Source organism: Burkholderia cenocepacia, from assembly GCF_014211915.1.
Lineage (GTDB): Bacteria > Pseudomonadota > Gammaproteobacteria > Burkholderiales > Burkholderiaceae > Burkholderia > Burkholderia orbicola.
Genome location: NZ_CP060040.1, coordinates 1902089 through 1958967 on the forward strand (window position 1 = coordinate 1902089; position 56879 = coordinate 1958967).

The window sequence follows — 56879 nt, forward strand, 5'->3', positions numbered from 1 at the left end:
CAGCCGGAACAGCGCCCAGCCCGTGTCCTCGATCGTCGCCGCGCCGGTCGCGATCTGCCCGGCGTCGAGATCCATCAGGTCGTGCCAGCGGCGTGCGAGATCGCTGCGCGTCGCGACCTTGATCACCGGCACCTGCGCGAGGCCGTACGGCGTGCCGCGGCCGGTCGTGAAAATGTGCAGGTTCATCCCCGCCGCGAGCTGCAGCGTGCCGCAGATGAAATCGCTCGCGGGCGTCGCCGCGTACAGCAAGCCCTTCTGCCGCGCCCGATCGCCGGGGCGCACGACACCGGCGATCGGCGCGCTGCCCGACTTCACGATCGACCCCATCGCCTTCTCGACGATGTTCGACAGGCCGCCCTTCTTGTTGCCCGGCGTCGTGTTCGCGCTGCGGTCGACGCGACCGCGCTCGAGGTAGCGGTCGTACCAGTCCATCTCGCGGATGATCTCGCGGGCCACTTCTTCGTTCGCCGCGCGCGACGTGAGCTGCGCGACGCCGTCGCGCACTTCGGTCACTTCGGAGAACATGATCGTCGCGCCCGCCCGCACCAGCAGGTCGGCCGCGAAGCCGACCGCCGGGTTCGCGGTGAGCCCCGAGAACGCGTCGCTGCCGCCGCACTGCACGCCGACGACGAGATCCGATGCGGGGCAGGTTTCGCGACGGCGGCGGTTCAGCCGTTCGAGATGCGATTCGGCCATCGTCATGATCGAGTCGATCATCGAATGGAAGCCGACGTGCGCGGCATCCTGCAGGCAGACGACGCCACCGTTGTCGGTCGCGCCGTCGGCAGTCACCGGAATTGCGCCCGGCGGCAGCAGGCGCTCGGGCTGCAGCTTCTCGCAGCCGAGGCTCACGGTCATCACCTCGCCGCCGAAGTTCGGATTCAGGCTGATGTTGCGCAGCGTGCGGATCGGGATGTCGGCGTCGGGCGCATCGATCGCGACGCCGCAGCCGTACGTATGTTCGAGCCCGACCACGTCGTCGACGTTCGGGTAGCGCGGCAGCAGTTCGTCCTTGATCCGCTTCACCGCATGCTCGACGACGCCCGACACGCACTGCACGGTGGTCGTGATCGCAAGGATGTTGCGCGTGCCGACCGAGCCGTCGGCATTGCGGAAACCCTCGAACGTATAGCCTTCGAGCGGCTCGAGCGGCGGCGCGGCACGCGTGGCGAGCGGCAGGTCGTCGAGGCCCGGCGGCTCGGGCATGCGCATCGTGCGCTCGTTGACCCAGCTGCCGCGCCGCAGGTCGGTGAGCGCATAGCCGATCACCACGTTGTAGCGAATGACCGGGTCGCCGGCCGCGAGGTCGACGAGCGCGACCTTGTGCCCCTGCGGCACGCCTTCGCACAGCGTCAGCCCGTCGGCGAACGTCGCGCCCGCGGGCAAGCCGCCGTCGTTGACGACGATCGCGACGTTGTCGTCCGGATGCACGCGGATGTAGAGAGGGGAAGCAGTCATCGGAATTCCTGGAAGCTGTCTGCGATATCGTTAGTCATCATACGACATTCAACCTCAGTTGATGATGCTGCGTAAACCCTTATCCGGAAAGACCCTACCCTTGACCCGCCAGCAAACCGCTTGCACCACTCTTTCTTGCGTTGTACGATGACATACAACGACATCGCCAATTCGGCTCGTATGCCGTTCCCGACGAACCAGCACTCGCGCTAGACGGACGACCCCAACCATGACTTCACCGCAAGAACTCAAACAGATCATCTCCCACGGCCTGCTGTCGTTTCCGCTGACGGATTTCGACGCCGACGGCAGCTTCCGCCCGAGCACCTATGCCGAGCGTCTGGAATGGCTGGCCCCGTATGGCGCGAGCGCGCTGTTCGCGGCCGGCGGCACCGGCGAATTCTTCTCGCTCACGCAACGCGAGTACTCGGACGTGATCCGCGTCGCGACGGAAACCTGCAAGGGCAAGGTGCCGATCCTCGCCGGCGCGGGCGGCGCGACGCGCGTCGCGATCGAATATGCGCAGGAAGCCGAGCGCCTCGGCGCGAGCGGCGTGCTGCTGATGCCGCACTACCTGACCGAAGCGAGCCAGGAAGGGATCGCCGACCACGTCGAGCAAGTCTGCCGCGCGCTGAAGATCGGCGTCGTGGTGTACAACCGCGCGAATTCGAAGCTGAATGCGGACATGCTGGAGCGCCTTGCCGACCGTTGCCCGAACCTGATCGGTTTCAAGGACGGCGTCGGCGAAATCGAGAGCATGGTCACGATCCGCCGCCGCCTCGGCGATCGCTTCGCGTACCTCGGCGGCCTGCCGACGGCCGAAGTCTATGCCGCCGCGTACAAGGCGCTCGGCGTGCCGGTGTATTCGTCGGCGGTGTTCAACTTCATCCCGAAGACGGCGATGGCGTTCTACGAAGCGATCGCGAAGGACGACCACGCGACGGTCGGCCGCCTGATCGACGAGTTCTTCCTGCCGTACCTGAAGATCCGCAATCGCCGCGCGGGCTACGCGGTCAGCATCGTGAAGGCGGGCGCGAAGCTCGTCGGCCACGACGCGGGCCCGGTGCGCGCACCGCTCGTCGACCTGACCGACGAAGAAGTGGCCGAGCTCGACGTGCTGATCAGGAAGATGGGCCCGCAGTAAGCGGAGTTTGCCGGCGGCGCGGGGCCTTCACCGGCACGGCGCGCCGGCTCCCGCACCCCTCCGTATCCGTCTCACGCGATGGCCGCGCGGCTCGACGAGCCGGCGCGGCCATCGCATTACATCTGCGCGATCGCGCCGATGATCCGCTGGCGCACACCGGTGAGCGTGCGCTGCGTCTCGTCGATCCCCTTGCGCGCCGCGAGCGGCCGGCCGCGCGCCGGTGACTCGGCGCCCACGATCTGTTCCAGCACGTCGCGATCGACGACCGCATCGAAGAAACGCCCGACCGTGAACATCGCGTACTGCTTCGCCGTCGCGAGATGCGTGTTGGCCTGCGTGAGCGCGTCGGCGCGCTGCGCGCCGTTCGGCCCGTCGATGCTGCGGCGGTGCTTCAGCGCGAACACCACCGCCTCCATGTCTTGCTTGAAGCGCTCGACGGCCCTGCCGAAGATCACCGAATGCGGATCGGAGCCCGCGACGGGCCGCCCCTGGTTGATCGTCACGTCGAATTCGCTGCCGCCGAGCTCGCGCTGCAGCGCGAACAGCGCATCGGCCAGCACGCGCCCTTCGCTGGTTTCGCCGATCTGGGTACGGACCGATTTCGCGACGTCGCCGATCGCTTTCCACAACCCGGCCGCGAACAGGTGGTCGCCACGCTTGCTGATATTCATCGGATGGTTCCTTGTTGGTCTTGTGCGTCTCTCAGGCTCGCCCGCGGACCTGACGGTCCGAGGCTTCGCTACTGTAGGAGAAACGGGGGCAACAGGAAAGGCGAGGTGACCCCGCCACGGCATCGCATCAAAATGAGCACCGTTTGATGCGATAATTGATGCATCGATTTTCCCGGGAGCCGCCCATGCGCACCACCTTGTCCCTCGACGACGCACTGCTCGCCAAAGCGCAGCAATTGACCGGCGTCACCGAAAAATCGGCGCTCGTGAGGGAAGCGCTGCGCGCATTGATCGCCCGCGAAAGTGCGCGACGACTCGCCCGCCTCGGCGGCACCGAGCCTGATCTTGAATCGGTCCCACGCCGCCCGTCGGAGCTCGCATGATCCTTGTCGACACGTCCGTCTGGATCGATCACTTGCGAGCCGGCGACGCGACGCTCACCGCATTGCTGGAAGCGGAGCGAGTATTGATCCATCCGTTCATCGTCGGCGAGCTTGCGCTCGGCAGCATGCACAATCGCGAGACCGTGCTAGATGCGCTGCGCGACCTTCCAGCTGCAACCCTTGCCACCGACGACGAAGTCCAGCGCATGATCGATGCCGTACCGCTTCACGGGCTGGGCATCGGCTACGTCGATGCCCACCTGCTTGCGTCGGCCAGACTGACCAGCGACAGCAGGCTATGGACGCGCGACCGGCGCCTGCTGGCGGCAGCGGAGCGCCTCCAACTCGTCGCCCGCCCCGCTCACTGACCGAGCGAAACCGGCACGAAAGCCCGCGCTGAATAAAAAAGCGGCGAGGCCCGTGGGCCCCGCCGCCGTATTCCAACGTGCCGGGAAGCATCCCTCCCGGGACGCTGCCTTCACCGGTTACGCCCCGTCACTCCGCCTTGCCGTCCCGCAGCCGCGGAATCGCGAGCGGATTGCCTTCCCGCAGCCCTTCGGGCAGCAGGTCGTCCGGGAAGTCCTGATAGCACACCGGCCGCAGGAAACGCTCGATCGCGGTCGCGCCGACCGACGTGACGGCCGGGTTCGACGTCGCGGGGAACGGCCCGCCGTGCACCATCGCATCGCACACCTCGACGCCGGTCGGGTAACCGTTGACCAGCAGGCGCCCGGCCTTGCGCTCGAGGACCGGCAGCAACCGGCGCGCGAGCGGCTTGTCGTCGGCATCCATCTGCAGCGTGGCCGTCAACTGGCCTTCGAGCGCGTCGAGCACGCGCGCGACTTCGTCGAGATCGCGGCAGCGCACGATCAGCGACGCCGGCCCGAACACTTCGTGGCTGAACGCCGGCTCGCCCAGGAACGCCTGCGCACCGACTTCGTATAGCGCGCCGCCCGCCTGGCAGTCGGTCTGTGCCGCCTCGCCCGCGCCGATTTCGCGCACGCCCGGCAGTTCGGCCAGCTTGCCGCGACCGTTACGGTACGCATCGGCGATGCCGCGCGTGAGCATCACGCCGGCCGGCTTCTTCGCGAGCGCCTGCGCGGCGACCGTCTCGAAGCGGTCGAGATCGGGGCCGTCGATCGCGAGCACGAGGCCCGGATTGGTACAGAACTGGCCGACACCGAGCGTCAGCGAATCGACGAAGCCCGTCGCGATCGCGTCGCCGCGCGCGGCCAGCGCGGCCGGGAACAGCACGACCGGGTTGATGCTGCTCATTTCCGCATAGACGGGAATCGGCTGCGGGCGCGCGTTCGCGAGCTGCACGAGCGCCATCCCGCCCTGCCGCGAACCGGTGAAACCGACGGCCTGGATCGCCGGATGGCTGACCAGCGCGGCGCCGATCACGCGGCCGGGGCCGACCAGCAGCGAGAACACGCCGGCCGGCATGCCGGTTTTCGCGACGGCGGCGCGGATCGCGCGGCCGACCAGCTCGGACGTGCCGAGGTGCGCTTCGTGGGCCTTCACGATCACCGGGCAGCCGGCCGCGAGCGCCGACGCGGTATCGCCACCGGCCACCGAGAACGCGAGCGGGAAATTGCTCGCGCCGAACACGGCGACGGGCCCGAGCGCGATTTTCTGCAGCCGCAGGTCCGAGCGCGGCAGCGGCGTGCGTGCCGGCTGCGCGGGATCGATCGACGCGGCGAGGAAACGCCCGTCGCGCACGACGCGTGCGAACAGCCGGAGCTGGCCGACGGTGCGGCCGCGCTCGCCTTGCAGCCGTGCGACCGGCAAGCCCGTTTCGGCATGCGCGCGCTCGATCAGCGCATCGCCGAGCGCGACGATTTCATCGGCGATCGCTTCGAGAAACGCCGCACGGGCCGCGAGCGGCTGCGTGCGGTACGCATCGAACGCGTCGCGTGCGAGTTCGCACGCGCGGTCGACGTCGGCCTGCGTCGCGACGCCGAACGCCGGCGCCTCGATCGGCGCGCCCTTCGCCGGATCGAACGCGTACAAGGTTCCGGCCGAGCCGGCCACCGCTTCGGCGCCGATCAGCATCTCTCCTGTCAGTTGCATGGGGTGTGCTCCGTGGTTCGGGAATGGATTGCTCATTGTAGCTCAACAGATACGATGTCTGCCGACGTTAGCGACGTATTCTCGCCGCGTGCGAAGGCGCCGACGATACCGCCGAAAGCCTTACCCGGCCAGCAAATCGCGACCTTCCCACATTGTGACGAAGATCCCAAAGGGAAAACCCGAGGTTTCTGAATTCGAGCATTCTCAATAAACTTTCTTCCATGTCATACGACGACGTACATTTAAAGTGAGCAATCAGACCTCCCCTCGCGATCTTCCGCTCGACCTGGCGCGCACCGCGCGCCGAACCGCCGTGCGCTACTGGATCCTGGCGATGCTGTTCGTCGTCACGACGCTCAACTATGCGGACCGCGCCACGCTGTCGATCACCGGCACGCCGATCCGCAAGGCGTTCGGCATCGATCCGGTGACGATGGGCTACATCTTCTCGGCGTTCAGCTGGGCGTACGTGCTCGCGCAACTGCCGAGCGGCTGGCTGCTCGACCGCTTCGGCGCGCGGCGCGTGTATGCGGCGAGCATCTTCCTGTGGTCGGCGTTCACGCTGCTGCAGAGCACGATCGGCCTCGGCGGCAGCGCCGCGTTCGCGGTCGCCGCGCTGTTCGCGATGCGCTTCGCGGTCGGCATCGCGGAGGCGCCGGCGTTTCCGGCGAACGCGAAGGTCGTCGCGAGCTGGTTCCCGACCGCCGAACGCGGCACCGCGTCGGCGATCTTCAACGCCGCGCAGTACTTCGCGGCCGTGGTGTTCTCGCCGCTGATGGCCTGGCTCACGCACGCGTACGGCTGGCACCAGGTGTACCTGTGGCTCGGCCTGGCCGGCATCGCGCTCGCGTTCCTGTGGCTGCGCGTCGTGAAGGACCCGGCCGACCATCCGGCCGTGAACCGCGCGGAACTCGACCATATCGAGCAGGGTGGTGGCCTCGTGCGGTCGACGGGCGGCGCGACCGGCGCGCGCGGTAGCAGCAGCGCTGCCGAAGGCAGCCGCGTGGCGGGCTGGTACTACGTGCGCCAGTTGCTGTCGAACCGCATGCTGATCGGCGTGTACCTCGGCCAGTACTGCGTGAACGTGCTCACGTACTTCTTCCTCACGTGGTTTCCGATCTATCTCGTGCAGGCGCGCGGAATGTCGCTGCTGAAGGCCGGCTTCATGACGTCGCTGCCGGCGATCTGCGGGTTCCTAGGCGGCGTGCTCGGCGGGATGCTGTCGGACGCGCTGATCCGCCGCGGCGTCTCGCTGACGCTCGCACGCAAGATCCCGATCGTCGGCGGGATGCTGCTGTCGATGGTCATCATCGGCTGCAACTACGTCGACAGCGAAGCGCTGGTCATCATGCTGATGGCCGTGTCGTTCTTCGGCAAGGGGATCGGCTCGCTGGGCTGGGCCGTCGTCGCGGATACCGCGCCGAAGGAAGCGATCGGCCTGTCGGGCAGCCTGTTCAACATGTTCGGCAACACGGCGGGCATCGTCGCGCCGATCGCGATCGGCTACCTCGTCGGCGCGAGCGGCTCGTTCAACGGCGCGCTGGTGTTCGTCGGGCTGAACGCGCTCGTCACCGTGTTCAGCTATCTCGTGATCGTGAAGGACATCAAGCGCGTCGAGTTGCGTCATCGCGACGCGTGACGTTCGACCTTTGAAAAACGGCGGCCGCTTCATGCGCGGCCGCCGTTTTTTACATCGGAGCGACGTCAGGTCGACGCGTGCACGGCGCGCAGCATGTCGTGCACGCCGGACGTCATCAACGCGAGGAACGCGAGCAGACCGACGTAGCAAAGCGCGTAGGTCGTCTTCGTCTCGATCGACGTCGCGTAGTACACGCGGTTCTCCGGCGCGTCGGGATCGTAGCGCCACGCGCGCTTCAGCTGCGGCAGCGCGAGGATCGCCATCACGATCAGCAGCGGGCTCGGCCGATACACGAACAGCGCGATCAGCACCGGCACGCCCGCGAACCAGATGCGCGGCGACAGCACCGCGGTGATCCGGCCGCCGTCGAACGGCGACAGCGGAATCATGTTGAAGAGATTCAGGAAGAAGCCCGTGTACGACAGCGCGAGCAGCAGGTTGCTGTCGGTGTGGCGCGCGGCCGCGTAGCAGGCCAGCGCGCCGAGGGTGCCGACGAACGGCCCGGCAAGGCCGACGTAGGCCTCCGTTTCCGCGTCGTGCGGCATCTCCTTCAACTGGATCCACGCGCCGACGAACGGGATGAAGGTCGGCAGCCCGACGTCGAGCCCGCGCCGCTGCGCGGCGACGTAGTGGCCGGCTTCGTGCACCAGCAGCAACGCGACGAAACCGGCCGCGAAGCGCCAGCCATAGAACAGCGCATAGACCGCGATCGACGCGAGCATCGTGCCGGCCGAGACGAGCACCTTGCCGAGCTTCAGGCCGCCGAAGATCAGCAGCAACAGCTTCGTCATTCCTTGCGCTCCGTGGCGGCTGCGTCGGATGCAGCGGTTGCATCGGCGACGGCCGGCGCCGCGGCCGCCTTCGGCTTGCGCCCGAAGATACGCTTGAGCGCCGCGCCGCCGGCCAGCAGCGCGACCGCGCCGATCTTGAAGAACTTCACCGCGAACGCGCCGATCAGCGCGAGCAGGCCGAGCTTTTTCGCGCCGACGCCGACGATCAGCGCCGCGAGCCCATACTCGGCGACGTGGTCGGTCGACTGGTTGAAGTCGGCATAGCGCTTGCCGTCGTTGAAGCGGATGTTCGACAGCAGCGCGTCGGCCGAGGGCCGGTACTTCGGCAGGTCGGCGAGCGTCGACGCCATCGTCAGCGACAGGTAGCCGTCGCGGCCGAGCACGAGCGTCCGGTAGTTCACGCCGTCGTTCGCGGCATTCGGCGCCGCGCCCTTGTCGCGGATGATCGCCGACCACACGAGCCGGTGCGTGGCCGCGTCGTACGCGGGCGCCTTCGCCCAGCCGACCACCTCGGTTTCGGGCAGGCCGCGCTCCTTGCGCGCCGGGTTGTTTTCCTCGGTGCCGGCCTGCAGGCTTTTCAGCAGTTCGTCGGGCTTCCAGTCCTTCGCATCGTCGTCGCGGATGTAGCCGCTCGGCTCGAACGACACGACCGAGAGCCAGTCGGCGTCGGGATCGTCGGGCAGCACGAGGCCGACCAGCTTCGATTCGTCGATCGAGTTGCCCATCGAGCGCAGGTAGCGGCCGGCTTCGGCCGCCGGCACGAACGACTCGCCGGCCTTCAGCTTCAGCACGGCTTCGTGTTTGACGTCGATGTCGGTCGGGCCTTTCACGACCGCTTCGTTGGCGGCCGCGGCGGCGGCCCTCATTTCCACCTGCGCAGCTTCGGTCTGCGCGTGGCCGCTGGTCGCGGCGAATGCGAGCGTCGCCACGCAGGCGAGCCGGACGGCAAGTTTTTTCATTGTTGGATTCCCCTGGAATGCCTTGTTGTCGATGTGCGCGACGTCCGGCCCCGGCATCGTGGCCGCGGGTCCGGCGCTGCCTCTCAGGTGGCACGGGGGCTATGGTAACGCAGCGGCTGCGCACGCCCGGGCGGTGCGCGGCGCTTACCTCGCAGGTAATGCCGAAGCGGCGCGGGATTGCCTATCATCTCCCCATGAACTCGACCGCCGCCCTCCATTCGCCTTCCCCGTCCGCCGGCCGCGCGTCCGGCATCGGCCCGCTGCTGCGCACGTGGCGGCAACGCCGGCGCCTGAGCCAGATGGCGCTCGCGCTCGACGCGGATGTGTCCGCGCGCCACCTGAGCTTCGTCGAGTCGGGCCGTGCGCAGCCGAGCCGCGAGATGGTGCTGCATCTCGCCGAACGCCTCGACGTGCCGCTGCGCGAACGCAATGCGCTGCTCGTCGCGGCCGGCTTCGCGCCGCTGTTTCGCGAACGGCCGTTTTCGGACCCGCAACTGGATGCCGCGCGTCATGCGGTCGAAGCCGTGTTGCGCGGGCACGAGCCTTATCCGGCGCTCGCGGTGGACCGCCACTGGACGCTGCTCGCGGCGAACCGGATGCTCGGCGCGCTGGTCGCGCAGGCCGATCCGACGCTGCTGCAGCCGCCCGTCAACGTGCTGCGGCTGAGCCTGCATCCGGACGGTCTCGCGTCGCAGATCGTCAACTGGCATGAGTGGCGCGCGCACATCCTGCATCGGTTGCAGCGGCAGATCGATGCGAGCGGCGACCACACGCTGCATGCGCTGCGCGACGAACTCGCCGCGTATCCGGCGCCGGCCGGGCAGCCCGACGATTCGCACACGCGCACCGATTTCGCGGACATCGCCGTGCCGCTGCGGCTGCGCACGGCGAGCGGCGAGCTGACGTTCTTCAGTACGACGACGGTATTCGGCACGCCGGTCGACGTGACGCTGTCGGAACTCGCGATCGAGGCGTTCTTTCCGGCGAATCCGGAAACGGTGGAGGCGATGCGGGTGCTGGCGGACGGGTTGCCGGTGGCGTAACGCCGGCAGGCGTGGCGGGGCCGTGGCCGCGCTCAGCGGCGTTCGAGCGCCAGCTTCACGCCCAGCGCGAGCAAGACCACCCCGCTGACGCGATGCATGCGCGTCAGGATGCGCGGGTTGCGGCGGATCGATGCCGACAGCAGGCCCGCGAACAGCGCGACCGGCCCCTTGACGAGAAACGTCAGCCCCGCAAACGTCGCGCCCAGCACGAACAGCGACAGCATCGGGTGCGGGGCGCCGGCCGGAACGAATTGCGGCAGAAACGCCAGGTAGAAAAGCGCGACCTTCGGATTGGATACATTGGACAGCGCGCCTTGCGCGAACGTCCGCAGCCGCGATGCCGGCGCATTGCCATTGCCCGCCAGCGTCAATTCGCCCGTCGAGCGCAACAGCGTGATGCCGAGGTACAGCAGGTACAGCGCGCCCACCACCTTCAGCGCCGTGAACAGCCATTCGGAAGCCTGAAGCAGCGCACCCAGCCCGAGCGTCGCGAGCATCGTATGCACGAGCAGCCCGACGCTGACACCCGCGGCGGTCACGAGGCCCGCGCGCGTGCCGCCAGACAGCGTGCGCGACATCACGAGGACCATGTCCTGGCCGGGCGTCAGTATGATCAGAAGGGAGGTGGCCATGAACGGCAGCCAGGCGACGTGCGACATCGGGAAGCTCCTGAAGGGGGCCGCGGCGGGCGCGAATCGCGCGTTTTCGAGGGGCCGGGCAGTCGTCAGATTATCGGCAACTTCCCGTGGAGATTGGATGCAAACCCGGCTATTTTTGAAGTCCGATTTGGAGTTATTCTCCAACATCAACTTCATCTATAGCTAAAAATGCCAATCAAACTGGATGCAATCGATCGACGCATTCTGCGTGCGTTGCAGCAGAATTCGAACCAGACGAACGCCGACATCGCGCAACAGGCCGGACTGTCGCCCACGCCGTGCCTGCGCCGCGTTCACCTGCTCGAGGAACAGGGCGTGATCGACGCGTACGTCGCGTTGCTGAACCCTGCAGCCGTCGAGCTGCGCTTCACGGCATTCGTGCGCGTCACGCTGGAGCGCCAGGACAAGACGACGGTCGAACGCTTCGCGCGCGAGATGGAACACGCGCCCGAAGTGCTCGAATGCCATCTGATGGCCGGCAGCTACGACTATCTGCTGCGCGTGATCGCAAAGGATCTCGACGACTATCAGCGCTTTCAGATGGAAACGCTCACGCAGATCGAAGGCGTGCGCAACATCGAAACCGAGATCCCGCTGAAGCGCATCAAGCAGACGGTGCGGCTGCCGATCTAGGGGTCGAGAAACGTCACGGCCTCCCCGGCCGGTTGTCCGTTCAGCGCCTCGTCGCGCACGACGACCTGCCCGCGCACGACCGTATGCACGGGCCACCCCGTGACCGCACAGCCGTCGTACGGCGTCCACCCGCTCACGCTCGCGATCCATTCGTCGCGAATGATCCGCCGCGCGCGCAGGTCGACGATGCTGAAATCGGCGTCGTAGCCCGCCGCAATGCGTCCCTTCCCTTCGATGCCGAAAACGCGCGCCGGCCCGGCGCTGGTCAGGTCGACCAGCCGTTCGATGCTCAAACGGCCGGCCTGCACGTGATCGAGCATCAGCGGCAGCAGCGTCTGCACGCCGGTCATCCCGCTCGGCGACTGCGGATACGGGCGGCGCTTTTCGTCGCGCGTATGCGGCGCATGATCGCTGCCGATCACGTCGACCACGCCATCGCGGACGGCCTGCCACAGCGCGTCCCGATGATGCCGTTCGCGCACGGGCGGATTCATCTGCGCGAACGTGCCGAGCCGCTCGTAGCAATCCGGCGCGTGCAAGCTCAGGTGATGCGGCGTGACCTCGACCGTCACGCGCCGCCGGTGCCGTGCGAGCAACGCCATTTCGTCCGCCGTGGATACGTGCAGCACATGCAGCCGGCGGCCTGTCTCGGCAGCCAGCCCGACGATGCGCCGCGTCGCGGCCAGCGCGCTTTGTGCGTCGCGCCAGCGCGGATGGTCGCGCACGTCGCCGCTTGCTTCCGCGATCGACTTGCGTTCGCGCAGCCGCGCCTCGTCCTCCGCATGCACGGCCATGCGCCGCCGGCCGTTGCGCAGGATCCGGCGCAACACGGTTTCGTCGTCGGCCAGCAGATCGCCGAACGAACTGCCCATGAAGACCTTCACCCCCGCGCAGCCGGGTAATCGTTCGAGCACCGGCAGCCGTTCGGCATTCACGGCCGAGCCGCCGATGTAGAACGCGTAGTCGCACCACGCACGGCCGCGCGCGAGATCGAGCTTCGCGCTCAGATCCTGCTCGTCCAGCGTCAGCGGATGCGTATTGGGCATCTCGAAGATCGTCGTGACGCCGCCGAGCACCGCGCCGCGCGTGCCGGCCTCGATGGTCTCCTTGTGCGTGAGCCCCGGTTCACGGAAATGCACCTGACTGTCGACCACACCCGGCAACACGTGCAAGCCGCGCGCATCGAGCAGCACGTCGGCGCTCCACACGCCATGCAACGCGCCCAGCGCGACGACACGGCCGCCCGCGCACGCGACGTCGATCCGCTCGGCACCGTTGGGCGTCATCACCGTGCCGCCATGCACCAGCAGATCGGCGTGCCGCAGCTTCGATCGGTCGCCCGCTTCCTGTCGCAGCCGCGCGTCCATGCGTCAGAACTCGTTCTGGATCTGCTTGTAACCGAGCACCAGCGCATTGTTCGTGCGCGCGACGTCCTCGGAGAAATCGCTCGCGTCGGCCGTCACCTGCGGCAGCGCGGCGAGATCGGTTTCCGGCCCGATGCGTTCGGTCGAGCGCACGTGGAAGCCCGGCGGCAGGTGGCAGCCGTCGACGACCGCGTTGTAGCGCACCACGCAGCCGTCGTCGATCGTGCAGTTGAACAGTACGCTGTTGAAGCCGACGAACACGCCGTCGCCGACCGTGCACGGCCCGTGGACGATCGCGCGATGCGCGATCGACGTGTGCCGGCCGATCGTCACGCTCGCGCCCGATTTCGAATGGATCACGACGCCGTCCTGGATGTTCGAATGCGCACCGATCACGATCGGCGCGATCTGGCCGTCCGCATCGGTTTCGTCGGCGCGGATCACCGCGTACGGGCCGATGAACACGTTCTCCTCGACGATCACGCGCCCGCACAGGATGGCGGTCGGATCGACGAACGCATTCGGATGAATGTGCGGCAGGTCGCCGCGCGGGTTCTTTCGGATCATCAGGATTCCTGCCGGGAAAGAGTATGGCCGCGCTTGAGCCGCTCGAACAGGCCGGGATCGCGCCACTGCGCGACGATGGCCGGCGCGAACACGATCGCGTCGAGGTCGATGCGGCCCATGCGCGGGTTGAATGCATCGTCGCGAAAGCACTGCGCGTAGCCGGTCTCGGTCTCGTGAACGATCACCGAATGCAGCCGCACGTCGGCTTCGCCGTTCGACATGCGCGTACCGCACAGCGCCGCATCGACGAGGCGAAAGAACACGCGCGAGAACTGCTCGGCGCTCGGCGACACCGGCAGCATCACCCAGCGCTCGGAATGCCGGCGCATGCTTTCGACATAGCGCGGATCGTCGTCCGACCACAGCGTCACCGCGTGGTCGAACGCGTCGATCAGGTCGCGCACGTCACCCTTGAGCAGCCCGAAGTCGTAGATCATCTGACCGTGATCGAACGCATGCGCTTCGAGCAGCAGCTCGACACGGTATGAATGGCCGTGGATCGAATGCGAGCAGCGCCGCGTGCTGCAGCCGCGCACGACGTGCGCATTCTCGAACCGGAACAGCTTGCGGATCAGCATGCGTCGGCCCCCTGGCGCAGCGGAGCGGCCCATGCCACCGCATCGTGCGGATGCAGGCTTTCGAGATGGCGCACGCGCACGCGCGGGCTCGCATGACGATCTTCGAGCGCGGCCTGCACGCGCCGCACCGCATCCTCGACGAACATCAGGTTGCCGCCGTTCAGCACCGCGAACGCCTGCTCGTCCGCGCGCTTGACGGCCGTCTGCACCGGCGTGCCGAGCGCCTGCTCGACGCGGTCGATCAGGTCGAGCAGCCCCAGCGTCGCGCCATCGGCAGGCAGCGCCACGCTGACGACGGCCTCGCTGCGCTGGCTGTGCGGCGTGGCGGCCGTCGCATGCCGTTTCAACCAGGCGGCGACCGCCGCCGGCTCCACGCGAGCCTCATGCCCGAATGCCGTCAGGAATGCCTGTTCGATCCAGTGCCGCGACAGCGCGGCCGAGCACGGGCACGTCGACGAATAGACGACCGTCACCTGCGCGCGCAGCGCGAACGCATCGCCGGCCAGCGTCGCATCGAGACGCACCGGATAGGCCTTCCAGCCGGCCAGCCCCTCGGTCACGAGCGCCGTGCGGCGGGCCAGCAGGTCGAAGCGCAGCCGCACGCGCGCGCTGCGCGTCGCGCAGTCGCGGTGGCTGTCGACCATTGCGCGCAGCATGCGCTGCAAGCCGGCCGGCGACAGCGCTTCGCCGTCGGCGAGCCCGTCCAGCAGCCCGTACAGCCGCGACATGTGGATGCCTTTCACCTGCGGCGCAGGCAGATCGACCTGCACGTCGGCACGCGCATGCACGTCGCGCCGGCAGCCGGGCTCCGCCACGACGACGGGCAGGTCGATGCCCTGCATGCCGACCCATTCGAGCGGGCGGCGGCCCGGCGCGGCGTCGGTCAGGGAAATATCGGGAAGCGCTGCATTCATGCTTGAAATCCGGTGGAGCGCCTTCTCCATCCGGATCGATGCAGGCAGCGCGTTCAGGTCAGGCCCAGTCGCGAAACGGGTTGTCCCACGTGGTCCAGTGTTCGGGGCCGGCGGCCATCTCGGCGTCGGTCAGCAGACACGCGTCGAAGCGCGCGCGCAGCGCGGGCTCGTCCATGTCCATGCCGATCAGCACGAGCTCCTGCCGGGCGTCGCCGACGTGCTCGTCCCAGCGCGCGCGGATCTGCGCGACGGCTTCGGCGTCCCGCGGCCAGCGCTCGGGCGGCACGGCCGCCCACCAGTGGCCGGCCGGCCCGTGCCGCGCGACCGCGCCGGCCTGCGACCACGAACCGGCGACGGTCGGATGCGTGGCCAGCCAGAAGAACCCCTTCGAGCGGACGACGCCCGGCCATTCGCTCTCCACCAGATCGAAGAAGCGCTGCGGATGAAAGGGCCGCCGCGCGCGATAGACGAAGCTGCGGATTCCGTACTCGTCGGTCTCCGGCGTGTGCGTGCCGCGCAGCTCCTGCAACCAGCCCGGCGCGCGCGACGCCTCATCGAAATCGAACAGGCCGGTGTCGAGCACACGTTCCAGCGGCACCTTGCCGAATTCGGCGATCTCGATCCGCGCGCGCGGGTTCAGCCCGCGCAGCAGTGCGATCAGCCGCTCTCGCGCGCTGGCGTCGATCAGGTCGATCTTGTTGATCACGAGCACGTCGCAAAACTCGATCTGGTCGATCAGCAGATCGACGACCGTGCGGGCGTCCTCGTCGCCCATCGATTCGCCGCGCGCTTGCAGGCTGTCGCGCGACGCGTAATCGCGCAGGAAATTGAACGCGTCGACCACCGTCACCATCGTGTCGAGCCGCGCGACTTCGCCGAGGCTGCGACCGTCCTCGCCTTCGAACGTGAATGTCTCGGCCACCGGCAGCGGCTCCGAGATGCCGGTCGATTCGATCACGAGCTGATCGAAGCGCCCTTCGCGTGCGAGCCGGTCGACCTCGATCAGCAGATCCTCGCGCAGCGTGCAGCAGATGCAGCCGTTGCTCATCTCGACCAGCTTCTCGTCGGTGCGGGACAGCCCCGCGCCCCCGTCTCGCACGAGCGCGGCGTCGATGTTGACCTCGGACATGTCGTTGACGATCACCGCGACGCGCCGGCCCTCGCGATTGTTGAGGATGTGGTTGAGCAGCGTCGTCTTGCCGGCGCCGAGAAAGCCGGACAGGACGGTCACGGGAAGCCGCGTGGACGGATGAAGGGCGGGGTTCATCGGGCGATTCCGGAAGAGGGCGTTGAGGACAAAATGATATATTGTATCGCTACGATATAACATATCATTCCAGGCGTCCAGCACGACGGTAGCGCGGCGATGCACGCATCATGCGGTTTGAAAGGTGGGGTTGATAAGCTGCCCGGCGAGACCGCCCCTTTCAAACACCATGAAAAACAAAACGCTTGCCACGCTGTTACTGTGCGCTGCCGCTCCCGGCATCGCACTCGCACAATCGATCGCGGCGCCCGTGCTGAAACCGGGCGACACCTGGACCTACGTCGATACGGTTGAAATCGGCCCGAACGGCTGGCGCCAGACGCGCGACGAGATTACCGTGCAGCGCACGACGCCCGGGCATATCTACGTCGAGTCCCGGCAAAGCGGCGCCACGCAGGCGCCGCACGAAATGATCGTCGATGCGGACTGGAGCCGTGCACGCAGCATCAACGGCACCGAAACCGTCGTGAACCGCCCGCTGGCGTTTCCGCTGACGATCGGCAAGACCTGGACGATCCAGTACAGCGAGTCACACCCGAATCCGCAGCATGCGTCGGAAGCGTACGACACGCACTACAAGGTCGTGGGCCACGAGACCGTCACTGTGACGGGCGGCACGTTCGACGCGATCAAGATCGAGGCTGAAGGCTCGTGGAAGGCGCAATCCGCACCGGGGCAGTCGATCACGTCCGGCGTATCCCGCAACGCGGGCGGTTCGACGATCGTGGTGCAAAGCCGCAACAACGGGACGGCGGAAGGAACCGGCAAGACCTACAAGGCGTTCTGGTACGTGCCGGCGGTGGGTCGCTGGGTCAAGTCGGTCGAGGAGTATTACGACACGAACGGCATGCGGACGGCGCGCTATTCGGACGAACTCGCATCGTACAAGCGCGCCGGGGCGGACGGCAGCGCACCGTTGGCCGGCGGCGCCGCGCCCGCCTCCGTCGCGCCGGATGGCCCTCCGCCCGGCGATCAATGACGGAGTGCGTGCTCGCTTACGTATAGAGCGACGCCGGCGGCAACTCGCCCGTCAGCGCATACCGGCCCACGTCGCGCAGCCGGTAGTCGAGCGGATCGTGCAGCGTATGCGTGCGCGCGTTCCGCCAGAAACGGTCGAGGCCCAGCGACGCGGCCGTCGCGCGCGCGCCGCATGCATCGAACAGCGCTTCGCCGTTATCCAGCGCCGCGCGCTGCGCGACGATCTTCGCTTCCGACACCGCGAGCGCGACTTCGGCGCGTTCGTCGGCCGTCAGCGCGTCCTGCCGCGCCCATGCGTGCTGCAACGCGTTGGCCGCGCGATCGGCCAGCGCCGCCGCGGCGATCGCGCGCACGTGCATGTCGCCGAAGCGCTGCAGCGTGTACGGATCGTCTTCGGCCCGCTCGACGTCCGAATGAATCCACGGGCGGCCGTGCTGCCGCACGTAGTCGCGCGCCTCGGCCAGCGCGCCTTCCGCCAGGCCGACGAACAGGTTCGTCAGCACGAGCTGCGACACCAGCGTGCGCAGCGTCGCGCGCGGCGTCGGCGGCGCTTCCGACCGGTGCAGCACCTCGTCCGGCGCGAGCGTCACGCCGTCGAAGCGCACGCTGCCGCTGTCGGTCTGGCGCTGGCCGACCGGGTCCCAGTCGTCGTTGACGGTGATCCCGGCCCGATCGGTCGGCACCACGCCGAACACGGTGCGGCCGATGGCCGGATCGTGCGCGGATACCGTCATCCGCTGCGAGCCGCGCGTGCCGGAACAGAAGCCCTTCACGCCGTCGAGCCGGTAGCCGCCGTCGGGCGTCGCCGTGGCGACGAGCCGCGTGTCGAGCGGATTGACCGCGTTGCCCCACCACCAGCGCCCGTCGACCGTGCCGCGCAGGTAGCGCTCGCGCTGCGCGGCGTTGCCCCACACGTCGACGCTCACCACCTGCAGGCACTGGAAGCCGACCAGATGCGCGAGCGCGCTGTCGACTCGCGCGACCTGCCGGATCGCGTCGTAAATCTCGGACCACGCCGCTTCCTGCCCGCCGAACGCGCGCGGCACCGCGAGCGTCAGCAAGCCCGCGTCGGCGAGCCATTGCTTCTCCTGGGCGGCATGACCGCCCGCGCGGTCGCGCTCGGCGGCGCTCACGCGCAGCGCGTCGATCGCGCGCGCCAGCGCCGCGCGGTCGACGGCCGGTGCATCGGTATCCGGCGCCAGCGTCGCCGGGCCGCGGGGATCGTTCATGCGACAGCTTCCTGTTCAACGGTTTCGCCCGACAGCGGGACGAGCGCGCCAAGCTGACGGCCGGTCAGCCGCGACAGGATCTCGCGCCGCCAGTCGTCGTAGATCGCACGATATTCGGCGATATCCGCGCCGAACACCAGTGCGGTATGCGCGTACTCGTCGTGCAGATAGCCGTCGAGCCGCGCCTGGGTTTCCTCGTCGGCCGCGATCACGCGATCGATCAGCGCGTCGCGCTCGGCGGGCGGCAGCGCCTGCAGCGTGTCGAACCACCACTGGACGATCTGCACGCGATGCCATTCCTCGTCCGGGCGAATCCGGTTCTCGCCGTGCTCGCGCATCGCGCTGTCGCCGATGCGGCCGGTCTTGCGCTGAATCCACAGCTTCGCGAGGATGTGCAGCTCGTAGTGCCATTCGAACGCGAGAAAGCCCGCGACGTCGCGCACCGCGATGTCGCCGATGCGCGCCCAGTGCGCGGCGACGAGCCGGTCGACTTCCGGCAGCGGATCGCGCCCCGTGAGTTCGGCCACGCGCTCACGGCCGATCACGGCGTGCGCGCCGTCATCGCCCAACTGGCGCGACAAGATCAGCTGGAAATGCGGATCGTCGCGGAACAGCGTGTCGATCGCCTTCGCGACGACCTGCACGATGAACAGGTCGTGCGACGCCATCTTCGTGTAGTAGTCGGCGACGGCCGCCAGCTCGTCGCCGTTGCGCGGCTCACGCGGCGGCGTCGCCACTTTGTCGGGGAAGTCCGGACGATGGCGTCGCGCCACCTCCAGAAACAGTGCTTCCTCGAATTGTCCGTTCCATTCGCGCGGCGCGCCGATGGGCAAGGTCATGGTTGTTCTCTCAGGATCAGGAATGAAACGAGCGGACGCTCGTGGCGTCGCTCAGGTACGCCGGGTCACGCGTCGGACCAGGCGGTCGCCCGTGATTTGCACGGCCGAGACGAGCGCGATCAGGATCACGATCACGGTCGCCATGACGGTGGTGTCGAAACGTTGATAGCCATAGCGGATCGCGAGATCGCCGAGCCCGCCCGCGCCGACGGCGCCCGCCATCGCGGTCGAGCCGATCAGCGCGACGACGGTGATCGTGAAGCCGCCGAGCATGCCGGGCAGCGCTTCGGGCAGCAGCACGTGCCACACGATGTGGCGGCGTTTCGCGCCCATCGCGAGCGCGGCCTCGATCAGCCCGCGATCGACTTCGCGCAGGCTCACTTCGGCGATCCGCGCGAAGAACGGGATCGCGGCGATCGACAGCGGCACGACGGCCGCCCACACGCCGATCGTCGTGCCGATCAGCACGCGCGTGAACGGCAGCAGCGCGACCAGCAGGATGATGAACGGCGTCGAGCGGAACACGTTGACGAGCGCGCCGAGCACCGCGTTCACGCCGCGCCGCGCGTAGATGCCGCCGGGCGCGGTGGTCACGAGGATCACCGCGAGCGGGATGCCGATCAGCGCGGCGATCGCGGCCGACGCGGTGACCATCGACAGCGTGTCGCGGATCGCGTCGAGCAGTTCGGGCCACCAGAGGTCAAACATAGCCGAGCACCTCCGCATGATTCGCATGACGGCGCGCGCGTTCGAGCAGCGCAGCGACCGCACCGCCGCGTGCCGCCGACGGGCCATCATCCGCACGCGGCGTCGCGGCGATCACGAGCCGCCCTTGCGCATGCCCCTGGATGCTTTCGATGCCGCCGTGCAGGAACCGCACGGAGCCGCCGAGCGCCGCCGCGAGCGCACCGACGTCCGGCTCGCCGCCGCTCTCGCCCGTATAGCGGACGTCGAGCACGATCTGTGCGCCGTCGGGCAGCGCGGCCTGTTCGGGCAGCGGCCGCACCCGCGCGGCCAGTTCGGCCGGCAGGTCGTGCTGCAGCGTGCTCAGCAGCGCGCGCGTCGCGCCGTGGCGCGGATCGCCGAACACGCGCCACACGGGGCCGGTTTCGACGACTTCGCCCTGTTCGATCACCGCGACCGTGTCGCACACCGCGCGGATCACCTCCATCTCGTGCGTGATCAGCACGATCGTCAGCCCGAGGCGGCGATTGATGTCGGCGAGCAGCGCGAGGATCGATTGCGTGGTTTCCGGATCGAGCGCCGACGTCGCTTCGTCGCACAGCAGCACCTCCGGATCGTGCACGAGCGCCCGCGCGATGCCGACGCGCTGCTTCTGCCCGCCCGACAGGCTCGCCGGATATGCGTCGCGCTTCGCGGCGAGCCCGACGAGCTCGAGCAGCGCCTCGACCTTGCGCACGCGCTCGGCCTTCGGCACGCCGGCGATCTTCAGCGGCAGCGCGACGTTCTCGAACACCGTCTTCGCGGACAGCAGGTTGAAATGCTGGAACACCATGCCGGTGCGGCGCCGCAACGCGACGAGGCCGTCCTCGTCGAGCGCGCCGACGTCGACGCCCTGCACGCGCACACGGCCCGAACTCGGCCGCTCGAGGCCGTTCAGGAGGCGCAGCAGCGTCGACTTGCCCGCGCCGCTGCGGCCGATGATCCCGAACACCTCGCCGCGCCGCACGTCGAGCGTCACGTCGCGCAGCGCGGCGGCCTGGCCGCGCGGCGTCGCGAATACCTTGCCGACCTGCTCCAGCGACACGGCCGCGCCGCCGACCGGCGTCACGGCTTCCTCATGTGCCGCTGCATCGGCGCCGGCACCGGCGCGCACGGCCGATGCCTCGATGAAACCCAGCGTATCGAACAATTGCGTCATCGCTTCGCTCCGTCACGTTCAGGCATGCGCGGGATGCGCGGGTTCGGCCGCGGCGGCCGGCCGGTGCTGCGCGCCGGTATGCCAGGCGGGCAGGCGCGGGCCCGCGCCGAACAGCTTCTCGCGCAGCGTCGGCGCGGGATCGTAGTCTTCCTTGTAGACGCCGCGGTTCTGCAGCTCGGGCACGACCCAGTCGACGAAATCCTCGAACGACTCGGGCATCACGGTGCGCGTCAGGTTGAAGCCGTCGATGCCGGTCTCGTCGATCCACGACTGCAGCTCGTCCGCGACCTGCGACGGCGAACCGACGATCGGCGCATAGCGGCCGCCCAGCGACATCTGTTCGAGCATGCGGCGCACGGTCCAGGTGCCGGTCGTGCTCTTGCGCGAGATCGCGTCGACGGCCGACTGGATCGAATCGGTCTTCACGTACGAGATCGGCTCGTCGAGGCCGTATTTCGCGAAGTCGATGCCGGTCGAGCTCGCGAAATGCGCGAGGCCGGCTTCCGGGCTCGCGTAGCGCCGGTACTCGTCGAATTTCTCGCGGGCGAGCAATTCGGTCTCGGCCGTGACGACGCTCACGCCGGCAAAGATCTTGATCGACGCCGGGTCGCGCCCCTGCCGCGCGGCGGCCGCGCGGATGTCGAGCGCCGCCGCGCGCGCCGCGGCCTTGCTCTGCCCGTTCACGAACACGCATTCCGCGTGACGGCCCGCGAACTCGACGCCGCGCGCGGACGAGCCGGCCTGGTACAACACCGGCGTGCGTTGCAGCGACGGTTCGCTCAGATGAATCGCATCGATCGAATAGAACGGCCCGTCGTGCTTCACGCGCCGCACCTTGCCCGGCTGCGCGAACACGCGCGCCTGCGCGTCGCGGATCACCGCGTCGTCGTCCCAACTCTGTTCCCACAGCTTGTAGACGACGTCCATGTAGTCGTCCGCGCGCTCGTAGCGGTCGTCGTGGCCGATCTGCTGCGCGAGCCCCATCCCGCGCGCGGCGCTGTCGAGATAGCCGGTGACGATGTTCCAGCCCACGCGCCCTTTCGTCAGATGATCGAGCGTCGACATGCGGCGCGCGAACAGGTACGGCGGCTCGTAGGTCAGGTTCGCGGTCACGCCGAAGCCGAGATGCCGCGTGACCTGCGCCATCGCCGGCACGAGCAGCAGCGGATCGTTGACGGGCACCTGCACCGATTCGCGCAGCGCGGCGTCCGGGCCGCCGCCGAACACGTCGTACACGCCGACGATGTCCGCGAGAAAGATCCCGTCGAACTTGCCGCGCTCGAGCGTCCGCGCGAGATCGGCCCAGTAGTCGAGATCGGTGTAGTGCGCGGAGCGGTCGCGCGGATGCGTCCACAGCCCGTGGTTGATGTGCCCGACGCAGTTCATGTTGAACGCGTTGAGCAGGATCTTCTTGCGGTTCTCCGTCGTCATGCCGCCTCCGTCACCACGCGATCGCGTACAGCGAGCCGAACGCGTTGTCGAGCGCCTTGCGCACCGCCGGCGAGTGCTGGTAGATCGAGATGAACTTGCGGATGCGCGGATCGTTCGCGCTCTCGGGCCGCACGACCCACTGGATCGCGAAGTTCTTGTTCTCGGTGCCGTCGAACAGCAGCGCGCTGTTCGGGTCGGTCGTGCCGGCGAGCTTGATGAAGCTCGGGTAGCCCTGCGCGAGATCGACGTCGTCGAGCGAGCGCGCGAGCTGCGACGCTTCGAGCGGGATGATCTTCAGGTGCTTCGGGTTGGCGACGATGTCGTGGGTGGTCGCGCGGTAGTCGGCGCCCGGCTTCAGCGTGATGAGCCCCGCGCGCTGCAGCAGCAACAGCCCGCGCCCGCCGTTCACCGGATCGTTCGCGATCGCGACGCGCGCGCCGTCCTTCAGCTCGGCGAAGCTCTTCACCTTCTTCGAATAGAGGCCGATCTTCATGATCGTGCCGGGAGCGATCGAGATGAAGTTGTAGCCGCCCTGCTTCTTCGCGTTCTCGAGAAACGGGATGTGCTGGAAGTAGTTGACGTCGATGTCCTTGTTCGCGAGTGCCGCGTTCGGCGTATTCCAGTCGGTGAATTCGACGATCTTCACGTCGAGGCCCTGCTCCTTCGCCTCCTTCGCGGCGATCTTCAGCGCCTCGATCTGCGGGCTGGTCGAGATGCCGACCTTCAGCGGCGCGGTGTCGGCGCGCGCGCCGTTCAGCAGCGCGACGCCGAGCAGCGCGGCCGTCAGCAGGCGGGCGAGGCGGGCCACTCGGCCGGCGGAAAAGCGGGCGGAAAACACGGGATGCAGCATGGGAACCACTCTCCTGTCCAAAGACGGTATCGATGGATGAGCGACGCCGCGGCGAACGCGCGGGCGTTCTCCGGACGGTCGTCGTCCCATCGGAAAAGGATCAGCCGATGATAGAGAGCGGCGAGAGGGCGGTCTACGAAGCGATTGTGCGAAGAAAATCGCGCGCGGCGATATGGCGGGCGGGACGGCGGGCGCCGGGCATGACCGGGCGGCCGGGCGCCCGGCCGCCGTCAGGCCGAAATCTCGGCCTGCCCGCCGCGCCGATTCCGAAATCTCGGCCACTTCGCGTGAAAAACCCTTTCCACAGACGAAATAAATCCCTTATGAATCAATGGATTAAAAATATTCCGGCGCGTCGGCATTCTGGCATGGGGGTTGCGTAATAGACGGCACACGATGCCGCGAAGCGATGCAGGCATTCCAAACATCAGGAGACACGTCTTGCAGACCTCTATCCATACCCCGTCCCATCCCGAGCCGATTGCCGAAGCCGGCCCCGCCACGCGCGAACGCTTCTGGCCGGAAGGCTGGTGGAAGCTGATGGAAATCCGCATCGGCATCATCCCGCTGCCGGTCTACGTGATCCTGTTCGGACTGATCGTCGGCTTCGCGGTGACAGGCAAGGTGCCCGGCGAAATCTCGATGGCGATCGCCGTCCTCGCGTTCTTCGGCTTCACCTGCGCGGAACTCGGCAAGCGCCTGCCGCTCCTGCGCAACATCGGCGCGGCCGCGATCTTCGCGACCTTCGTGCCGTCGGCGCTCACGTACTACCACGTGCTGCCGAAGCCGGTGCTGAACCTGACGGTCGAATTCACGAAATCGACCAACTTCCTGTATCTGTTCATCGCGTCGATCATCGTCGGCAGCATCCTGAGCATGGATCGCCGCGTGCTGATCCAGGGCTTCGTGAAGATCTTCATTCCGCTCGCGGCCGGCTCGGTCGCCGCGGCGATCGTCGGCACGGCGGTCGGCACCGCGCTCGGCCTCGGCGCGCGCCACACGCTCCTGTACATCGTCGTGCCGATCATGGCGGGCGGCGTCGGCGAAGGCGCGATTCCGCTGTCGATCGGCTATTCGGAACTGATGCACCTGCCGCAGGGCGAGATGTTCGCGATGGTGCTGCCGCCGGTGATGCTCGGCAGCCTGACCGCGATCATCCTGTCGGGCGCGCTCGACATGCTCGGCAAGCGCCTGCCGCACCTGACCGGCAATGGCCGCCTGCAGGTCGGCGAAAGCGGCGACATGACGCCGGAGAACGAAGAGATCCGCGGTCACGTCGACGTCACGCACATCGCGGGCGCCGGCATCACCGCGATCACGCTGTACCTCGTCGGCCTGATGGCGCACAAGCTGTTCGGCCTGCCCGCGCCGGTCGCGATGCTGTTTCTCGCGGTGCTGGTGAAGCTCGCGCGTGCGGTGTCGCCGCCGCTGCAGGAAGGCGCGTTCGTCGTCTACAAGTTCTTCTCGACCGCCGTCACGTATCCGCTGCTGTTCGCGATCGGTGTCGCGATGACGCCGTGGGACAAGCTGACCGCCGCGTTCACGATCGTCAACGTGGTCACGATCGTGTCGACCGTCGCGACGCTGATGGGCACCGGTTTCGTGGTCGGCCGCCTGCTGAAGATGTACCCTATCGACACCGCAATCGTGAACGCCTGCCACAGCGGGCAAGGCGGCACCGGCGACGTCGCGATCCTGACCGCCGCGAACCGGATGCAGCTGATGCCGTTCGCGCAGATCGCCACCCGCATCGGCGGCGCGATCGTCGTCACGGTGACGCTGATCCTGGTCGCGCACTTCGGATAACGCGCGGCCGCGCGCACCGTCGCGCCGGCTGCTTCAGACGCGCCGCCGCCGGCCCCGCCGGCGCGCGGCGCGCGTCGTTGCGGGCGACCGGCGGCGGGCGACCGGCTGCGGGCGACCGGCTGCGGGAGCCGGCCAGCGGCGGCCGACGGTGGCGGACGGCCGACGTTGCGGGCTTCGATGAGGGCGAACGTGCAGAAGAGCTTCAAGGGAATCCCGTGGTGGGGCTGGGCCTCGGCCGCGGTGCTGTATGTCGGCGTGGCCGGCGCGGCCGTCGATTTCGCGTGGGAACGCGCGATCGACGCGCTCGAGGAGGCCGGCGCGCACCGGCTCGACCTGTATGCGTCGAGCCTGAAAAGCGAGCTCGGCCGCTTCGAGATCCTGCCCGGCCTGGTCGCGCGGCAGGACGGCGTGCGCGCGATGCTGAAAGCCGCGCCGAACGATGCGCCCGAGCTCGTGCATGCGGTGAACACCTACCTCGAAGCCGTGAACCGCGACGCGGGCAGCGGCGCGGTCGACGTGATCGATCTGCAAGGCGACGTGATCGCCGCGAGCAACTGGAACGAGACGATCAGCTTCGTCGGTACCAACGTGTCGTACCGGCCGTACTTCAAGGACGCGCTCGCGCGCGGCAGCGGCCGCTTCTTCGGCATCGGCACCAACACCGGCGTGCCCGGCGTCTACTTCGCGAGCGCGGTGCGCAGCGACGGCGTGCCGATCGGCGTGGCCGCCGTGAAGATCAGCGTCGACCCGCTCGAATCGGCATGGCGCGCGCCGGGCGTCGCCGCGCTGGTCGTCGACGGCAACGGCGTGGTCGTGATCTCGACCGAACCCGCATGGAAATTCACCGCGCTGCGCCCGATCACAGCGCAGCAACAGCGCGACATCCAGGCGTCGCGCCAGTACGCGGGCCGCACCGTCGACGCGCTGCCCTATCGCCGCATCGGCGATCGCAGCTCGGCCGCGTGGTTCGGCACCTTTCCCGATCCGCGCCACGCCGGCCGCACCACCCGCTATCTCGTGATGTCGCGCCCCGCGCCGCAAGCCGGCGATTCGCTGATGGTGCTGCTCGACATCGCGGGCGCGCGGCGCCAGCAGCAGACGGCGTTCGTGTTCGTCACCGGCGCGTTCCTGATCGTCGCGCTGCTGGCCGGCTATGCGATCCAGCGCCGCCGGGCGATCCTCGCACGGCTGAGCGCACAGGACGCGCTGCGCCGCGCGAACGACCGGCTCGAACTGACCGTCGCGCAGCGCACCGCCGCGCTGACGGCCGCGAACGAGCGGATGCAGCGCGAGATCGACGAACGCGAACGCACCGAGCAGCGGCTGCGTGCGTCGCAGCAGGAAGTCGTGCACGCGGGCAAGCTCGCGGTGCTCGGGCAGATGGCCGCCGGCCTCACGCACGAACTGAACCAGCCGCTCGTCGCGATCCGCACGCTGTGCGACAACGCGCGCACGTTCTTCGAGCGCGGCCAGCCGGCGCCGGCGCTCGCGAACCTCGAACGGGTCGGCAAGCTGGTCGACGGCATGGCCGTGCTCACCGGCGAGTTGAAGACCTTCGCGCGCAAGCCCGACGTCGAGCGCGTCGCGGTGTCGCTGAACGAGGCCGTCGCGCATGCGCGGCTGATCTACGATGCACGGATTCGCGACGAAGGCGTGCGGCTCGACGTCAATATCGCACCCGGCACGACGGTCTCGGCCGAATCGAGCCAGTTGCAGCAGGTGATCGTGAACCTGCTCGGCAACGCGCTCGACGCGGTGCACGACGCGCCGGTGCGCCGCATCGTCATCGAGACGGCCGAAACCAGCGATGCGGACGATGCGACCGACGCCGGCCGCGTGCGCCTGACCGTGGCAGACAGCGGCGCCGGCATCGCGCCCGACGTGCTGCCGCACCTGTTCGAGCCGTTCGTGACCACCAAGCCGCGTGGCCAGGGCCTCGGGCTCGGGCTCGCGATCACGTCGCGCATCGTCGAGGCGTTCGGCGCGAGGATCACCGCGACGAACCGCGACGAAGGCGGCGCGCAGTTCACCATCGAATTCGCGGCGGCGACGCCGCAACAGAGGACAGAGCATGGAAGATGAGATTCGGGTGCTGGTCGTCGAGGACGATGAAAACGTCCGGATCGGCGTCGAGCAGGCCGTCGCGCTCGCCGGATTCCCGGTCGACGCGTTCGCGGCGGCCGCCGACGCGCTCGCCCACGTCGCGCCCGGCGCGCCGGTGGTGATCGTGTCGGACGTGCGGATGCCGGGCATCGACGGGCTGCAGTTGCTCGACCGCGTGATGGCCATCGATGCGCAGATCCCGGTCGTACTGATCAGCGGCCACGCGGACATCTCGACGGCCGTCGGCGCGATGCAGGTCGGCGCGTACGACTTCATCGAGAAACCGTTCTCGTCGGACCTGATCGCCGGCCGCGTCGCGCGCGCGGTCGAGAAGCGTCGCCTGACGCTCGAGGTGCAGGGGCTGCGCGCGGCGCTGAACAACTGGCAGGGCATCGAGGCGTTCGTGCTCGGCAAGTCGCCCGCGATGGCCGACGTGCGCAAGAAGATCCTGCGCCTCGCCGATACGTCGGTGTCGGTGCTGATCACCGGCGAGACGGGCACCGGCAAGGAACTGATCGCGCGCAGCCTGCACGACTTCGGCGGCCGGCGCGACGCGCATTTCGTCGCGCTGAACTGCGGCGGCCTGCCCGAGCAGGTGTTCGAGAGCGAGCTGTTCGGCCATGAGGCCGGCGCGTTCACCGGTGCGATCAAGAAACGCATCGGCAAGATCGAATGGGCGGACGGCGGCACGCTGTTCCTCGACGAGATCGAGACGATGCCGATCGCGCTGCAGATCAAGATGCTGCGCGTGCTGCAGGAGCGCGTGGTCGAGCGGCTCGGCGCGAACGACCTGATTCCGGTCGACTGCCGCGTGGTGGCCGCATCGAAGGCCGATCTCGCCGAACTCGCCGCCGACGGGCGCTTTCGTGCGGACTTGCTGTATCGCCTCAACGTCGCGCAGATCGAGCTGCCGCCGCTGCGCGAACGGCGCGAGGACGTGCCGCTGCTGTTCGAGCATTTCGTGCTCGCGGCCGCGCGGCGCTTCGGGCAGCCGGCGCCGGTCGTCACCGCCGCGCAGGTGTCCGAACTGATGACGCACGCGTGGCCCGGCAACGTGCGCGAACTGCAGAACGTGGCCGACCGCTTCGTGCTCGGGCTGACCGGCGACAGCCTGCTGTCGTCCGGCGAAGCGCCGGCCGTGGGCAGCACGCTCGCGGAACAGCTCGCGTATTTCGAGCGGATGCTGATCGAGGACATGCTGCGGCGTCACAACGGCAACGTCGCGGACGCGAGCGAGGCGCTCGGCATGCCGAAGAAAACGCTCTATCACAAGCTGCGCAACCTGCGGATTCCCGCGCGCGGCGACGCGGCGGCCGACGGCGGCGAATGACGCGCACGAGGACACGCACCCCAGCATGGATCGCATCGACATCACCGACCACGGCCGCATCACCGGCCATTTGATCCGCGGCGTCACGCACGCGCAGAAAACCTTCCGCCCGGGCGACTGGCCCGAGCGCCTCGCGGGCGTCATCACGCTGTTCGTCGGCGAACGGCGGCCCGGCTATCCGTGCGCGCTGTCGCGGCTCGCGATGCCGGTCGTCGACGGCGGCGTCAAATGCCTGTTCGTGTCCGACGAATTGCGCGCCGTGTGCGCCGATGCGTTCGAGTTCGCGATGCAGTTCGCGGCCGACAATGATTTGCCGGTCGAGCTCCAGGGCGTGCCCGCGTTGACGGTGCGCTGACGCGTGGGCTGCGGCCGGCGCCCTAGGGCACTTCGCCGAACAGCGCTTCGAAACCGTTCTTGCACAGCCTGAGTAAATCCTCGGGCTCGATCTGCCGGTCGGGCCGCGGAATGTCCGCCGCTGCACGAATGGTGTCGTTCACTTCAGCGAAAAATGCGCCGACGCCCGCATCGAGGGACCTGCGCTGAGCATCCGACAACGTGGGTTCGAGGCGCTTCCAGACCGGGACAAGCTCGTCCTCGATCGCGCCGCCAAAAAGGAGCATCGCATCGTGGATGTAAAGCACATCCTGAGCGCGTTTTTCCGGAATCCTGTCGTCACGAATCAGCAGCTTCTGGACCATGAAGCTCACCGGATTGGGGATACGTAGGTCGACCAGTGCATCGCCACACCCTGACTCCTCGGCGGGAATCGTCACGAGCCAAGGTTCGTGCAGCAGTATCTCCAGATGGCGCAGCTTCTGTGCAACAACGCCGGCATTCGCCTCCGTTGCGTCTTGCTCCATCCGCCTCGTGACCTTGTTGCGCCGCAAGGGGCTACCTGTCAGCGGCGTAAGAAATTCTGCGTAAAACCCGTTGGCTTGCTTGCCGAGGGTGTAACGCATCGCCGGCGGTTTGAACCCGCCGGCGAAATTCGGTTCCTCCTTGAAACCCGCGCTTTCGAGCGCCTTCTTGATATCTCCTTCGAGTACCTCGCGTTCTGCGTACGCGACGTCGGCATCCTGCGTGAAGATCGGCTTGTGGTCGGGCTTCCAGGCACGCGGCTCATACGAATAGAGCCGAAAAGCCCAGCCTCCGATGAAAACGATCCTGGCTCGCCACGGCGCCAACGTCATCGCGAGATTGCTGAAATCGGCCAATTCGCTCACGCACCTTCTCCAGTCACGTCCACGAGCACGCCGTGCTCCAGTTCAGCCGCCTGCTCCGCCCCGCGCGCCGGGTGAGCGGAAACGTCGAGCCAGGTCTGGATGATGTCCGTGACCGGCAAACCATCGCGGTAGACAACACCCCGCCCAGTGATTGGGGAAAGCCAGGCTGTTGCAAGACGAGATCGGGGCGCTCGCCCTCTTTGGCCCGACGCAGTGGTCGCCAGTTTTCGGCTTCCATCAGGCTAGGGACCCAGACCGTTGGCGGGACGCCGCTGACATGGCCGACACCGAGTGCATCGGCCGCGGCAAAAAGGCCGAGCGTGCCGCCCTCATTCTTGAGCACCTTGCGCAACTGGACGTCCGGCGCGGCCGGCACAAGAAACTTCATCGGCACCGCCGCTGCCTGCCTCAGGTATTCAGCCTTCCAGCGTTGAGCGAGTTTTCGCCGTTGCACGACCTTCAGGAACGGCTTCGTCTCGATGAAACCCTCCTGTTTGAGCGCATGGATCAGTCGCGTCGCCGTCATTACCGAGACATCGGCGGCACGCGCGAGGTCGGTCGCCGTGGTGTATCGCCGGCCCTCCGCACCGATAAGGTTCTCTCTCTTGATATCGATCGCGAGCAGGAGCTTGAGCATCCACTGGTTCAGATCCGAGAATGCCAGCCCCGGCTGGACACTGCGACTACGGCTGTAGGAGCGAGTCGACTGCCCCGGATGCTCGGAAATATCCAGCCCCGGAAACCGGACATATCGCGTTCCGTCGGCCGAGAGTACGGCGAAGGGCTCACGGTCGGCGAACTCAGCGTGAAAATCGGCCAATCGCTGGATGAGCGACGGCGGAGCACTGCCGACCCAAATCAGAATCGCGGGCCGCATCTTCTGCCGTTTCGCGTATGCACGTGCCTCGAGGAGCGCCTGAGCAAAGAGCGCGGTAACGCGATCAGCACGCCCCTCGTTGAACGTCTTGAGGTTCGCGACGTACGTTTGGCCCTTGTCATTGCTCAGGATGAGGTCTCCGACATGATCCTGAGCAATCTCCTCGACCACGCGCCACCCCTCTGCTTTCTCGAACAACGTCCGGAAAGCGTCAAGCGCAACGCGCGCCGGCATAGGGTTCGGCAGCGATCTCATATCACACTCACTTGGCCAAGTGATATCACTTGGGCGCGTTAAATGACATGGCCATGTTATGACCATCTCGACCGCGCCGCAAGTGTCCCTCGCTCCGACATCGCTTTCACACCGTCATTATTGATGCTCGGCCACCGAGATCCTCTATGCAGGAACCCCACACGGATGCAGCCGAGTCGTATGCGAATCGTCAGCCCCCTCAGCCCGACAAGTGTTCCCAGCCGAGCCATCAATAAAATTGATCGTGACGATGAAAATTATGCGTTTTCCTTGCAGGTCGCCGTGATGCATAGTTGCGTCGTGTTGACGCACCTTTGAGTCTTTCAGTCATGAACATGCGAATCGAGCCGTCCGTGCTCGCGAACCCCGACCTGCAATTTGCGACGCTTTCGTCAGGCATCAGCCTGCCGTATGTCGAGCGGGGCAGCGGTGCGCCGATGGTGTTCGTGCACGGCTCGCTGTGCGACTACCGCTACTGGGATCCGCAGCTTGCGGCGCTGTCGGCCCACTACCGCTGCATCGCGCCGAGCCTCAGCCACTACTGGCCGGCCGTCGAAGCGGGCATCCAGGACGAGTTCAGCTGGCAGAACCACGTCGACGAGCTCGCCGAATTCATCGACGCGCTCGATCTCGGCCCCGTGCACCTGGTCGGCCATTCGCGCGGCGGCAGCGTCGCGTTCAACGTCGCGCGCCAGCATCCGCACCTCGTCGAATCGCTGACGCTCGCCGATCCGGGCGGCCCGCTCCAGCAGCCGGGCGTGCGCGAAGCCGCGCTGCCGGCCGCCGCCCTCGCGCTGCGCACGAAGGCCGTGAACCTGATCGAGCAAGGTGAAGTGGAAGCCGGCCTCGAGATGTTCGTCGATTCCGTGAGCCTGCCCGGCGCATGGAAGAAGAGCACGGCGCGCTTTCGCACGATGGCGATCGACAACGCGAGCACGCTGCCGAAGCAACTGCGCGACCCGCTGCCCGCGTATTCGCAGCACACGGCTGGCGATATCGCATGCCGCACGCTGCTGATCGACGGCCAGCGCAGCCCGAAGATGTTCCGCCACAACGTCGACACGTTGTCGCAGTGGATCGGCCATGCGCAACGGCAGACCGTCGCCGGTGCGTCGCACGGGATGAATGCGGCGAGTCCGGCGGTGTTCAACCGTTACGTGCACGAGTTCGTCGCCGCGTAACGCGAGCGGGCGGCATGCGCGCCGCCCGGCCTTCCTCTTTCTTGCAGAAGCGAAACGTCGCGGGTGCCCGCATCGTTTCGCATCCCTCTGCATCCGTCTACATTACGCCACCGGCGCCGCCTTGCGCGTCACCGCATCCGGCAACCCGAACACACTGTCGAACGCCCAGTTGTACGTGAACGTGAAGATCGGGAAGAACACGATCAGCACCGCGTCGTACAGGAACGCCTGCCACAACGACACGTCGAGCCACCACGCGATCAGCGGAATCAGGAACGTCACGAGCGCGACCTGGAACCCGATCGCATGCACGACGCGCCGCCCGACGGTGCGCGTCGTTTCCGCCCGCCGCCGCTCCCACGCCTCGAACCCGAGGTTGTACAGAAAATTGACGATGACGCCCGTCGTCGAGATCATCACGCCGAGCAGCCCGCTCGTCGCCGCGCTCGCGCCGCTCAGCATCCCGAGCACCGACGACGCGACGAGGATGCCGAGCACCTCGAACATCACGACGTAGACTATGCGTCTCTTCCATCCTTGCATGACTGACCACCTTCGTTTCGAACCAGGTGGCGAGACTACAGCGGGCACTGCGTCCGCCAAAGTCAGGTCCTTTCAATTTTTCTGACAGGAGGCGGCCGACCATGCTGACCAGCGATCACATCGACATGCTGCTGACCGTCATCGACAAAGGCTCGTTCTCGGCCGCCGCGCGTGCGCTCGGCCGTACGCCGTCGGCGGTCAGCATGGCGATCGCGAACCTCGAGGCCGAGCTCGACCTCGTGCTGTTCGACCGCGGCACGCGCGAGCCCACGCCGACCGCCGCGATGGCCGCGCTGCTGCCCGATGCGCGCGCGATCGCCGAACGGCTGCATGCGCTGCGTGCGCATGCGCAGCACTTGTCGGAAGGCGTCGAGGACACGCTGCGGCTCGGGCTCGCGGCCGAAATCGACGGCGTGCCGATTGCGCGCGCGCTGACCGCCGTGGCCACGAAATATCCGGCGCTCGCGGTCAGCGTCGTCACGGCGCCGCAGGATGCGATCGTCGACGCGCTGCATCGCGGCACCGTCGATCTTTGCGTCGCGTACGGCGGGCTCGATCTTCATCCGCAGGAACAGATTCACGCGCTGTGGACCGAGACATTGATCGCGGTCGCCGCGCCCGGCCATCCGGCGATTGCCGAAGCCGCACATCCGGAAGCGATCGAGCGATTGTCGGGGTTTCGGCAGATCGTGATCGCCGATCCGGAGCGGCCGTTGACCGACGTGCGGCCGCTGATCGGCAATCGCACGTGGAAGGTCACCGACATGGGCACCGCGATCGCGCTCGTGAAGGCCGGTCATGGCTGGGCGAATTTGCCGGAATCGGTCATCGGCCGGTATGTGGCCGACGGCGAACTCGCGCCGCTCGTGTTCGCGAACATTCGCAACGGGTTGCCGCTGCCGGTGTATTTGCGGCGGCCGAAGCATACGGGGCTCGGCAAGGCGGCGAGCGAGCTGGTACGGGCTCTGCGGGCTGAACGCGCCGACACCTGAGCGCCGCCACTGATGACAGCATGCGTCAACTAGCGGGGCGCGCGGCGGGACGCCGCCGCACCGCCGGAAGGCGCTGGGTGAAACCGACCGTTAGTTGCGAAACACGGTGCAATGAAGAAGGTGCTTCATCGATTTCCGTGGACGTCGCCTTCCGTTCCGGCGTGGTCGCTTATCGGCACGTTGCCCGGAAAGTCAGCGGATAAGCTGTCCGAAAACCCGCGCCCACGCCGCCCGAAGGCGTCGCGCGCGGTCTTCGAGGAGATAGGAAGCCGCCAGCGCCAAGAGACCTGAAATTACCCCGGTCACGATGTGCTCGACATAGGGAATACGGTAATGACTCGTGTGCGAGTAAGCGTCGCCCAGCGTCGTCAGGACGCCAACGACCAGCGCATTGCCGTATCGATGCACGTAGAGTTTCCCCACCGGCGTGAAAGTCAGAAGTACCGCCAGGAGTCCGGTCAGCAGACCCGTATGAAATGCGATGGTCCAGTGGGGGAGGCTGGTGATGTTTCCCCAACTCCCCGGCATGCAGGTCATGCACGCAGTGGTTGGCTGCCAGAAACGCTGGACGAACAGCCTGACGCGGTGCTTCCACTCGGTTGACATGATGCGTTCCCATCAATGCCGTCGCCACGGCCGGCGCCGCCACACGTATCGTTGAAGCAGTTTCCCAACGGTTGACGAGCCTGCCGCCGTCGCCCCGGGATGGTCGGCTGTCCGCCGAAGAGACCCGGCAATCACCTGGACATGGGGAAATACTACTCCACGATCAAATGGCCGCTGTGTCGACCGAGACCGGAATTCGACACTTGCTTCTATCGGCGCGACCCCGTCCGCGACGCGCATCGAACGATGCCCTTGCACGCGAAGTCGACGACGGGCGCCCTGAAGCGCGACGACCCATAAAAGAACCCCGGCATGCAGACCTGAGCCTGCATGCCGGGGTTCTTCGCTTCACGGTGGGCAAGCGACGAATCGCCCGCCGTTCGCGCTTACCGCGCAGCTACGTCAGCCTTGCCAGACGCCACATCACCCACCGCCGTCGGCGCCGGCGCATTCCCCCACCCGCCGCCCAGCGCGCGGATCAGGTTGACGGTCGACACCGCCTGCGCCCCCGTCAACTGGTTCGCCTGCAACTGCGATTGCAACACCGACCGCTCGCTGTCGATCACGTCGAGATACGCGACCTCACCTTCCTGATATTGCGTGCGCGACAACGTCGCCGCCCGACGCGACGCGTTGACGGCCGCCTCCTGCGCGCGGATCTGATCATCGAGCAAACGCAGATCAGCAAGATTGTCCTCGACCTCGCGGAACGCGACGAGCACCTGCTGCCGGTAGTTCGCGACCTGCTCGTCGTACTGCGCGCGCGCCTGCTGCACGCCGGCCGCCCGCCGCCCGCCGTCGAACAGCGGCAGCGTCAGCGCGGTGCCGGCGAACGGCCCGAGCAGGAACGTGCGGCTCGACCACAGGAACAGGTTGCCGAGCGTCGACGCTTCATAGCCGAACGACCCGGTGATATCGAGCTTCGGGAAGTACGCCGACTTCGCGAGCCCGATCCGCGCGTTCGCGGCCGCCATCGCGCGCTCGGCCGCCGACACGTCCGGGCGGCGTTCGAGCAGCGCGGACGGCAGGCCCGGCGGAATCTTCACCGCGACCGGCACGATCGGCGTTTCCTTGAACGCGAAATCCGCGGGCGCCTTGCCGAGCAGAATGGCCAGCGCATGCTCGGACGCCGCGCGCCGGCGCGCGACGCCGACCGCATCGGCCTGCGCGCTCGCCAGTTCGTTCTTCGCGCGCGACACGTCGAGCTCGCTGATGTCGCCTTCGTTGAAGCGGCGCTGCACAAGCTTCAGCGCCTGCTCGCGCAACTCCACCGTGCGGCGGTACAGGTCCTGATCCGAATCGAGCTGGCGCAGTTCGAAGTAGTTCTGCGCGACGTCGGCCTGCAACGCGAGCTGCACCGAGCGGAACAGCGCTTCGCTCTGCGCCTGGTCGGCACGCGACGCCTCGACGTTGCGGCCGACGCGGCCGAACAGGTCGGCTTCGTACGACACCGTGCCCTGCGCGCGCCACAGCGTCGCGTTGGTCGGGCCGGTGCCCTGCGGCTGGAACTGCGACGCCGACGACAGCCCCTCGCGCGTCGGCCCGAAACCGGCGCCGACCTGCGGGAACCATTGCGAGCGCGCCGAACGGGTCGCCGCACGCGCTTCCTCGACCCGCGCGGCCGCGGCCTTCAGGTTCTGGTTCGCGGCGAGCGCCTGCGTCTCGAGCGAATCGAGCACCGGGTCGCCGAACACCTTCCACCATTCGCCGCGATGTTCGCCGTCCGCCGGCTCGGCCGTCTTCCACGTGCCGGCCTGCTCGCCGGCGGCGAGGGTCGGCGCTTCCTTGAACGCGGCGGGCGCCGCCGCGTCCGGACGCTTGTAGTCGGGGCCGACCGCGCACGCGGCGAGCAGCGTCGCGAGCAGGGTGCTCGCGGCCGCCACCTTCGCGAAGCGCATCAGGCCGTTCGTGTTGTGCAAGTTATTCATTTTCTGGTCCTCAAGCATCGGGCGCCGGCACGCCGTACCCCGTCGAATCCTTGCCGGCGACGTGGATCTTGCCGCCCGCGAGCGTCCGCAGCACGACGTAGAACACCGGCGTCAGCATCAGCCCGAACAGCGTCACGCCGAGCATCCCGAAGAACACCGCGACGCCCATCGCATGGCGCATTTCCGAACCGGCGCCGGTCGACGTGACGAGCGGCACCACGCCCATGATGAAGGCGATCGACGTCATCAGAATCGGGCGCAGCCGCAGCCGGCTCGCCTCGATCGCGGCCTCGAGCGGCGTCCTGCCGTCGTGTTCGAGCTCGCGCGCGAATTCGACGATCAGGATCGCGTTCTTCGCCGACAGCCCCACCAGCACCATCAGGCCGATCTGCGTGAAGATGTTGTTGTCGCCCTGCGTGAGCCACACGCCCGTCAGCGCCGACAGAATGCTCATCGGCACGATCAGGATCACCGCGAGCGGCAGCGTCAGGCTTTCATACAGCGCGGCGAGCACGAGGAACACGAGCAGCACGCTGATCGGGAACACATACATCGCCGAATCGCCCGCGAGGATCTGCTGGTACGTGAGGTCGGTCCATTCGAAACGCACGCCGCGCGGCAGCGTCTCGTGCGCGATGCGCTCGACCGCGGCCTGCGCCTGCCCCGACGAGAAGCCGGGCGCCGGGCCGCCGTTGATGTCGGCCGCCGTGTAGCCGTTGTAGCGCACGACCATTTCCGGGCCGAACGTCGGCGTCACCGTCACCAGCGACGACAGCGGCACCATCTCGCCCTTGTCGTTGCGGGTCTTCAACTGCAGGATGTCGTCGGCGCGCTGACGGAACGGCGCATCGGCCTGCACGCGCACCTGGTACACGCGCCCGAAGCGGTTGAAGTCGTTCACGTACAGCGAACCGAGATACACCTGCATCGTGTTGAACACGTCGGTCACCGGCACGCCGAGCTGCTTCGCCTTCACGCGGTCGAGATCGACGTTGAGCTGCGGCACGTTGATCTGGTAGCTCGTGAACAGCGGGCCGAGTTCAGGCGCCTGCTGCGCGCGCTTGATGAAGTCGTTGGTCGCATCCGACAGCTTCGCGTAGCCGACCGCGCCGCGATCCTCGATCTGCATCTTGAACCCGCCGAGCGTCCCGAGGCCGAGCACCGGCGGCGGCGGGAACACCGCGACGAACGAATCCTTCATCGCGCTGTATTTCTGGTTCAGCGCACCCGCGATCGCGCCGGCCGACAGCGCCTTGCCGTGCCGTTCCGAGAACGGCTTGAGCGTGACGAACACGATGCCCGCGCTCGAGCTGTTGGTGAAGCCGTTCACCGACAGCCCCGGGAACGCGACCGCGCTCTCGACGCCCGGCTGCTTCAGCGCGATCGAACCCATGTCGCGGATCACCTTCTCGGTGCGGTCGAGCGATGCACCGTTCGGCAGCTGCGCGAACGCGATCAGGTATTCCTTGTCCTGCGCGGGCACGAAGCCGCCCGGCACGACCTTCGACACGAGCACGGTCGCGCCCACCAGCACGAGATACACGCCCAGCATCAGCGTCTTGCGCGACAGCACGCCGCGCACGCCGCGGCCGTAGTTCTCCGCGCCGCGATGGAACACCTTGTTGAAGCCGCGGAAGAAGCCGCCGAGCACGCGGTTCATCACGCGCGTGAGCCAGTCTTCCTTGTCGCCGTGACCCTTCAGCAGGATCGCCGACAGCGCCGGCGACAGCGTCAGCGAGTTGAACGCCGAGATCACCGTCGAGATCGCGATGGTCATCGCGAACTGCTTGTAGAACTGGCCGGTCAGGCCCGACATGAACGCGAGCGGCACGAACACGGCGACGAGCGTCAGCGCGATCGCGATGATCGGCCCGCTCACTTCCTGCATCGCCTTGTAGGTCGCCTGCCGCGCGTTCATCCCGCCCTCGATGTTGCGCTCGACGTTCTCGACGACGACGATCGCATCGTCGACCACGATCCCGATCGCGAGCACCATCCCGAACAGCGACAACGCGTTGATCGAATACCCGAACGCGAGCAGCAGCGAGAACGTGCCGATGATCGACACCGGCACCGCGATCAGCGGAATCAGCGACGCGCGCCAGGTCTGCAGGAACACGATCACGACGATCACGACCAGCGCGATCGCTTCGAGCAGCGTGTGCACGACGGCCTTGATCGACGAGCGCACGAACTGCGTCGGGTCATAGACGATCTTGTAGTCGACGCCCGCCGGCATGTCCTGCTTCAGCTCGGCCATCGTCTTGCGCACTTCGTCCGAGATCTGCAGCGAGTTCGCGCCCGGCGACTGGTTGATCGCCATCGCGACGGCTGGCTTGTTGTCGAGCAGCGAGCGCAACCCGTATTCGGATGCGTCGAGCTCGATCCGCGCGATGTCGCGCAGGTGCGTGACGCCGCCGTCCGGCGTCGTCTTCACGACGATGTCGCCGAATTCGTCTTCCGTCTGCAGGCGGCCGCGCGCGTTCACCGACAGCTGCAGCGGCGTGCCGGGCAGCGATGGCGATGCGCCGATCACGCCGGCCGCCACCTGCACGTTCTGCTCGCGGATCGACTGCACGACGTCCTCGGCCGACAGCCCGCGCTGCGCGACCTTCTGCGGATCGAGCCACACGCGCATCGCGTAGTCGCCCGAACCCCACAGCTGCACCTGACCGACGCCCTGGATTCGCGACAGGCGATCCTTCACGTTGATCAGCGCGTAGTTGCGCAGGTAGGTCATGTCGTAGCGGTTGTCCGGCGAGATCAGGTGGACCACCATCGTCAGCGTCGGCGAGCTCTTCACCGTGGTGATACCGAGCCGCTGCACGTCTTCCGGCAAGCGCGGCAGCGCCTGGTTCACGCGGTTCTGCACGAGCTGCGTGGCCTTGTCCGGATCGGTGCCGAGCTTGAACGTGACGGTGATCGTCATGTTGCCGTCGCTGTTCGCCTGCGACTGCATGTAGAGCATGTCCTCGACGCCGTTGATCTGCTCTTCAAGCGGCGATGCGACCGTCTCGGCGATCACTTTCGGGTTCGCGCCCGGGTACTGCGCCTTCACGATCACGGAAGGCGGCACGACTTCCGGATATTCCGAAATCGGCAGCAGGAACATCGCGATCACCCCGCCGAGCAGGATGATCACCGATAGGACTCCTGCAAAGATCGGCCGGTCGATAAAGAATTTGGAAATGTTCATGTGTGGCTCTGTCTGGTTGAACGCGGATGCGAAGCGGCGCGCCGCTTACGAATCCGCCTTCGCCGGTGCGGCCGGCTTCGCGGTGCTCGCGAGCGGCGCGGACGGCTCGTCGCCGCCCGTCATCGGGACCATGTGCGGCTTCACCTGCGCGCCGGGCCGCACGCGCTGCGTGCCGTTCACGACCACGCGGTCGCCGGCGGCAAGGCCGCTCACGATCACGCGCCGGTTGCCGTGCTGCATCCCCGGCTGCACTTCGCGATACGACACGCGGCCCTGCTGATCGACGACGAACACGAACTTCTTGTCCTGGTCGGTGTTGATCGCCGCGTCATCGACGAGCAGCGCCTCGTGCGGCGCGCTGCCGCCCACCTTCACCCGTGCGTACAGGCCCGGGACGAGCGTGCCGTCCGCGTTGTCGAAGCGTGCGCGCACGCGGATCGTGCCGGACGACGTGTCGAGCCGGTTGTCGACCGAATCGATCTCGCCGCTGCGCGAGTAGCCGGTTTCGTTCGCGAGGCCGAGCTCGACCGGCACCTTGCGGCCGCTGCGCGCGCCGTTGATGTATTGCAGGTAGGTCTGCTCGTCCGCGTCGAACGATGCGTAGATCGGCGACACCGACACCAGCGTCGTCAGCGGCGCGGCCGATGCGCCGGCCGACACGACGTTGCCGAGCGTGATTTCCGCGCGCGACACGCGGCCCGATACCGGTGCGGTGATGCGCGTATAGCCGAGGTTGATGCGGGCCGTTTCCAGCGCGGCTTCGGCGGCCTTCAGGTTTGCGTTCGCTTCGCGCGCCGCGTTCTGCTTCTCGTCGTAGTCGCGCTTCGCGATCGCGTTGTCGCCGATCAGCCGCTGCGCGCGCTGCCAGTCGGTCTGCGCATAGCCGTTGCGCGCCTGCGCGGCCGCGAGCTGCGCGGCGGCGCGGTCGACTTCCGCCTGGTACGGGCGCGGGTCGATCACGAACAGCACGTCGCCCTTCTTCACGAGCGCGCCGTCCTTGAAATTCACCGCGACGATCGTGCCCGACACCTGCGGGCGCACGTCGACTTTCTCGACCGCCTCGAGGCGGCCCGAATAGCTTTGCCAGTCGGTCACGGTCTGCGGCACGACGGTCGCGACGTCGACTTCGGGCAGCGGCGCCGCCGCTTTCTCGGGGCGTTCGCGTTGACGCGCATCGCGCCGAACGTGCCGAGGCCGACGACGGCGAGCGTGACGATCGCCGCGGTCGCGATTCGTGAACGGGAGGTGCGTAGGATGGCCATGTGGATCTCCAGGAAACGTGGATTGGTCTGGTTATGGGTTATTCGGGACGGTTCGGCTGGCGCGCCTGGAAGCGGCACTGGAAGAAGCGCACGGCTTCCTCGAATGCGGCTTCGTGCGTGGCGAGCGCGGCGTGCGTGATGTCCGGATAGCGGATCACCTGCGTGAGCACGCCGGACGAGATCAGGCAGCCCGCATATTTCTCCGCTTCGACGTGCAGCACGTCGTTCTGCGCGGTGACGACGAGCGTCGGCGGCAGCCCCGCGAGGCGCACCGATTCGATCGGCGCCGCGTACGGGTGCATGCGCTGCGCCGCCTGCGGCAGATACGCGCGATAACAGGCCGCGCATTCGCGCGCGGTGATGTCGGACGCGAGACGCTCGGCGTCGCCGATGCGCGTCATGCTCGGGTCGAGCATCGGCCCGAACAGCGCCTGCGCGGCGATCGACACTTCGCCGCGGTCGCGGGCGATGAAGGCGAGGCAGTTCGCGAGCTGGCCGCCCGCGTCGTGCCCGGCGACCCCGATCTTCTTCGGGTTGCCGCCGAACGCGCGGGCACGCGTCGCCGCCCACACGGCGGCGCGATACGCATCCTCCGGCGCGGCGGGAAAAGGAAAGGCCGGCGCGAGCGAATAATCGACCGACACTACGAGCGCTGGTAAGCGTTCTGCTAAAAAACGCGCGGCGAAATCGGCGTCCTCGAGCGAACCGCGGACGAAGCCGCCGCCGTGGAAATAAAGCACTACTGGCAGCCCGGTCTTGTCCGGGCGGCGGTAGAGGCGCAGCACGATGTCCTGTGCGTAGCCGGGAATTTCCACTTCGGCAACCGTCAGCGCCGCGCCCGTCAAGGCTTGAGCGGGCAGCGCGGCTTTCAGGAATTTGCTGAATTCAGAGGCGTCCATGACGATGCAGCATCCATTTCGAGATGGAACGAATTCTGGGTCCGGCAGACATTGGGATAAATGCCTATAATCCGGCAACACAATTCAACGCCCCCGAACAATCCGAGGCTGCGTTTACCCACGAGGTAGCGCAGCCTTCTTGTTCCGGCGGCAAATTAAATTGCGGAGGTTGTGATGGACCGGCTTCAGGCCATGCAGGTATTTACTCGCGTCGTCGATACAAGCAGCTTCACCAAGGCAGCTGAAACGCTCGGCTTGCCGCGCGCGTCCGTCACGACGATCATCCAGAATCTCGAAGCCTTCCTCGGCGTGCGGCTGATGCACCGGACCACGCGCCGGCTGTCGCTCACGCCAGACGGCGCCGCGTACTACGAACGATGCGTGCGCATCCTCGCGGACGTCGAGGAAACCGAAGCGAGCTTCCAGGCCAACAACCGGAAGCCGCACGGAAAGTTGCGTATCGACATGCCGGGCTCGATCGGGCGGCTGCTCGTGATTCCGTCGCTGTGCGAATTCCACACGCGCTATCCGGACATCGACCTGCAGCTCGGCCTTTCCGACCGGCCCGTCGACCTGCTGCAGGAGGGCGTCGACTGCGTGATCCGCGTCGGTGCGCTGCAGGACTCGTCGCTCGTCGCCCGCCGCGTCGGCCTGTTCGAATGCGTGACGGTCGCGTCGCCCGACTATCTCGAGCGCCACGGCGAGCCGCAGACGATCGACGACCTCGGCCAGCACAAGGCCGTCAACTACTTCTCCAGCCGCACGGGCCGCACGATCGACTGGACCTTCCTGATCGACGGCAAGGAAGTCGAGATGAAGATGGAGGGCATCGTGTCGGTAAACGATGCGGATGCGTACGTGACGTGCGGGATCGAGGGCTTCGGCCTGATCCAGCCGCCGCTGTTCATGGTGCTGCCGCACCTGCGCGAAGGCCGGCTCAAGGAAGTGCTGCCCGGGGTCAAGCCGCTGCCGATGCCGATCTCGGTCGTGTATCCGCATAGCCGCCATCTGTCGCCGAAGGTGCGCGTGTTCGTCGACTGGATCGCCGAGGTGTTCGACCGCTGCCCGCTGCTGAGCGGCAAGGGCAGCCTCGACGCGACGTGCAGCAAGCGCACGTTCGAGGAGGCCGAGCGCGCGCCGGTGCTCGATACGCCGGTCATCAACGAGTGGGTCGCGTAATCGTCTGACCTCCACGCGCGGGCCTCGCCGCCCGCGCGTCGTCCCGCCTCAGCGCCGCCTCGGCACGCCTTTCAAGCGCGGCGCCCCCGATCCTTCCCGAATCCGCAGTAAACCTTTGCACGACCCGCGGCAATCGGCCGCCGCGTCATTGCGTGTCGTTGCGCGGTGCCGCGGCGCGTCCCGGCGAAGCCCGCGCCGCCGGGCTCCCGGCCATTTCCGCATAACCCTGCCGGCGGTGCGGATGACGATTGTTCCACTGACACGACAATTCAATTCGCGTCTGCCGCATTTATCGCACCGGAACAGATACCTAGAGTAAACCCTGTCGCGCACCTCGTTGCGCATCGAACAGATCCCGCCTGGCGGGACCGGGGTCAGCGCCCAGGCGCGAGCTCCGACATCTCTAGGAGTGACACCATGAACCGCCGTCATCTTCTCTCGGCCCTTGCTCTCACCCTCGCCGTGTCCGCACCGGCCTTCGCCGATTCGGGTACGCCGCACGCCGGCGACTACGCCAACACATCGTGGTACTCGCAGCACAACGGCCCGCGTACGCGCGCCGAAGTGCGTGCGGAAGTCGAGCAGGCACGCAAGGACGGCACGCTCGCGTACCTGCGCAAGGCGACTTCGTATCCGCAGGGGCTCGAGCTAGCCCAGGGCCCGTATCGTCCGCTGCCGGAAGGCAACCAGCTCGCCGGCGGGGGCCGGTAAACGCGCGACGCCGCGCAGCGGATTGCCCGATGCGCGGCGTCTCGAACTATCTTGTCGACGACTCGCTGAGTCAATTAGTTGCAGGAGCACATGATGAACGACCAACTTCCTTCGCCGCTCGATCACTGGGACGACACCACGCCGGTATGGACGCCGTTCCGTTCGACCCAGCAATCGCATTGACCGCATTCACTGCCTTGAACGCCGACTGAGTCGTCGCCGGTTTTCAACGGCGCGGCACCCCGTCGCGCCATTCGCCCCAGTGCGTGACGATGTCCTGCACCAGCGGATTGCCCGCGCGGTACAGGTTTTCGGTCGCCGGCGCGAAGCCGCCTTGATCGGCGTAGTTCAGCAGGTTGTCGGCGCTCGTCTGCCCGGCGTACGGCCGATCGAAATCGGACCCGGTGCGCAGCACGGCCACACGCGACAGGTCGACCCGCTTCACGCTCGCCGCGCGCTTGAGCGCTTCATACGTCGCGTTGTCTTCCTGAGCGGTCATGCAGTAGGTGCCCTTGCCGTCCGTCAGGATCTTGGTCCACTGGCGCGCGCGCTCGCCGATCAGCGTGCCCGAGAACCACGTGTTGCCCGATGACGTATCGCACTGGATCACCGTCGGCGGCCGGTTCGCCGGCGCATACGTGAACTTCGCGCGCGCGGCCTGCGCCTGTGCGCTGTCGGCGAGCACGACGTTGCGCGACAGCGCATACGCGGCATCGGTCAACTGCGGGTTGAGCTGGAACACTTCGGTGCGATAGTCGAGCGGCGGCTTGTCGTTCGGGCTCTTCGTGTTGATGCCGAGATAGCCGGTGTTCCAGCCGGCCGGAATCTCGCGCGCATCGAGCTCCCATTGCAAGCTGAAATCGACGAGGTATTTCGACCACGCGGCCGATCCGACCGTGCCCTGTGCCGGGTCGACGCCCGCGATGCCCGAGACCAGGAAATACGTGCGGCGCAGATCGAAGCGTTGCGAGAACGTGAGCGCCATGATCGTCGCCGACGCGTTCGCATAGCCCATGCCGGTCGTGACTACGCACACGTCCTGCTTGTTGCAGTGGACCGCCGGATAGTCGGGCGACAGGCCGGGCACGGTGACGTCACGCCACGGGCCGAGCCGGTCGAGCCACGCCTGGCCTTCCGGCCCGAACATCGTGATGATCATGACCTTGACCGGGCGGCCATGCGAGCCGGTCTCGGCGAATGCTGCGTTGCCGGCATCGTTGCCCTGGTTGTCCTGCGCGATCGACGGCGCGGTCGCACAGGCGGCAAGCGAGAATGCAGCGGCGGAAAGGATGGAGCGAGTCAGCATCGGCGTTCCTTGTTTCGGTGATTGGGTGAGAACGGCTGTCGGAGACTGCGCGACGAGTATAGAACGGGCGTGCGCGATGCGGAACCCGACTACGAAACGGCCGGCGGTGTTGCGTGCGAACGGCTGCGTGGTGCGCGACGGAAAAGCGCGTATTCGTCGCGGCCTTGCAAACATCAGGAATGCTACCGGGTTCGTCGCCGCGCGCGACGTCGGCCGCTTTGCGCCGCGCTACACGCGCATCAGCCCCGCGACGCCGTAACCGAGCACGACGAGTGCGGCGACCACATGGCTCGCGGCCAGCCACCCCGGCGATTTCACGAAGCGCCCGATTGCGCCGCCGCCGAACGCGAACACGAGTTGCCCGATGAGGCTGCCGGCAAACACGCATGCGGCACCGAGCAGCCAGTGTCGATGCGCACCGGCGGCAGCCGTCGCATAGCCGTAGAACAGCAGGATGGTCAGCGGATTCGCGAGCGTGACGAAGAACATCGCCATGAACGGGCGATTACCCGGCGGCGGCACTACGTCGCCATCGAGCGTGCGGCGCCGGTCGCGCAGCGCCTGCCACAGCATCCGCGCGCCCATCGCGAGCAGCACGAGCGCACCGACCATGCGGAACAGCGACAGATGCGACGCCAACGTGCCCGCGAACATCGCGCCGATCGTGAACGCGACGACCGCATGACAGCCGTCGGCCGCGGCCACTCCGATCGCCGCGCGCACGCCGGTCGCGGTGCCGGTGCGCATGCCGTAATTCGCGATCATCAGCGCGACAGGGCCAACCGACAGCGCGATCATCAGCCCGAACAGGAAGTCGTTCATCGGTCGTCGGCGCCTTCAGCGGAAGGCATCGACTCTATCGACTGACGGCGCTCCAGCGTGAGAAAAAATACGTCAGGCGACGTCGACGCGTGCGGGCCCGTCCACCATCTCGCCGATCACGGCCGCGCGGTCGAAACCGTCGGCGCGGAAGCACGCGAGCACGTCATCGACGGTCTCGGGCGCACACGCGACCAGCAGCCCGCCCGACGTCTGCGGATCGGTCAGCAGCGCCTGCGCGACGGGCGGCAGGCCATCGGCGAGCCGGACATCGGTGCCGTACGCGGCCCAGTTGCGGCCCGACGCACCGGTGAACACGCCGTCGGCCACGAACGTCTCGACGCCCGCGAGCCACGGCAGCGACGCATAGTGCACGCGCGCGGTGAGTTGCGCGCCGCGCGCCAGTTCGAGCGTATGGCCGAGCAGCCCGAAGCCCGTGACGTCGGTCAGCGCATGCACGCCCGGCAGCGCGGCAAGCTCGGCGCCCGGTCGGTTCAGCTTGGTGGTCGTCGCGACCATCTGCGCGTAACCGTCGGCATCGAGCTGGTTCTTCTTCAGCGCGGCCGACAGTACGCCGACGCCGAGCGGCTTGCCGAGCACGAGCACGTCGCCCGCGCGCGCGGCCGCGTTGCGCTTCACGCGCGACGGATGCACGACGCCGATCGCCGCGAGCCCGTAGATCGGCTCGACCGAATCGATCGAATGGCCGCCGGCGACCGGAATGCCGGCCTCCGCGCACACCGATTCGCCGCCACGCAGCACGGCCGCGATCGTCTCGTGCGGCAGCACGTTGATCGGCATGCCGACCAGCGCGAGCGCGAGGATCGGCTTGCCGCCCATCGCATAGACGTCGGACAGCGCGTTGGTGGCCGCAATGCGGCCGAAGTCGAACGGATCGTCGACGATCGGCATGAAGAAATCGGTGGTCGCGACGATCGCCTGCTCGTCGTTGAGCCGGTAGACGGCCGCGTCGTCGGACGTCTCGGTGCCGACCAGCAGATCGGGGAACAGCGCGGGCGGCGTCGCGCGCTTGAGCAGCTCGGACAGCACGCCCGGCGCGATCTTGCAGCCACAGCCGCCCCCGTGCGACAGGCTCGTGAGGCGCGGAACGGCAGGCTGGGCTTGGGTGGCTTCGGTCATCGTCGGCATCCGGTGAATAACAACGTTCCATTATCGACAATTCCGCGCGAACGCGCCCGATACCCACATAATTGACGGCCCCACTTCCGCCCCTCCCGTCCGCCCTTCGTTCATGGATCACCTGTTCATCGGCCTCGTGCTGTGCTCGGCGCTGCTGCACGCCATCTGGAACGCGTTTCTCCACGTCAGCGAAGACCGGCTGGTCCAGCTCGGCACGATGTCGCTGCCGTATCTCGCGTTCGGCATCGCCGGCGCCGTGCTGCTGCCTGCGCCGGCGCCCGCCGCATGGCCGTACGTCGCCGCGTCGGCCGTGCTCGAGGTCGCGTACTGCTTCACGCTGGCGCGCGCGTACCGCAACGGCGAATTCGGGCAGATCTACCCGATCGCGCGCGGGATCTCGCCACTGCTCGTATCGGTGCTGGCGCTCGCGATGCTGCACGAGCGGCCGACGCCGTTCGGCTTCGCGGGCATCGCGCTCGTGTCGTTCGGCATCATGTCGCTCGCGCTGCGGCGCGGCTTCCGGTTTTCCGGCGAAGGCGTGCCGTATGCATTGCTCACGGGCGTGTTCATCGCCGCGTATTCGATCTGCGACGGGATCGGCTCGCGCGTGTCCGGCAGCGCGCTCGGCTATATCGCATGGGTGTACCTGCTGTGGAGCGTGCCGCAGCTCGTGCTCGTCTGCGCGGTGCGCGGCGGCCCGCGCGCGGTGCTCGGCTCGCGCTCCGCGCTCACGCAAGGCACGATCGCCGGCACGATCTCGCTCGCCGCTTACGGGATCGTGATCCTCGCGTACCGGCACCTGCCGGTCGCGACCGTATCGGCGCTGCGCGAAACGAGCTCGATCTTCGCGGTCGCGATCGGCTGGTTCGTGATGCGCGAGCGGCCCGGCCCGCAGCGGCTTGCGGCGTGTGCGCTGGTGGTCGCGGGCGCGGCGTTGATCCGGCTGTAACGCCCGAACCGGGCGCCTGGTCGGTGCCGGTGTTCATGACTGATTCGGCGCGGGGGCTCCGTCCGCACCGCGACGCTTTGCAATACTGCCCGCCGCTCTTGCCCTACAGGAAGCGACATGAATCAATTGGGATTCCCGTTCGACGACGCGAAAACGGGCTGGCCAGTCGCGCACGAAAAATCCTCTCATCGTCGCGAAGCGTATCGAGCCTCGATCGGCCTTTGACGGCATCACGACAAGCCGATATTACCGTGCTCACGCGTCAAGCCACCGCAACAACCCCGCCGAACGCCCGCTCGTCGATCGCCTCGGCAAGCGTCGCGAACGCGGTCGCGATCTCGTCTTCCGGCACGCACGCATAACCGAGCAGCGACCCCGAGGCAGCCCGCGAGCGGTCCGCGTAATACCCGGACAGCGGCCGCACGACGATGTTGCGCGCCAGCGCGGCCTGCGCGACCGCGCGATCGTCGACGCCCGCCGGCAATTGCGTGACGAGATGCAGCCCGGCGTCGCTGCCGAGCGCGTGCAGCGTATCGCCGTAGCGCCGCGCGACCGCCTCGAGCAGCACCTCGCGGCGTTGCCCGTACAGCGTGCGCATCTTGCGGATGTGCGACACGAAATGCCCTTCCGCGATGAATTCGGCGAGCACGGCCTGCTGCAGCAACTGCCCTTCGCGATACAGCTCGGCGCTCGCGGTCGCGAAGCTTTCCGCGAGCGGCTCCGGCGCGACCAGATAGCCGACCCGCAACCCCGGGAACAGCGTCTTGCCGAAACTGCCCACGTAGATCACCTGCCCGGCCGTGTCGAGCCCTTGCAGCGACGCGAGCGGCCGGCTGCCGTAGCGGAATTCGCTGTCGTAGTCGTCCTCGATGATCCAGCAGCCGTGCTGGCGCGCGTATTCGAGCAGCATGCGCCGCCGCGCGAGGCTCATCACCATCCCGAGCGGATACTGGTGCGACGGCGTAACGAGCATCAGCTTCGGCGGCTCGGCGAGATCGGCGGCCGACGGCGCGATCCCTTCGTCGTCGACCGGAATCGGCCGGGTGGTCAGCCCCGACACGTTCAGCACGCTGCGCACGCCCCAGTAGCACGGATCTTCGGTCCAGATCGCGTCGCCCGGGTCGGTCAGCAGCCGCACCGCGAGGTCGATCGACTGGTGGATGCCGGTCGTGATCACGATCTGCTCCGGCGTGCAGCGCACCGAGCGCGACGTGCGCAGGTAGTCGGCCAGCGCCTCGCGCAGCAGCGCGAGCCCGCCGCCGGGCGCGTAGGTCAGCAGGTCCGGACGCAGGCGCCGCCAGTACTTGTTGTGCAGCCGCGTCCACACGCGCGCCGGAAAGCGCGACACATCGGGCACGCCCGGCATGAACGCGCCGCCCTGGCGCTTCGACACGCCGGCGCCTTCGACGAGCCGCGTACCGCGCGCGGACAGCCGCCGCACGGACGGCGTCACGACGGCCGGGCCTGCGCCCGCGTCGGGCGGTGCGCCGACGATCTCGTCCGGCGCGCTGTCGGCGACGAACGTGCCGCGCCCCGTCGCCGAGTTCACATAGCCTTCGAGCGCAAGCTGTTCGTAAACCTGCGTGACCGTGTTGCGCGCGATCCCGAGCTCGGCGGCCAGCAGCCGCGACGACGGCACACGCGTGCCGGCCGGCAGTTCGCGCGACAGGATCGCCTGTTGCAGCAGCCGGTGAAGCTGCCGGTAGATCGGCTGTTCGCCGCCGCGCACGAGGCGCTGCGCCAGCCAGTCCGACAACACGCTCGCGCGCATGATTGGCTCCTGAATATTTATTGAAATGGCTCTGATTGCCAGAGCCAAATGTGATTATAGTCGCCTCCATGGGCTGCCAAGGCGCCCGATTCCCTACCCACCGGACAGAACATCAAGGAGATGACCGTGAAGAATGCCGACCTGCAGGCCCGCAAGAACGCCGCCACCCCGCGCGGCGTCGGCGTGATGTGCGATTTCTACGCCGCCCGCGCCGAGAACGCGGAGCTGTGGGATGTCGAAGGCCGCCGCTTCATCGATTTCGCCGCCGGCATCGCGGTGCTGAACACGGGCCACCGTCACCCGAAGATCGTGAAGGCGATCGCCGATCAGTTGAACAACTTCACGCACACCGCTTACCAGATCGTCCCGTACGCGTCGTACGTCGAACTGGCGGAAAAGATCAACGAGCGCGCGCCGGGCGACTTCCCGAAGAAGACGGCGTTCTTCACGACCGGCGCCGAAGCCGTCGAGAACGCGATCAAGATCGCGCGCGCGGCAACCGGCCGTCCGGGCGTCATCGCATTCTCGGGCGGCTTCCACGGCCGCACGATGATGGGCATGGCGCTGACCGGCAAGGTCGCGCCGTACAAGCTGAACTTCGGCCCGTTCCCGGGCGACGTGTTCCACGCGCCGTACCCGAACGCCGTGCACGGCGTGACGACCGCCGACTCGATCAAGGCGATCGAGATGCTGTTCAAGGCCGACATCGATCCGAAGCGCGTCGCCGCGATCATCTTCGAACCGGTCCAGGGCGAAGGCGGCTTCAACCCGGCGCCGGCCGAATTCGTGCGTGCGCTGCGCAAGATCTGTAACGAACACGGCATCCTGCTGATCGCCGACGAAGTGCAGACCGGCTTCGCGCGCACCGGCAAGCTGTTCGCGATGCAGCACTACGACGTGCTGGCCGACCTGATCACGATGGCGAAGAGCCTCGCGGGCGGCATGCCGCTGTCGGGCGTCGTCGGCCGGGCGGACGTGATGGACGCGGCCGCGCCCGGCGGCCTCGGCGGCACCTACGCGGGCAACCCGCTGGCGGTCGCCTCCGCGCACGCGGTGCTCAAGATCATCGACGAAGAGAAGCTGTGCGAGCGCGCGACGCAACTTGGCGACGTGCTGAAGGCGAAGCTGAATGCGCTGCAGGCCGACGTGCCGCAGATCGCCGACGTGCGCGGCCCGGGCGCGATGATCGCGGTCGAATTCCTGAAGCCGGGTTCGGGCGAGCCGGATGCCGAATTCACGAAGCGCGTGCAGACGCGTGCGCTCGAGCGTGGCCTGCTGCTGCTCGTGTGCGGTGTGTACTCGAACGTCGTGCGCTTCCTGTTCCCGCTGACGATCCCGCAAGCCGTGTTCGACGAAGCGCTCGTGATCCTCGAGGAAGTGCTGAAGGAAACGGTCGGCGTGCCGGCCTGAGTGCCCGTCCTCTTCAACTGAATGCGCCGCCGCCGTCGTGAAGACGGCGGCGGCCGTTTTCATCCGTCCTTTTTCGAAGCAGGTGATGCATATGAGCACGGCTCAGGAAACCCTGGCACTGAAAGATCCGTCGCTGTTCCGCCAGCAGGCGTACGTCAACGGCGAATGGCAAGGCGCGACGAACGGCGAGACGTTCGAGGTCCGCAACCCGGCCACCGGCGGCCTGCTCGGCACCGTGCCGGCGATGGGCACGGCGGAAACGCGTCACGCGATCGACGCCGCGAACGCCGCATGGCCGGCGTGGCGCAAGAAGACCGCGAAGGAACGTGCGGTCATCCTGCGCAAGTGGCACGACCTGATGATGGACAACGCCGACGACCTCGCGCTGATCCTCACGACCGAACAGGGCAAGTCGCTCGCCGAAGCGAAGGGCGAGATCGGCTACGCGGCGTCGTTCCTCGAATGGTTCGCGGAAGAAGGCAAGCGCGTGTACGGCGACACGATCCCGACGCCGGCGAGCGACAAGCGCATCGTCGTGACGAAGGAAGCGATCGGCGTATGCGCGGCGATCACGCCGTGGAACTTCCCGGCGGCGATGATCACGCGCAAGGTCGGCCCGGCGCTCGCGGCAGGCTGCCCGATCGTCGTGAAGCCGGCGGAAGCGACGCCGTTCTCGGCGCTCGCGATGGCCGTGCTGGCCGAGCGCGCGGGCGTGCCGGCCGGCGTGTTCAGCGTCGTCACGGGCGACCCGAAGGCGATCGGCGGCGAGCTGACGTCGAACCCGATCGTGCGCAAGCTGTCGTTCACGGGCTCGACGCCGGTCGGCCGCCTGCTGATGGCGCAGTGCGCGGCGACGGTCAAGAAGGTATCGCTGGAGCTCGGCGGCAACGCACCGTTCATCGTGTTCGACGACGCCGATCTCGATGCGGCCGTGCAGGGCGCGATCGCGTCGAAGTACCGCAACAGCGGCCAGACGTGCGTGTGCACGAACCGCTTCTACGTGCACGAAGCCGTGTACGACCAGTTCGCGCAGAAGCTCGCGGCGGCCGTCGGCCAGTTGAAGGTCGGCCGCGGCACGGAGCCGGGCGTCACGCAGGGCCCGCTGATCAACGAAGCGGCCGTGCTGAAGGTCGAGGCGCACATCGAGGACGCGCTCGCGAAGGGCGCGACCGTCGTGACGGGCGGCAAGCGCCACGCGCTCGGCCACGGCTTCTTCGAGCCGACCGTGCTGACGGGCGTCACGCCGGCGATGAAGGTCGCGAAGGAAGAGACGTTCGGGCCGCTCGCGCCGCTGTTCAAGTTCGGCAGCGACGACGAGGTGATCCGCCTCGCGAACGACACCGAGTTCGGCCTCGCCGCGTACTTCTACAGCCGCGACATCGGCCGCGTGTGGAAGGTGGCCGAAGCGCTCGAATACGGGATGGTCGGCGTGAACACGGGCCTGATCTCGAACGAGGTCGCGCCGTTCGGCGGCGTCAAGCAGTCGGGCCTCGGCCGCGAAGGCTCGCACTACGGCATCGACGACTACGTCGTGATCAAGTACCTCTGCCTGGCCGTCTGACGGTTCGGGGCCTGCCGCTTCCCGGCGACAGGCCCTCGCCGCCCGGCCGGAACCGGGCGGCCCGACGCGGGCCGGCGCCTCCCCGTCGTGCCCGCGTCACCCTCCCTTCCCGCGATCAGCGGAATACGTTCACCGCCTCCACCAGCCGCGCCGCCTGCTGCTTCAGGCTTTCCGACGCCGCCGTGCTCTGCTCGACGAGCGCCGCGTTCTGCTGCGTGATGTTGTCCAGATGCACGACCGCCTGGTCGACCTGCGCGACGCCGGTACTCTGTTCGGCCGTCGATGAACTGATCTCCGCGATGAGATCCGACACGCGCTTCACCTGCGTGACGATGTCCTCCATCGTCTTGCCCGCGCCGTCGACGATCCGCGCGCCCGACTCGACCCGCTCGACGCTCGCGCCGATCAACGTCTTGATCTCCTTCGCCGCGTTCGCGCTGCGCTGCGCGAGTGCGCGCACTTCGCCGGCGACCACCGCGAAGCCGCGCCCCTGATCGCCCGCGCGCGCCGCCTCGACCGCCGCATTCAACGCGAGGATGTTGGTCTGGAATGCGATGCCATCGATCACGCCGATGATGTCCGCGATCTTGCGCGAGCTGTCGGTGATGTCGTTCATCGTCGCGACGACTTCGTTCACCGCCTGCCCGCCGCGCCCGGCCGCCTCGCTCGCGGACACCGACAACTGATTCGCCTGCAGGGCCGTCTCGGCATTGCTCGACACGGTCGCCGTCATCTCGGCCATCGATGCGGCCGTCTGCTGCACGCTCGTCGACGCCTGCTCGGTGCGCGCGCTCAGGTCGTTGTTGCCCTGCGCGATCTCGTTGCTTGCGCGCTGCACGTTCAGTACCTGTTCGCTGACGTCGTCGACGAGCCAGCGGAACATCAGCCCGAGCTGGTTGATCGTGCGCAGCGTCATGCCGATCTCGTCGACGCGGTTCATCCGCACGCCGCTGCGGCTCTCGCCGGTCGCCACGCGCAACGCCTCGTCGCGCAACTGCCGCAGCGGCCGCACGATCTGCGCGTCGAGCCACAGCCCGGCCGCCGCCGTCACGCCGACCGCCGCACCGGCGAACGCCGCGAGCCCGCCGCCGGTGAGCCCGCAGGCCCAGCCGGCGCCGACGACCGCCGGCGCCAGCACGCACAGCGTCGACACCAGCCGGGCCCGCACCGACATCGTCTGGAACAGCGACGCGACGCGCAGCGCGCCCGTGCGCACGATCAATCCCTTGTGGAACCGGCGGCTGCCGGCCTTGCCTTCGCGGAAATCGCGATACAGCGCCTCGGCGGCCGCGATCTCGTCGCGCGTCGCCTTCGTGCGCACCGACATGTAGCCCTTTGGCTGCCCGTTGCGCATCACCGGAATCGCGTTCGCGCGCACCCAGTAGTGATCGCCGTTCTTGCGGCGGTTCTTCACGAGCGCGGTCCACGGCTCGCCGCCCTTGAGCGTCGCCCACATGTCGGCGAACGCCTCCTTCGGCATGTCCGGATGCCGCACCACGTTGTGCGGCTGGCCTTCGATCTCCTCGGGAGAAAAGCCGCTGACCTGGATGAATGCCGCGTTCGCGTAAGTGATATAGCTGTCGGCATCGGTCGTCGACATCAGCGTCGCATCATCGGCAAATTCGAATTCGCGTTGCGTGACGGGCTGGTTGTTGCGCATGGTGTGGAGCTCCGGGTGGCGGATCTTGCGTCCGCTCGTCGATTGATTCGAGACCCCGCGCATGGCGATCGATTCGCATGCGTGTGAGTCAGGCTCCTGCACTTTCGGCAAATTCGGCGAAAACATTATGCCGTATCCGGGTAAATATGCATTAAAGATGCATCAACTTGTTTTTGCCGAATAACTTGTTCATGGATAAAACGAAACGCCTTGTCTGGCAACGGTTTGGCGGGTATTCGTCTGATCATTGCGCATCATGATTTCGGCGTGATTTAATGCGCAAACACGCAATCGGAAATACGAATATCTCCCATTCCACGTCATTCGATTTAACCTGCAAACCTGAATAGGTACTGTGCGCGACATCCGGCGTTCATCGATCACCCGCACGTCGCGCACCCGTTCGCGCCATCACCTGAACACGTTCACCGCATCCACGAGCCGCGTCGCCTGCTGCTTCAGGCTTTCCGATGCCGCCGTGCTCTGCTCGACGAGCGCCGCGTTCTGCTGCGTGATGTTGTCCAGATGCACGACCGCCTGGTCGACCTGCGCAACACCCGTACTTTGCTCGGCCGTCGATGAACTGATCTCCGCGATGAGGTCCGACACGCGCTTCACCTGCGTGACGATGTCCTCCATCGTCTTGCCCGCCCCATCGACGATCCGCGCGCCCGACTCGACCCGCTCGACACTCGCGCCGATCAACGTCTTGATCTCCTTCGCCGCGTTCGCGCTGCGCTGCGCGAGCGCGCGCACTTCGCCGGCGACCACCGCGAAACCGCGCCCCTGTTCGCCAGCACGCGCGGCCTCGACGGCCGCATTCAGCGCGAGGATGTTGGTCTGGAACGCGATACCGTCGATCACGCCGATGATGTCCGCGATCTTGCGCGAACTGGCGGTGATCTCGCTCATCGTCGTGACGACCTCGCTCACCGCCTGCCCGCCGCGCTCGGCCGCATCGCTCGCGGACACCGACAACTGATTCGCCTGCAGCGCCGTCTCGGCATTGCTGGACACGGTCGCCGTCATCTCGGCCATCGACGCGGCGGTCTGCTGCACGCTCGACGCGGCCTGTTCGGTGCGCGCGCTCAAGTCGCCGTTGCCCTGCGCGATCTCGTTGCTCGCGCGCTGCACGTTGTGCACCTGCTCGCTGACGTCGTCGACGAGCCAGCGGAACATCAGCCCGAGCTGGTTGATCGTGCGCAGCGTCATCCCGATCTCGTCGACCCGGTTCATCCGCACGCCGCGCCGGCTCTCGCCGGTCGCGACGTTCAGCGCCTGCTCGTGCAGCCGCTTCAGCGGTTGCACGATCTGCGCGTCGAGCCACCAGCCGGCGACCGCCGCCACGCCGACCGTCACGCCGGCAAACGCCGCGAAGCCGCCGCCGGTGAGCCCGCAGGCCCACCCCGCGCCGACGACGGCCGGCGCCAGCACGCACAGTGCCGAATGAACGCGCGCCCGCACCGACATCGTCTGCGACAGCGATGCGATCCGCAGCAGCCCGGTGCGGATGACGAGGCCCTTGTGGAACCGGCGCCGGCCAGCCTTGCCTTCGCGGAACGCGCGATACAGCGCGTCCGCGGCCCGGGTCTCGTCGTGCGGCGCCTTCGTGCGCACCGACATGTAGCCTTGCGGCGCGCCGTTGCGCATCACCGGAATCGCGTTCGCGCGCACCCAGTAGTGATCGCCATTCTTGCGGCGGTTCTTCACGAGCGCGGTCCAAGGCTCGCCGCGCCGCAGCGTCGCCCACATGTCGGCGAACGCCTCTTTCGGCATGTCCGGGTGACGCACCACGTTGTGCGGCTGGCCGACGAGTTCCTCGTTCGAGAACCCGCTCACCTGCGCGAACGTCGTGTTCGCGTAGGTGATGACACTGTCGGCATCGGTGGTCGACATCAGCGTGACGTCGTCGGGAAAATCGAATTCCTGTTGGGTTACGGGCTGGTTGTTGCGCATGCAAGGCTCCGAAAGGCGGATCTGTCGTCCGCGCCGCGCTGAAATCGCGCTCAGTAGCCGAAAAACGGTTGCTCGCTTTACGACACTCTCGTCCTTACTGTCGGCAATTCAGCGGAAAACCTTAATTCCGTTGCGCACAAAATGGGCAATCCAGCCATTGCCATGATTTCGATCAAATAATCCGGCGATAATCACCGCGCGCGTTTATCTGGCTGTCACGAAGCGCCGCGCGGCATTGACAATGCCCGCAGCCGTTGCATGCGGCGAAACGATTCGCTTATCCTGCCCCATTCGACCTGAATTCGAATCCGATGAAAAAGGCATTGCATGAACTGAATCGGCTGTCCTGGAATACGGCGACGGTCGCGCATAACAGCCATAAAGGCGATCAGGCTGCATTTTTCCGCAATGGCGGCTCGACGCTGTTTCCGGAAGAACGCGAACTGCTCGGCGATCTCACCGGTTTGCGGCTCTTGCACCTGCAATGCAACGCGGGACAGGACACGCTGAGCCTCGTGCGCGACGGCGCGGACGCAACCGGCGTCGACATCTCCGACGAGGCGATCGACTTCGCGCGGCAACTGTCGGCCGACGCGGGCCTGCCCGCGCGCTTCGAGCGCGCCGACGTACTCGACTGGATGCCCGCAGCCGCCGCGCGCGGCGAGCGCTTCGATCGCGTGTTCACGTCGTACGGCGCGATCTGCTGGCTGTCGGACCTGAGCGCATGGGCACGCGGGATCGCCGCGCTGCTCGCGCCGGGTGGCCGCTTCGCGATGGTCGAGTTCCACCCGTTCTCACTGTATTTCGACGAACAGTGGCAGCCGCGCTACGACTACTTCAACGGCGACGCGACCGAGGAACCCG

At 67.4% G+C, this 56879-nt stretch carries 49 protein-coding genes and 1 pseudogene (2 of these 50 running past the window's edge); 19 read left to right on the forward strand and 31 right to left on the reverse strand.

What is annotated here, in order from left to right; translation table 11 throughout:
- Positions 1–1458, reverse strand: the 5' portion of a protein-coding gene (garD, locus tag SY91_RS24895; RefSeq protein ID WP_023477056.1) for a galactarate dehydratase. The gene continues 96 nt to the left of window position 1, outside the view; the window shows 1458 of its 1554 coding nt (coding positions 1–1458); it begins with the start codon at positions 1456–1458; its stop codon lies beyond the left edge, outside the window.
- A 229-nt stretch (positions 1459–1687) separates the two neighbouring features.
- Here garD and kdgD point away from each other — a divergent pair, with 229 nt between their 5' ends.
- Entirely contained in the window at positions 1688–2602 is a 915-nt protein-coding gene (gene kdgD / locus SY91_RS24900) for a 5-dehydro-4-deoxyglucarate dehydratase (RefSeq protein ID WP_006480481.1), read from the forward strand.
- A 116-nt stretch (positions 2603–2718) separates the two neighbouring features.
- On the opposite strand, the gene SY91_RS24905 is transcribed toward kdgD, so the two are convergent.
- Positions 2719–3273, reverse strand: a complete 555-nt coding sequence (locus SY91_RS24905; RefSeq protein WP_023477057.1) for a hypothetical protein — start codon at positions 3271–3273, stop codon at positions 2719–2721.
- Between the two features lie 185 nt (positions 3274–3458).
- Between SY91_RS24905 and SY91_RS24910 the strand changes: the two genes are divergently transcribed.
- Together SY91_RS24910 and SY91_RS24915 are read left to right on the forward strand one after the other, a co-directional pair.
- Complete coding sequence (locus SY91_RS24910; RefSeq protein ID WP_023477058.1) at positions 3459–3656, forward strand: type II toxin-antitoxin system VapB family antitoxin; 198 nt, start codon at positions 3459–3461, stop codon at positions 3654–3656.
- Complete coding sequence (locus tag SY91_RS24915) at positions 3653–4024, forward strand: type II toxin-antitoxin system VapC family toxin (protein WP_023477059.1); 372 nt, start codon at positions 3653–3655, stop codon at positions 4022–4024. Before SY91_RS24910 ends, SY91_RS24915 begins: the two co-directional genes overlap by 4 nt.
- Before the next feature lie 127 nt (positions 4025–4151).
- Here SY91_RS24915 and SY91_RS24920 read toward each other — a convergent pair whose 3' ends face one another.
- Positions 4152–5729 carry an aldehyde dehydrogenase (NADP(+)) gene (locus tag SY91_RS24920; RefSeq protein WP_023477060.1) on the reverse strand — a complete coding sequence of 526 codons (1578 nt, stop codon included), beginning with the start codon at positions 5727–5729 and terminating at the stop codon, positions 4152–4154.
- 247 nt (positions 5730–5976) lie between these two features.
- Between SY91_RS24920 and SY91_RS24925 the strand changes: the two genes are divergently transcribed.
- The gene (locus SY91_RS24925) at positions 5977–7368 is read left to right on the forward strand and encodes an MFS transporter (RefSeq protein WP_006480477.1); all 1392 of its coding nucleotides are present in this window, start codon (positions 5977–5979) and stop codon (positions 7366–7368) included.
- Positions 7369–7433: 65 nt separating this feature from the next.
- Here the strand turns inward: SY91_RS24925 and SY91_RS24930 are convergent, their stop codons facing one another.
- Together SY91_RS24930 and SY91_RS24935 are read right to left on the reverse strand one after the other, a co-directional pair.
- Positions 7434–8159, reverse strand: a complete 726-nt coding sequence (locus SY91_RS24930) for a site-2 protease family protein (RefSeq protein WP_006480476.1) — start codon at positions 8157–8159, stop codon at positions 7434–7436.
- A complete protein-coding gene (locus SY91_RS24935) occupies positions 8156–9118 on the reverse strand; it encodes a DUF2167 domain-containing protein (RefSeq protein ID WP_043888101.1) in 963 nt (320 codons plus the stop codon). The genes SY91_RS24930 and SY91_RS24935 overlap by 4 nt, the downstream gene beginning before the upstream one ends.
- A 194-nt stretch (positions 9119–9312) precedes the next feature.
- Here SY91_RS24935 and SY91_RS24940 point away from each other — a divergent pair, with 194 nt between their 5' ends.
- Positions 9313–10161 (forward strand): helix-turn-helix domain-containing protein, encoded by an 849-nt coding sequence (locus SY91_RS24940; protein ID WP_023477063.1) that lies wholly within the window; start codon positions 9313–9315, stop codon positions 10159–10161.
- Positions 10162–10193: 32 nt separating this feature from the next.
- Here SY91_RS24940 and SY91_RS24945 read toward each other — a convergent pair whose 3' ends face one another.
- Positions 10194–10820, reverse strand: a complete 627-nt coding sequence (locus SY91_RS24945) for a LysE family translocator (protein ID WP_023477064.1) — start codon at positions 10818–10820, stop codon at positions 10194–10196.
- Between the two features lie 168 nt (positions 10821–10988).
- Between SY91_RS24945 and SY91_RS24950 the strand changes: the two genes are divergently transcribed.
- A complete protein-coding gene (locus SY91_RS24950; RefSeq protein ID WP_006480470.1) occupies positions 10989–11453 on the forward strand; it encodes an Lrp/AsnC family transcriptional regulator in 465 nt (154 codons plus the stop codon).
- Here the strand turns inward: SY91_RS24950 and SY91_RS24955 are convergent.
- Genes SY91_RS24955 through zigA form a run of 5 tightly spaced genes read right to left on the reverse strand, consistent with a single transcriptional unit; the run spans position 11450 to position 16143 of the window.
- Entirely contained in the window at positions 11450–12820 is a 1371-nt protein-coding gene (locus SY91_RS24955; protein WP_006480469.1) for a dihydroorotase, read from the reverse strand. The two genes, SY91_RS24950 and SY91_RS24955, sit on opposite strands and share 4 nt — an antisense overlap.
- Before the next feature lie 3 nt (positions 12821–12823).
- Complete coding sequence (locus SY91_RS24960) at positions 12824–13384, reverse strand: carbonate dehydratase (RefSeq protein ID WP_006480468.1); 561 nt, start codon at positions 13382–13384, stop codon at positions 12824–12826.
- Complete coding sequence (locus SY91_RS24965) at positions 13384–13962, reverse strand: 6-pyruvoyl trahydropterin synthase family protein (RefSeq protein WP_023477065.1); 579 nt, start codon at positions 13960–13962, stop codon at positions 13384–13386. Before SY91_RS24965 ends, SY91_RS24960 begins: the two co-directional genes overlap by 1 nt.
- On the reverse strand, positions 13956–14876 hold the full coding sequence (gene folE2 / locus SY91_RS24970; RefSeq protein ID WP_034175130.1) for a GTP cyclohydrolase FolE2: 921 nt from the start codon (positions 14874–14876) through the stop codon (positions 13956–13958). Before folE2 ends, SY91_RS24965 begins: the two co-directional genes overlap by 7 nt.
- Before the next feature lie 58 nt (positions 14877–14934).
- Complete coding sequence (gene zigA / locus SY91_RS24975; protein WP_023477066.1) at positions 14935–16143, reverse strand: zinc metallochaperone GTPase ZigA; 1209 nt, start codon at positions 16141–16143, stop codon at positions 14935–14937.
- 169 nt (positions 16144–16312) lie between these two features.
- Here zigA and SY91_RS24980 point away from each other — a divergent pair, with 169 nt between their 5' ends.
- Positions 16313–17122 carry a hypothetical protein gene (locus SY91_RS24980; RefSeq protein WP_023477067.1) on the forward strand — a complete coding sequence of 270 codons (810 nt, stop codon included), beginning with the start codon at positions 16313–16315 and terminating at the stop codon, positions 17120–17122.
- A gap of 16 nt (positions 17123–17138) precedes the next feature.
- Here SY91_RS24980 and SY91_RS24985 read toward each other — a convergent pair whose 3' ends face one another.
- From SY91_RS24985 to SY91_RS25010, 6 genes are read right to left on the reverse strand one after another with little or no spacing between them, the layout of a single operon-like run.
- The gene (locus SY91_RS24985) at positions 17139–18350 is read right to left on the reverse strand and encodes an acyl-CoA dehydrogenase family protein (protein ID WP_023477068.1); all 1212 of its coding nucleotides are present in this window, start codon (positions 18348–18350) and stop codon (positions 17139–17141) included.
- The gene (locus SY91_RS24990; protein WP_023477069.1) at positions 18347–19189 is read right to left on the reverse strand and encodes a hypothetical protein; all 843 of its coding nucleotides are present in this window, start codon (positions 19187–19189) and stop codon (positions 18347–18349) included. Before SY91_RS24990 ends, SY91_RS24985 begins: the two co-directional genes overlap by 4 nt.
- Before the next feature lie 51 nt (positions 19190–19240).
- Positions 19241–19897, reverse strand: coding sequence for a methionine ABC transporter permease (locus SY91_RS24995; protein WP_023477070.1), 657 nt, complete (start codon positions 19895–19897; stop codon positions 19241–19243).
- Positions 19890–21071: a methionine ABC transporter ATP-binding protein gene (locus SY91_RS25000; RefSeq protein ID WP_006480460.1), complete on the reverse strand. Its 1182-nt coding sequence runs from the start codon at positions 21069–21071 to the stop codon at positions 19890–19892. Before SY91_RS25000 ends, SY91_RS24995 begins: the two co-directional genes overlap by 8 nt.
- A gap of 18 nt (positions 21072–21089) precedes the next feature.
- Positions 21090–22502 (reverse strand): LLM class flavin-dependent oxidoreductase, encoded by a 1413-nt coding sequence (locus tag SY91_RS25005; protein WP_006480459.1) that lies wholly within the window; start codon positions 22500–22502, stop codon positions 21090–21092.
- 10 nt (positions 22503–22512) lie between these two features.
- Positions 22513–23352: a MetQ/NlpA family ABC transporter substrate-binding protein gene (locus tag SY91_RS25010; RefSeq protein WP_023477071.1), complete on the reverse strand. Its 840-nt coding sequence runs from the start codon at positions 23350–23352 to the stop codon at positions 22513–22515.
- 441 nt (positions 23353–23793) lie between these two features.
- Here SY91_RS25010 and SY91_RS25015 point away from each other — a divergent pair, with 441 nt between their 5' ends.
- From SY91_RS25015 to SY91_RS25030, 4 genes are all read left to right on the forward strand, one after another.
- Positions 23794–25158, forward strand: coding sequence for a 2-hydroxycarboxylate transporter family protein (locus SY91_RS25015; RefSeq protein WP_027812282.1), 1365 nt, complete (start codon positions 23794–23796; stop codon positions 25156–25158).
- A 177-nt stretch (positions 25159–25335) separates the two neighbouring features.
- Positions 25336–27240, forward strand: coding sequence for an ATP-binding protein (locus SY91_RS25020; protein WP_105798277.1), 1905 nt, complete (start codon positions 25336–25338; stop codon positions 27238–27240).
- Positions 27230–28591: a sigma-54-dependent transcriptional regulator gene (locus SY91_RS25025; protein WP_027812005.1), complete on the forward strand. Its 1362-nt coding sequence runs from the start codon at positions 27230–27232 to the stop codon at positions 28589–28591. Before SY91_RS25020 ends, SY91_RS25025 begins: the two co-directional genes overlap by 11 nt.
- Positions 28592–28616: 25 nt before the next feature.
- Positions 28617–28946, forward strand: a complete 330-nt coding sequence (locus SY91_RS25030) for a DUF3579 domain-containing protein (RefSeq protein ID WP_185921208.1) — start codon at positions 28617–28619, stop codon at positions 28944–28946.
- Positions 28947–28968: 22 nt separating this feature from the next.
- On the opposite strand, the gene SY91_RS25035 is transcribed toward SY91_RS25030, so the two are convergent.
- Positions 28969–29814, reverse strand: coding sequence for a GSU2403 family nucleotidyltransferase fold protein (locus tag SY91_RS25035; protein WP_006480453.1), 846 nt, complete (start codon positions 29812–29814; stop codon positions 28969–28971).
- Between the two features lie 13 nt (positions 29815–29827).
- Positions 29828–30946 (reverse strand): MarR family transcriptional regulator, encoded by a 1119-nt coding sequence (locus tag SY91_RS25040; RefSeq protein WP_260632439.1) that lies wholly within the window; start codon positions 30944–30946, stop codon positions 29828–29830.
- A 329-nt stretch (positions 30947–31275) separates the two neighbouring features.
- Between SY91_RS25040 and SY91_RS25045 the strand changes: the two genes are divergently transcribed.
- On the forward strand, positions 31276–32127 hold the full coding sequence (locus SY91_RS25045; RefSeq protein ID WP_006480452.1) for an alpha/beta fold hydrolase: 852 nt from the start codon (positions 31276–31278) through the stop codon (positions 32125–32127).
- A gap of 102 nt (positions 32128–32229) precedes the next feature.
- Here SY91_RS25045 and SY91_RS25050 read toward each other — a convergent pair whose 3' ends face one another.
- Positions 32230–32670, reverse strand: coding sequence for a PACE efflux transporter (locus SY91_RS25050; RefSeq protein WP_124592420.1), 441 nt, complete (start codon positions 32668–32670; stop codon positions 32230–32232).
- Between the two features lie 101 nt (positions 32671–32771).
- Here SY91_RS25050 and SY91_RS25055 point away from each other — a divergent pair, with 101 nt between their 5' ends.
- On the forward strand, positions 32772–33662 hold the full coding sequence (locus SY91_RS25055; RefSeq protein ID WP_011546854.1) for a LysR family transcriptional regulator: 891 nt from the start codon (positions 32772–32774) through the stop codon (positions 33660–33662).
- Positions 33663–33854: 192 nt separating this feature from the next.
- Here the strand turns inward: SY91_RS25055 and SY91_RS25060 are convergent, their stop codons facing one another.
- The 5 genes and pseudogenes from SY91_RS25060 to SY91_RS25080 form a co-directional block, all read right to left on the reverse strand.
- Positions 33855–34268 carry a hypothetical protein gene (locus tag SY91_RS25060; RefSeq protein WP_185921209.1) on the reverse strand — a complete coding sequence of 138 codons (414 nt, stop codon included), beginning with the start codon at positions 34266–34268 and terminating at the stop codon, positions 33855–33857.
- Positions 34269–34654: 386 nt separating this feature from the next.
- Positions 34655–36196 carry a multidrug efflux transporter outer membrane subunit OpcM gene (gene opcM / locus SY91_RS25065; protein ID WP_185921210.1) on the reverse strand — a complete coding sequence of 514 codons (1542 nt, stop codon included), beginning with the start codon at positions 36194–36196 and terminating at the stop codon, positions 34655–34657.
- A 10-nt stretch (positions 36197–36206) separates the two neighbouring features.
- Positions 36207–39392 (reverse strand): multidrug efflux RND transporter permease subunit CeoB, encoded by a 3186-nt coding sequence (gene ceoB / locus SY91_RS25070; protein ID WP_011546851.1) that lies wholly within the window; start codon positions 39390–39392, stop codon positions 36207–36209.
- Between the two features lie 45 nt (positions 39393–39437).
- Positions 39438–40654: pseudogene (gene ceoA / locus SY91_RS25075) on the reverse strand (multidrug efflux RND transporter periplasmic adaptor subunit CeoA).
- Positions 40655–40692: 38 nt separating this feature from the next.
- Positions 40693–41553 (reverse strand): alpha/beta hydrolase, encoded by an 861-nt coding sequence (locus tag SY91_RS25080; RefSeq protein WP_012339341.1) that lies wholly within the window; start codon positions 41551–41553, stop codon positions 40693–40695.
- Between the two features lie 174 nt (positions 41554–41727).
- Between SY91_RS25080 and ceoR the strand changes: the two genes are divergently transcribed.
- A complete protein-coding gene (gene ceoR / locus SY91_RS25085) occupies positions 41728–42732 on the forward strand; it encodes a putative multidrug efflux transcriptional regulator CeoR (RefSeq protein WP_011694866.1) in 1005 nt (334 codons plus the stop codon).
- A gap of 417 nt (positions 42733–43149) precedes the next feature.
- Positions 43150–43443: a DUF4148 domain-containing protein gene (locus SY91_RS25090; RefSeq protein ID WP_006480444.1), complete on the forward strand. Its 294-nt coding sequence runs from the start codon at positions 43150–43152 to the stop codon at positions 43441–43443.
- Positions 43444–43669: 226 nt separating this feature from the next.
- Here SY91_RS25090 and SY91_RS25095 read toward each other — a convergent pair whose 3' ends face one another.
- The 3 genes from SY91_RS25095 to selD form a co-directional block, all read right to left on the reverse strand.
- Entirely contained in the window at positions 43670–44749 is a 1080-nt protein-coding gene (locus SY91_RS25095) for a purine-nucleoside phosphorylase (protein WP_011546848.1), read from the reverse strand.
- Between the two features lie 228 nt (positions 44750–44977).
- Entirely contained in the window at positions 44978–45571 is a 594-nt protein-coding gene (locus SY91_RS25100; protein WP_185921211.1) for a LysE family translocator, read from the reverse strand.
- Positions 45572–45643: 72 nt separating this feature from the next.
- Positions 45644–46708 carry a selenide, water dikinase SelD gene (selD, locus tag SY91_RS25105; RefSeq protein WP_027812010.1) on the reverse strand — a complete coding sequence of 355 codons (1065 nt, stop codon included), beginning with the start codon at positions 46706–46708 and terminating at the stop codon, positions 45644–45646.
- Positions 46709–46820: 112 nt separating this feature from the next.
- On the opposite strand from selD, the gene SY91_RS25110 reads away from it, so the two are divergent.
- Positions 46821–47657: a DMT family transporter gene (locus tag SY91_RS25110; protein WP_027812011.1), complete on the forward strand. Its 837-nt coding sequence runs from the start codon at positions 46821–46823 to the stop codon at positions 47655–47657.
- A 262-nt stretch (positions 47658–47919) separates the two neighbouring features.
- On the opposite strand, the gene SY91_RS25115 is transcribed toward SY91_RS25110, so the two are convergent.
- A complete protein-coding gene (locus SY91_RS25115; RefSeq protein ID WP_185921212.1) occupies positions 47920–49428 on the reverse strand; it encodes a PLP-dependent aminotransferase family protein in 1509 nt (502 codons plus the stop codon).
- A gap of 126 nt (positions 49429–49554) precedes the next feature.
- Between SY91_RS25115 and SY91_RS25120 the strand changes: the two genes are divergently transcribed.
- The gene (locus SY91_RS25120) at positions 49555–50838 is read left to right on the forward strand and encodes a 4-aminobutyrate--2-oxoglutarate transaminase (protein ID WP_185921213.1); all 1284 of its coding nucleotides are present in this window, start codon (positions 49555–49557) and stop codon (positions 50836–50838) included.
- Between the two features lie 91 nt (positions 50839–50929).
- Positions 50930–52399, forward strand: coding sequence for an NADP-dependent succinate-semialdehyde dehydrogenase (gene gabD / locus SY91_RS25125; RefSeq protein ID WP_027810996.1), 1470 nt, complete (start codon positions 50930–50932; stop codon positions 52397–52399).
- Between the two features lie 115 nt (positions 52400–52514).
- Here gabD and SY91_RS25130 read toward each other — a convergent pair whose 3' ends face one another.
- Complete coding sequence (locus SY91_RS25130; RefSeq protein ID WP_034175371.1) at positions 52515–54059, reverse strand: PAS domain-containing methyl-accepting chemotaxis protein; 1545 nt, start codon at positions 54057–54059, stop codon at positions 52515–52517.
- 411 nt (positions 54060–54470) lie between these two features.
- Positions 54471–56015, reverse strand: a complete 1545-nt coding sequence (locus SY91_RS25135) for a PAS domain-containing methyl-accepting chemotaxis protein (RefSeq protein WP_027814524.1) — start codon at positions 56013–56015, stop codon at positions 54471–54473.
- A gap of 311 nt (positions 56016–56326) precedes the next feature.
- Between SY91_RS25135 and SY91_RS25140 the strand changes: the two genes are divergently transcribed.
- Positions 56327–56879: the 5' portion of a class I SAM-dependent methyltransferase gene (locus SY91_RS25140; RefSeq protein WP_006480435.1), read on the forward strand. Its footprint extends 305 nt past the window's final position; the window shows 553 of its 858 coding nt (coding positions 1–553); it begins with the start codon at positions 56327–56329; the stop codon falls past the right edge of the window.

What these genes read in the sequence shown, in the direction of transcription:
- SY91_RS25040 (WP_260632439.1), bottom strand. Translation starts at nt 30,946, where the DNA reads ATGAGATCGCTGCCGAACCCTATGCCGGCGCGCGTTGCGCTTGACGCT.
- SY91_RS25130 (WP_034175371.1), bottom strand. Translation starts at nt 54,059, where the DNA reads ATGCGCAACAACCAGCCCGTCACGCAACGCGAATTCGAATTTGCCGAT.
- SY91_RS25115 (WP_185921212.1), bottom strand. Translation starts at nt 49,428, where the DNA reads ATGCGCGCGAGCGTGTTGTCGGACTGGCTGGCGCAGCGCCTCGTGCGC.
- SY91_RS25095 (WP_011546848.1), bottom strand. Translation starts at nt 44,749, where the DNA reads ATGCTGACTCGCTCCATCCTTTCCGCCGCTGCATTCTCGCTTGCCGCC.
- SY91_RS25100 (WP_185921211.1), bottom strand. Translation starts at nt 45,571, where the DNA reads ATGAACGACTTCCTGTTCGGGCTGATGATCGCGCTGTCGGTTGGCCCT.
- SY91_RS25055 (WP_011546854.1), top strand. Translation starts at nt 32,772, where the DNA reads ATGCTGACCAGCGATCACATCGACATGCTGCTGACCGTCATCGACAAA.
- SY91_RS24930 (WP_006480476.1), bottom strand. Translation starts at nt 8,159, where the DNA reads ATGACGAAGCTGTTGCTGCTGATCTTCGGCGGCCTGAAGCTCGGCAAG.
- SY91_RS25135 (WP_027814524.1), bottom strand. Translation starts at nt 56,015, where the DNA reads ATGCGCAACAACCAGCCCGTAACCCAACAGGAATTCGATTTTCCCGAC.
- folE2 (WP_034175130.1), bottom strand. Translation starts at nt 14,876, where the DNA reads ATGAATGCAGCGCTTCCCGATATTTCCCTGACCGACGCCGCGCCGGGC.
- SY91_RS24910 (WP_023477058.1), top strand. Translation starts at nt 3,459, where the DNA reads ATGCGCACCACCTTGTCCCTCGACGACGCACTGCTCGCCAAAGCGCAG.
- SY91_RS24980 (WP_023477067.1), top strand. Translation starts at nt 16,313, where the DNA reads ATGAAAAACAAAACGCTTGCCACGCTGTTACTGTGCGCTGCCGCTCCC.
- SY91_RS24915 (WP_023477059.1), top strand. Translation starts at nt 3,653, where the DNA reads ATGATCCTTGTCGACACGTCCGTCTGGATCGATCACTTGCGAGCCGGC.
- zigA (WP_023477066.1), bottom strand. Translation starts at nt 16,143, where the DNA reads ATGAACCCCGCCCTTCATCCGTCCACGCGGCTTCCCGTGACCGTCCTG.
- SY91_RS25060 (WP_185921209.1), bottom strand. Translation starts at nt 34,268, where the DNA reads ATGTCAACCGAGTGGAAGCACCGCGTCAGGCTGTTCGTCCAGCGTTTC.
- SY91_RS24965 (WP_023477065.1), bottom strand. Translation starts at nt 13,962, where the DNA reads ATGCTGATCCGCAAGCTGTTCCGGTTCGAGAATGCGCACGTCGTGCGC.
- ceoB (WP_011546851.1), bottom strand. Translation starts at nt 39,392, where the DNA reads ATGAACATTTCCAAATTCTTTATCGACCGGCCGATCTTTGCAGGAGTC.
- SY91_RS25010 (WP_023477071.1), bottom strand. Translation starts at nt 23,352, where the DNA reads ATGCTGCATCCCGTGTTTTCCGCCCGCTTTTCCGCCGGCCGAGTGGCC.
- SY91_RS25110 (WP_027812011.1), top strand. Translation starts at nt 46,821, where the DNA reads ATGGATCACCTGTTCATCGGCCTCGTGCTGTGCTCGGCGCTGCTGCAC.
- SY91_RS24950 (WP_006480470.1), top strand. Translation starts at nt 10,989, where the DNA reads ATGCCAATCAAACTGGATGCAATCGATCGACGCATTCTGCGTGCGTTG.
- SY91_RS24955 (WP_006480469.1), bottom strand. Translation starts at nt 12,820, where the DNA reads ATGGACGCGCGGCTGCGACAGGAAGCGGGCGACCGATCGAAGCTGCGG.
- SY91_RS25045 (WP_006480452.1), top strand. Translation starts at nt 31,276, where the DNA reads ATGAACATGCGAATCGAGCCGTCCGTGCTCGCGAACCCCGACCTGCAA.
- SY91_RS25000 (WP_006480460.1), bottom strand. Translation starts at nt 21,071, where the DNA reads ATGACGCAATTGTTCGATACGCTGGGTTTCATCGAGGCATCGGCCGTG.
- SY91_RS24945 (WP_023477064.1), bottom strand. Translation starts at nt 10,820, where the DNA reads ATGTCGCACGTCGCCTGGCTGCCGTTCATGGCCACCTCCCTTCTGATC.
- SY91_RS24995 (WP_023477070.1), bottom strand. Translation starts at nt 19,897, where the DNA reads ATGTTTGACCTCTGGTGGCCCGAACTGCTCGACGCGATCCGCGACACG.
- SY91_RS24985 (WP_023477068.1), bottom strand. Translation starts at nt 18,350, where the DNA reads ATGAACGATCCCCGCGGCCCGGCGACGCTGGCGCCGGATACCGATGCA.
- SY91_RS25005 (WP_006480459.1), bottom strand. Translation starts at nt 22,502, where the DNA reads ATGACGACGGAGAACCGCAAGAAGATCCTGCTCAACGCGTTCAACATG.
- SY91_RS24960 (WP_006480468.1), bottom strand. Translation starts at nt 13,384, where the DNA reads ATGATCCGAAAGAACCCGCGCGGCGACCTGCCGCACATTCATCCGAAT.
- SY91_RS24905 (WP_023477057.1), bottom strand. Translation starts at nt 3,273, where the DNA reads ATGAATATCAGCAAGCGTGGCGACCACCTGTTCGCGGCCGGGTTGTGG.
- ceoR (WP_011694866.1), top strand. Translation starts at nt 41,728, where the DNA reads ATGGACCGGCTTCAGGCCATGCAGGTATTTACTCGCGTCGTCGATACA.
- SY91_RS24920 (WP_023477060.1), bottom strand. Translation starts at nt 5,729, where the DNA reads ATGCAACTGACAGGAGAGATGCTGATCGGCGCCGAAGCGGTGGCCGGC.
- SY91_RS25050 (WP_124592420.1), bottom strand. Translation starts at nt 32,670, where the DNA reads ATGCAAGGATGGAAGAGACGCATAGTCTACGTCGTGATGTTCGAGGTG.
- SY91_RS24935 (WP_043888101.1), bottom strand. Translation starts at nt 9,118, where the DNA reads ATGAAAAAACTTGCCGTCCGGCTCGCCTGCGTGGCGACGCTCGCATTC.
- SY91_RS24940 (WP_023477063.1), top strand. Translation starts at nt 9,313, where the DNA reads ATGAACTCGACCGCCGCCCTCCATTCGCCTTCCCCGTCCGCCGGCCGC.
- SY91_RS25025 (WP_027812005.1), top strand. Translation starts at nt 27,230, where the DNA reads ATGGAAGATGAGATTCGGGTGCTGGTCGTCGAGGACGATGAAAACGTC.
- SY91_RS25080 (WP_012339341.1), bottom strand. Translation starts at nt 41,553, where the DNA reads ATGGACGCCTCTGAATTCAGCAAATTCCTGAAAGCCGCGCTGCCCGCT.
- SY91_RS25020 (WP_105798277.1), top strand. Translation starts at nt 25,336, where the DNA reads ATGAGGGCGAACGTGCAGAAGAGCTTCAAGGGAATCCCGTGGTGGGGC.
- selD (WP_027812010.1), bottom strand. Translation starts at nt 46,708, where the DNA reads ATGACCGAAGCCACCCAAGCCCAGCCTGCCGTTCCGCGCCTCACGAGC.
- kdgD (WP_006480481.1), top strand. Translation starts at nt 1,688, where the DNA reads ATGACTTCACCGCAAGAACTCAAACAGATCATCTCCCACGGCCTGCTG.
- SY91_RS24990 (WP_023477069.1), bottom strand. Translation starts at nt 19,189, where the DNA reads ATGACCTTGCCCATCGGCGCGCCGCGCGAATGGAACGGACAATTCGAG.
- SY91_RS25090 (WP_006480444.1), top strand. Translation starts at nt 43,150, where the DNA reads ATGAACCGCCGTCATCTTCTCTCGGCCCTTGCTCTCACCCTCGCCGTG.
- opcM (WP_185921210.1), bottom strand. Translation starts at nt 36,196, where the DNA reads ATGAATAACTTGCACAACACGAACGGCCTGATGCGCTTCGCGAAGGTG.
- SY91_RS25030 (WP_185921208.1), top strand. Translation starts at nt 28,617, where the DNA reads ATGGATCGCATCGACATCACCGACCACGGCCGCATCACCGGCCATTTG.
- gabD (WP_027810996.1), top strand. Translation starts at nt 50,930, where the DNA reads ATGAGCACGGCTCAGGAAACCCTGGCACTGAAAGATCCGTCGCTGTTC.